This is a genomic window from Paenibacillus sp. N3.4 (assembly GCF_008017805.1).
GTDB lineage: Bacteria > Bacillota > Bacilli > Paenibacillales > NBRC-103111 > Paenibacillus_E.
Genome location: NZ_VRTT01000042.1, coordinates 1 through 57,671, shown reverse-complemented (window position 1 = coordinate 57,671; position 57,671 = coordinate 1). Strand labels below are relative to the sequence as shown.

Genomic DNA, 57,671 nt, shown 5'->3' with positions numbered 1-57,671 from the left:
GTCCCAGCTCTCCAGAGCTTCAGCTAGGTGTTCTTGGAAGCTGCTTGACCCATATAACACTCATACAAGCGGCTTTGCGTGGTATTTCGCTTGAGTCCATTGAGGTTGAAGTATCTGGAGAATTACATCCGCTTGCGGGGAAAGAGGGTTACGAACATATACCTGTGTATCCTCATCATCTTGCGTACCAACTTCATATTGTATCCGACGAATCGGAAGAAACGATTGCGACGCTGTACCAAGAAATCGAACGTGTATGTCCAATCTTTAATCTATTAAAATATCCGCAAGAGATTAAGGGTGAACTCATACTCACCAAATCACAGTCGAAGTAGAACATGAACCAGTTGATTACACAAACAAAATCATATTTAAGTTGACCGGTAAACCGGAGACCGCACGTTAGGATGCGCATCTCGGGTTTTTTCTGTTTATCAGGGGATGTCGGTCCTAACAGGTCGGGAGGAGACTCTACAATGAGCAGCCGTGAACACATTTTGAAGGATGAAGGCTCTGTCTTTCCAGGCAAGACTTATGCAGAAGCGGTTTTGATACCGGCTTTTGGTCGCTGACGATAACGTATATCCCTCAGTCAGAATGAAGAAAGGAAGGTGAATTGGATGTTCTCTGGAACCTTTCGCGTATTTGATATTCATGGTCATTTACCTTATCCGATCCATTTTATTAATCGAAATGAATTAACAGATCAGTATGGACGGGAACGGTCGGAGCGTATGCGGTTGACGTGGGATTTTCCGAAACCAGTAAAGGTAGAAGAGGGTACTGTGACTAAACCGCTTATTGAACGATGGATCGATGAATTGGATAGGTATGATATTGCCGGTTTGAATTTTCTGACGGCTCAAGATAACGATGATCTAGCTCAGCAAATCAAGCAGTTTCCCGATCGATTCACCGGCTTCGCGCATCACTCTATAGAGAGAGAGGATGCAGCTGAAGAGCTGCGCAGAGCGGTAGACGAATTAGGACTGCGTGGCTACAAATTGTTCGGTCCTCTCGTCAATACGCCGTTTCACGATCCGAAATTGACACCGGTTTGGGAGTTTGCGGCCAGCCGCAAGCTGCCTATTCTGATCCACTTCGGTGTATTGGGGCACTCGGGCGGTATTGTTGAGCATCAGAACATCAATCCTCTTTCCATTTTTAATGTCGCACATGCTTTTCCAGACATTCCATTCATCATCCCGCATTTTGGAGCAGGATATTTCAAGGAACTGCTGCAATTATGCTGGAGCTGCCCGAATGTGCATGTGGATACATCCGGTTCGAATCAGTGGATTCGCTGGATGCCCTATGATTTAACGCTGGAAACGTTATTCCGCAAGACCTATGAGCTGCTTGGTCCGAAACGTATCGTTTTTGGCACGGATTCCAGCAATTTTCCCCGAGGCTACGCGCATCGCTATCTACAGGATCAAGTCCGTGTATGTCGAGATATTCGACTGCCTGAAAGCGATATTGAGCTTATTTTCGGAAATAATGCCAGAAGATTATTGCAAATACAGATTGAAAACAAAAGGGAGATCAAACAATGACAAATAAAGGTTTACGTGCTAAAGGATTAACGGTATTTATCTTTCTTCTCGTGTTCTTAGTAGCCCTTACAGGATGCTCGAGTTCTTCACAACCGGCACCGTCTTCAACAGCAGCAGCAAAGAACTCGGCCTCGCCTGCTGCTGCATCAACAGCCAAAGCAGATGAACCTGTTACGATTGAGTATTGGCAATATACGTTTCCAGCAAAGTGGATCTGGTGAATGAGTTGATTCCTGAATTCCAGAAGCTGCATCCGAACATTACGGTGAAGCAAACAAACTTCCCTTACGATGACTACAATCAGAAGGTAGCAACACTGGTACCTGCAGGGAAAGGGCCCGATATCATTAATCTTTACTATGGTTGGATTCCTAAATATGTGCAAGCCGGCTATATTCAGCCATTGCCAGAGAAGGGCTTCTCAGAAGCGGATCTGAAGCAAGACTTCTTTCCAGTCGTGGAAGCGGGCAAATTGAATGGCAAGTATTGGGCTGTGCCTACGGCTGTTCGTACGCTCGCGCTTTATTACAATAAGGATTTGTTCAAGAAAGCGGGTCTGGACCCGAATAAAGCCCCAGCCACTTGGGACGAATTAATTGAGTATGCCAAGAAACTGACGCAAAGAGATGACAAAGGTCAACTGGTTGTTGAAGGCGTGACTTGGCAGCCAAACTCCCAAATTCACCATTGGTACCGGGATGCGCTTATTTATCAGGCAGGTGGAAAGGATACATCGGATGACCGCAAAAAGTACTTATGGAACGACACACCGGCAGGTCTTGAAGCGTTCAAATTCCTGACAGACATTCCAGCTGTACATAAAGTAGGTCAAAAAGATTTCTACGAAACAGACATTAATGCCTTTAAGAAAGGCTATGCAGCGATAACGATTGATGGTTCGAATGTTCTTGGCGGCATCAAGAAGGACGCTCCAAACCTGAATTTTGGCACAGCGCCTCTTCCTTCCTATAAAGCAAAAGCCACACAATCCTCTTATTGGGCAAATGCCATTACCAAAGGGGTTTCAGGCAAAAAGCTGGAAGCTGCGACCGAGTTCCTTAAATTTTTGACAAGCAAAGAGGTTGAAGAGAAGTGGGTAGAAAAAGTAGGTGAGCTTCCAGCCAAAAAAGATGTAGCGCTGCAAGATAAATATGCCAAAGATCCGGTTTTGGGTGCATTCATCCAACAGTTGCCTGATGCGCATGCCCATTTCTTCGTAGATGAAGTGAAAGAGCGGGATAATTTTGTTGAAGCAACGGATAAAGTTGTTCTGAATAAAGCAGATGCGAAGACCGCCTTTGAAGAACTTGTGAAGAAGAACCAAGCGCTTTATGACGAATACTGGAGCAAACAAAAATGAGGCTAAAGCATATCCATCAGCGCTACCTGTTCATATATGGCTGCTTGTTGGTGCCGCTTCTCTTCTTTCTGCTCATCCGAATATTGCCTATTTTTTATTCTTTTAATGTTAGTTTGCATGAGTGGGATATTTTATCGGAGACAAAGCCTTTTGTAGGGTTAGACAATTTTAAATTCGTGTTTCTGGATAAAGATTTCCGAGATTCACTGCGCAATACGATTATATATGTGGCAGTAGGTGTCCCAGGTCAACTGATTGTTGGCCTGATCGTCGCCTTGCTTCTGCAAAAGGTCATCCGTTTGCGAGGCCTGTTCCGTACGGTTTATTTTATCCCCTATATTACAAGCATTGTTGCCGTGAGTTGGGTATTTCGCTGGATTCTGATGCCTAATGGGGTGGTTAACCATGTGCTGGTGGATCTTGGATTCCCTGCCCAATTATTTCTGGGTTCGCCCAGCCAGGCTATTTACCTGATTATTGGAGCGATGATCTGGCAGGCTATCGGCTTTCAAATGCTCGTTTTCACAACAGGATTAGAAAGTATTCCGAGGCTTTACTACGAAGCAGCAGAAATTGATGGGGCAGGCGTGTGGCAAAAATTCAGGAAGATCACGCTGCCTCTACTGAATTCGACGATTGTGTTTTCCATTGTGATTGCGACGATCAGCTTTCTACAGACGTTCACACAGGTGAAAAATATGAGCGGCTCCGGTGCTGGTGGACCGCTGAATTCAACGAAAACCTTGGTGCTGTATATTTATCAGCTTGGCTTTAAAAGCTATAAAATGGGGGAAGCAGCAGCTGCGACGGTTATTTTGTTCGCGATCATTTTGATTTTGTCCTTAATCCAGCTGAAGGTGCTGAGCAAGAAAGTGGAGTACTAGGAGGTAAAGCAGTCCGATGGTCAAGAAAGAAATAGCCACTAAGAGTATTAGTTATACCCTGTTGGTGATCGGAACCGTCCTTATGCTTTTTCCATTTCTATGGATGTTGTCTACGGCGTTCAAAGATCCTACGGACATCTATTCCCTTTCGCTCATTCCGAAGCACATAACGTTCGCGAATGTGACGGATATATGGCAGAAGACGATGTTTGATAAATGGTTTATCAACAGTATGATGATTGCCTTACTTACGACATTGACGGTTGCTTTTTTGATACGTTAGCAGGTTACATTTTAGCCAAATTCTCATTTCGCGGGAAATCACTTATTTTTATTCTCATCTTAAGCACGCTTATGGTGCCAACGGAAATGTTAATTATCCCTTGGTATCTATTAGGAAACAGCGTCGGGTGGGTCGATAATTATATAGGTGTGCTGTTTCCTACCTTTATTACAGCGTTTGGCATCTTTTTGATGAAACAATTCATGGAAATTGTGCCGCAGGATTTACTGGATGCCGCAAGGATAGACGGTATGGGGGAGTTTGGAATATGGTTCACTATTGTCCTGCCGCAGGTGAGAGCTGCGATAGTGACATTATGTCTCTTAACCTTCTTAAATAGTTGGAATGCCTATATATGGCCATTAATTGTGACGATGACGCCTGAGAACTACACGATTCCGGTTGGACTTGCGTTTTTCTCGAGTGAGACGAGTACGAATAGCAATTGGGTACAGGTTATGACAGGTGCTTGGATTTCAGTGCTGCCGCTGATTCTGCTGTTTCTGATATTCCAAAAGCATATTATTAAAGGGATCGCTTTAAGCGGGATGAAATAAGAGCTTTGAGGAAAAGGCGGACATGCGGCTCTCCCTCATGAAGCCGTTGATCCGATTGCCATTGGCTCGCAAGTTGTTAACAGCTTACAGCAGATTGTTGCATACGGCATTACGGTTCCTCAGGTCCGCACAATAATACGAACATGAACTGAAGCTGAACTCCATCCATTATTCTGGTGGAGGCAGCTTCTTTTTTTGCAATGGATGCGGCAGCGATAGGAAGGGACTTTTTTCTTGGCGATCTACATGTTAAGGTGGTAGGGAGGTTTACTGATAAAGGAGTGTTTCGATGATGCTGAAACGAACAATTGGCCGTTTAAATTATGAAAGCTCCGTGGTTATGTTTGGAGCTGCAAGCTTAGGGAATGTCACACAGGAAGAAGCGGATGCATCGATTTCCTTTGCTTTGCAGCATGGTGTTAACCATTTTGATACCGCTGCCAGTTATGGTGATGCCGAACTGCGCATGGGCCCGACAATTAGCCAAATTCGCAACGATATTTTCCTCGCAACGAAGACAGGCCAGCGCACCAAGAAGGAAGCCAAGGAAGAAATATATCGCTCCTTAGAACGTATGCGGGTTGATTCTGTGGACCTGCTGCAATTGCATGCCGTAGGTTCTATGGACGAATTAGATCGCTGTACGGAAAAAGGCGGCGCTCTGGAAGCGGTAATCGAAGCTCAAGATGAGGGTATTGTTAAAGCAATTGGCATCACGGGACATGGCCATCAAGCGCCCATTGTACATAAAGAAGCCTTGCGGAGGTTTCCATTTGCAACGGTGTTATTGCCGCTTAACTATTACATGTACAGTTTGCCGGATTACCGGGAAGCGTTCGATGCCTTGATGGAAGAGGCCAGCGAGAAGCAGGCGGCAGTAAGGGTTATTAAGGCGATTGCCAAAGCTCCTTGGGTTGAAGGGGAACAACGCCCCTATGCGACATGGTACGAGCCCTTTGATCAGCAAGAGATCATTGATGCCTGCGTTCACTTTGTTCTATCTTTCCCTGGTGTAACGGGTTTTGCCAGTGCAGGAGACATCCATCTGTTTCCCAAAATGGTTGCTGCCGTTGAACGATATGGCTCCATGAGTGATGAAGAAGCGGAGCGTATATTGCGTAAGATATCCGGATATACGACGATATTTGGGGCACCGACTTCCATTGCTTAAAATGAAATGAGATCCAATAAACTACCCGAGCGACTACTTAGTCGTTCGGTTTTTTGCGTTGAAGGACATCGAAACGCCCCTCTATGCGTCGCTAACGGCATGAAACCTGCGAATACCTATAAGCGAAAGTGAGGAGGACAGAAAGATGATCGGATTATTTTTGAAGTGGAAACGGTTTTGGCAGCTTTGTTGCGCTATTGCAGCTGTAGGATTTCTGGTTTTATTACTGACCGGTTATTTATATGTAAGTAGGCTTGATGTCTCGAAGTTGAGTCAGCCGTTGCCAGAGTCTACGCTAGTGCTCGACAAGTACGGTAAAGCGGCGTCGCAGTTATCTGCGTCCAAGGTGGACCCCGTGCCCTTGTCGCAAATGCCGAAGACGTTGACTGATGCGGTAGTGGCTGTGGAGGATAGAAGGTTTTATGATCATAAAGGGATCGACATGAAATCGATCTTCCGGGCCGTTGCTCGCGATGTACTGCGAGGCAGTTACTCAGAAGGGGCCAGCACGATAACTCAGCAGTTAGCCAGGAATGTATTTCTCAACGCAGACAAAACATTGGGTCGCAAACTTAGAGAAGCTGCATACGCGATTAAAATAGATACAACCTATGGAAAAGATGCGATTCTGGACATGTACCTGAACAGTATTTATTTCGGCGAGGGCAGTTGGGGCGTGCAGAGTGCTTCCAAAACATATTTTAATAAAAATGTGCAGGATTTAAGCTTGTCTGAATCAGCGGTTCTAGCTGCTCTGCCTAAGGCTCCAAGTCGGTATTCACCCTTTCAGGATGAAGATCAGGCTCTTGAACGAAGAAATACAGTCCTTTCAGTCATGCTTAATGAGGGTAAAATAACACAGCAGGACTATGAGAAAGCAAAGGCTTCTGCTCTGGGAGTCGTTAAATCGGACAAGGGAAATGATCTTAAAGGACGCTACCCCGCTTATGTAGATGCGGTCATCAATGAAGCTGTTCATGTATATGGTTTTACCGAAGAGCAACTGTTAACGGGTGGTTTGCGTATCACAACGGAGTTGGACCCTGCTGTGCAGAATGCTGCTCGGGATGTATACAAGGATGATCGCTTTTTCCCTGAGAGCAAATCGGATCAGCTCGTGCAGAGCGGCGCCGTTATCTTAGATCAGCAAACAGGTGGAATCCGTGCGCTGATTGGGGGGAGGGGAGAGGGCGTGTTCCGTGGTTTCAGTCATGCCACACAGCTGCGAAGGCAGCCGGGCTCTACATTTAAACCCATTGCTGTTTATGGTCCTGCCCTTGAAATGGGCTACAAGCCAGCCTCAGTTCTTTATGATGGCCCCTTAAACATCGATGGCTATCAGCCGGAGGATTGGGACCATCAATCGCGAGGACAAGTGTCCATGCAGGAGGCGGTTGTTTCTTCTTGGAATGTACCTGCTGTTTGGCTCCTTCATGAGCTTGGGATTGACCGCGGCCTCTCTTTTCTTAAATCGTTAGGCATTCCGCTGCCTGCACAGGACCGTCAACTCGGCATTGCGCTTGGTGGGCTGTCGGAAGGGGTATCGCCGCTCCAAATGGCACAAGCATTCAGTGCCTTTGCCGCCAAAGGGATTCTACATGAAGCACACACCATCACTAAGATTGAAACGAACAGTGGACATATTCTTGTGCAAGCCAGTAAGAAGGGGACGCCTGTTATGCAGCCGGATACCGCCTATGCCATGACATCGATGCTGCAAGTCGCGGTGGCCCAGGGAACAGGCAAGAATGCCGCTATGAACCGTCCTGTTGCAGGAAAGTCAGGTACAACGCAACTGCCGCCAACGAAAGAATTTGAAGGCATAGGCACGAGCAGTGCCAAGGACGCCTGGTTCGTTGGTTACACCCCTGAACTGACGGCAGCTGTTTGGGTAGGGTATGACCATACGGACAAAGAGCACTATTTGACCACCTCGGGTGGGGCGGTTCCGGCTGTTTTGTTTCGCGAAATCATGACACGCGCTTTATCGCAAACGCCTGTAGCTTTGTTTGATATGCCCGTCGTCACGAGTGTGCAGGCTCCTTCCGTACCCGCGGCTTCAGATGACTCGGGTTCTTCTCGCCCGTCAAAGGACGAGAAGAAAGCCGCTGATCACGGGCATGGCAAGGGGAAGAAAAAATAAAACAAATGCCGTCGGCATCCAACAAGGATATCGACGGCATTTTGTTAATCATCATGTTTTTTACTATGAGACTTGTCGTTCTTTTTTTTGGCTTCTTGTTTCTGTGATTTCTTATCTCTGTTGTTATCTTCATCCTCATTTGAATCTTCTTGTTTTTGTTGTTTGGCTGTTTGTTCCCAATGTGTCTTCATTTGAACATTCAACTTACTGGCATCGATGTCATAGTGTTCGGCGATTTTCCGTCTCAGCTGTTGCTCGGCGTTGGCAGATTGGAGATCAACGGATCCGAGAAAGTTCTTGATCCAAAGGGCAGCCTGATCTCCTTTTAGATGGATCGTACCGGCATCTTCCGGCTTGATACGGAGATCGTACACGATGCCATCCGCTCCAAGCGTTTGCCCAAGATGAAGGTTGAAATGATTACCCTCAATGGTAAGGTCAATATCCTTCAAATCCGGATATACCGCTGTGGAGTGCGGGGACTCCTGAATAGATGGACTAGTCGAAGCCATTGGAGTTTTAGTTGGCTCAGGCGTCGTTGGTGTGGCTGGTGTGGGTGGTATCGTAGCAGTGGAAACCGCCGTCGCCCCCGGAACAGCTGCATTCGCTGCTGCTCCAGCATCCGCTGATGAAGCTTTCACATAAGCGGCTTGCTGCTTGCTATTCACGATTAACTCGATGCGATCTCCCAATTTCAAGTCAGATAAACTGGCTTTTTGATCATTGCGGTATACCCATACCGATTTGGCCAAAGGCACCGTCTGATCACCGCCGGAATCTGTGGTTACGGTCACCTGAGTGCCGTCTGCATGCATGGATTTGAATACACCCATGATTGAGGTCGAAGTCGAAGTGCCGGATGAAGTTGCCGCAAAGGCTGTCCACCCACAAAGCATTAAAGCGATAAGGGTGATAGAAAGAATGGTTATTGTTAATCTCTTGCGCATGTTCATACACCTCCACTAACAGCTTTCGGGAGGAAATATCGCTTTAAGACGGTGACCTTTGCTTTTACGTTAATGCATGAAAAGCCACCCTGACATCGAAATGATGAAGGTGGCTTGCTGATGGTTGCCGATTAGTCTGTGCTACTTTGCAATCTCTGCATGAATTCCTCCGCAGCACTGTAGCCCTGTTGGCGCAAATACCAACTATTAGCTGCCGCTTCAATGAGTCCGGCGACATCTCTTCCGGGTTGGAGCTGGATTTCAATATGGGGAATTTTAATATCCATATACTCCGTAAAGGCAGGTTCAAGCTCGAGATCATTGTTGAGCGCGTCTTCCTGCCATTTGGTTAATTCGATATCAAGGACGATGCGCGTCTCATCCTGAAAGGCTTTACGGCCGTAGAGCCGCGACACATTGATCAGTCCAATGCTCCGCAAGGCCAAAAACTCTTTGGTCTTCCCATTGTGGGTGCCAAGCAGCGTCTCCGGGCTAATCTTTTTCAATACGACAATATCGTCGGCAACGAGACGGTGGCCCCTACGAATTAGCGTATGTGCGGTTTCGCTTTTACCGACCCCCGACTTCCCGCGAAGCAGGATGCCGATCCCTGAGACATTGACACATACGCCATGAACGGCAATTTCTTGTGCGAGCGACTTACTTAAGTACAGGTCAACCAAATCCTGGAATTTACTTGTTGGAGCGGTCGTGCGCAGCAGAGGGATCTTCTCTTCCTCGCAATATTTGGTTAAATATTTCAACCCTTCCTGATTCCTCGTCACGACGAAGCAAGGCGGGTGATATTTGACAATATTTCCGATATGGAGATTTCTTTCGTTCTCGCTGAGCTTGTGCAGGTAAGTGATCTCTTTTCTGCCTAACAACTGGACATGCTCTTGTGGAAAATATTCAAAATACCCGACAAATTCCAGACCGGGGCGATGTGCCTTTGTTTTGGTAATTTTGCGGTGCAGTTCAGAATGTCCGGCAAGGACTTCGAGCGAGAAGCGCTCAACTAAATCTTTCACTGTGACTGGCTTCACCAACATGTCCTCCTTTTGAATGCTGCTAATAAGCTGATCTTGTTAGCATGGTTATTTATCATTATTCCTTATTAAATTCGATGGTTAGCGTCCAAAATCCTGCTGTGAAAGCGTTTGAATTCCTATGGTTCATCTAGATATGTGTAAAATATGTGAAAAAAGACGCTCTATGCGAGAAGCCCACAGAGCGTGTAGAGGGATTGATTTTTTTGTGTTTATGTAAAAGCAGCTATCGGGAGACGCCGCATTTTTTGGCAAGTGTTGGCCATATGGAAAGAAACATATTTTCCCACCTGTCCTCAGGTAAAACGGTAATCCATTTTGCGATTTGATCTAACCCCATATCGCATAATGTGTGGATAACTTCTTCTTTGTCACAACCCGTTTTTATTGCTAACATCACAAATCACCTCAGTCGAATGTATTCAAACAATTATGTATATGCGGCTATTTGAAAAAAAGTGACTGATTTTCATAAGTGTTTGAACGATTCGACAGCTTTTACTTGATCGATAGCTTGTTCGTCGTTTGTAGAACCTCATTCAGCTGTGAATCGGTTACTTCTACATCGCCGTAACGGACTTGATTATAGGCTTGGGTAATGGCATGAACGGTTTGCTGTGAGAGTTGTTTATTTGCTTTGAGATCCTGTTCCGTTTCGTTGGGTGTCAAAGAGCGCTTATATGTGTAGCCCTCACTTGTGGCTTGCTGAATCAACCTCTTGTATAAAAAACGGATCCGTTCGCGATTGCTTTCCAATTGCGTCCATCGTAGCTCGGATTTCTTTTCCTTCGACCACGTCTTCTTCGCTTGCTGCCACCATAATCGAGGGAGGTTCTTCCACTCCAGCAAGCTTTCTTTCTCATCGGAGAAACCTTCTGATGCATCATCCAGCTTGCTGCTGAGCGAACGATTCATTAAGCGTCGAATGAGCGAGGCCAATAAAGGAATAATCTTAGAAAAAATAAGATAAATGACAAGAACAATTAAAGCCAAGCCAATGGCATATACAGCAATCACTTCAACGATGTGCAGGAACTTGGCGAACCAGCCCGGCTCACTACTTGGAGCGTCCAGCTGAAGCGGTGGAACAGCTGATGGGCTAGGTTTAGGCTGCTCGGCTTGTGGCTCTGAGTGCATAAGACTAACCAGCCATCCTAATACGGAACGAATGACCCAAATGACCCCATGCTGCAATTGCTGAAAGAAGGCGACTAGTGTAATCAAAGCAATGAATCCAATTAACCAAATGCGATTTAAACGTTGAACCGATTGAGACAGGGAAGAGGCAGCTTTTTCTCTATGCGCTAATGTGGCACTTAGCAGTTGGAAGCGGTTCATGACAAAGAAAAAGAGAATGAGTGTAATGAATCCTAATCCGTGCAGCCAGCTCATGTAGGGTTGGAAGGCAACGAACCGTCCCATAATGGGCACACCGGTCAAATAGATAAAGAAGGCGAATAGGAAGGCTGACATGGGAAAAAGCGAGAGCCAAGAGCCCTTGGTCCATTGAATGCCTCGACGAACGAGCAGGAAGCCGATGACGGTAAGGGCCCAGCCATGCCAATTGTTACCTTGCAGCAGATAGGCAATGGCATAGCTTGCCGCTAAACCAAACAACCATTCGTAGAAAGTACGGGTCAATCGATTCGTATAGCCGCCTGCGGCGCCAATTGCATAACAAAGCAGGAATTGTAAAGATGTCAGCCAGAGATGTGTTCCCGACAAAAAGGCCTGAATCAGAACGATCAGAGGAAAGAAGGTAATAAGCTCGATGCTCGCCCAGAGGAGAATCCAGCCTGTTCCCCTGAGATAACGGATCAGATTAGGTGGTTGTGTCATGGGTACGGACATGGGAAGTGCCAACCTCCTCTGTGTTGAAGGTAAGAAGATGATGGTCAAGAGGGACGATATAGACAGAGTGCCCCATCGCTTCAAGTTGTGAGATGCGGCTTTGCAAGGCAGATGAGACGAAGGCAGTCAGGAGAACAATGTCCACAGCGGAGCCATCCTGCTCTTCCCAGTTAGCAAGGAAATCATTGCAGGAGCGGCAACAAGATACTGCAAGCTTAGCCATCGTTTCGAATAGGCGGTCCAAGTGCGGCCAGCCTCCTTCGGGGGCAAGGTATACCGGAATGCCCGGTTGATCTTGCCGCCATCCATTGAACCCAAAACCTACAGGAACGCCTTGGCTGATCGCATAATCTGCAAGTGTTGCTGCATAAGAGAGTCCCTTTTCAACAAGCTCAGGATCGCTCACAGCATCCCACATCGTCTCGGTGATCTGTGTATTTACGACAATGAGCAGCCGTGGATCAGCTGTGAATTCCCTGCTAAACACTTGGAGACGCTGACTGCGAGCCGTAGCTTTCCAGTGAATGCTGCTCATCGTATCCCCGTAACGATATTCGCGCACACCCGAAGTCATGAAGGGATCAGGCATGATCCATCGCTTCACGACAATATCCCCTTGCCATCGGCTGGATGGAAGCGGAATGTCTTCATAATTGACCAACGGCGGGTAGACAAGGAGCTCCGATTGGAACCGATGGGTTGCGGAAACAGCCGGAATGCCCACAATGTCACCAATGGCAGCGGCAGCTGTTTCGAGCTTGTACCAGCCTCGCTTTGCACACTGGATATGATGCCGGCGAACAATTCGAGTGTAGGGCATCAGACTGAACAGGCTGCGGTGATTTTGGGAAATCGCGCCGCTGCTCACTTCCAAATTCGTTTGCTTCGCAAAATGAAGTCCGGCATGAAACGTTGATTCCAACCGCAGCCATGGTATGGGCAGCAGTTTGTTGTTCACGATGGTTTCAATCATTTCGATGTTTTCCCCTGCGTGGCAGTGGGTTTTATTGAAGGTTCGCTCCATCCGCAGTCCACGAAATCCTAAACGTGTAAAGACCTGATGCTGCAAAACATAGAGAACAGCAGCGATAATAAGAATCCAGCTTATTCCCATTGGCTACCCCATCTTCACTTCCGTAGGGACGGGGGTAGCAGCAAGGATATTTGCCAGCATCGTATGAATTTGCTGGTCCTGCTGGCGCGAACGTGTGCGCAGCATAATCCGATGCGCCCATACGGGCTTGACCAACGCTTTGATGTCATCCGGCAGTACATAGTCGCGTCCGCGCAGCGCTGCATAGACCTGTGCTGACTTCATCAAGGCGCGAACGCCGCGCGGGCTGACACCGAGCGCTGCATCCGGATGCGTGCGGGTCGCTTCAGCCAGCTGCACGATGTAGGACAGCAGTTCGTCGCTGACGCGCACCTGTGTGAACAAGCGCTGCGCTTCCAGCAGCTCAGCGCGATTCACAACCGGCTGCAGCAGATCCAACGGATCTTGCAGCCGGTAGCGTTTTAAGATCTCAAGCTGCTCCGCTGCCGAGGGATAGCCCATGGAAATCTTCATCAGGAAGCGGTCGAGCTGAGCTTCCGGCAGGGGAAACGTACCCTGATTTTCTACAGGGTTCTGCGTAGCAATCACGAGAAACGGCGCTTCAAGCATGCGCGTTTCACCGTCGATGCTCACTTGGCGCTCCTCCATGCTTTCCAGCAAGCTGGACTGCGTGCGCGGCGTCGCGCGGTTGATCTCATCAGCAAGGACAATGTGAGCGAATAAAGGGCCTGGGCGAAATTCGAATTCGCCAAGCTTTTGATTGAAGAAATTGATGCCGCTTACATCGGATGGTAATAAGTCTGGCGTGAACTGGATACGCTTCATGGTGCCATCCAAGGAACGAGCCAGAGCTTTCGCAAGCTGCGTTTTTCCTGTGCCGGGCACATCTTCAAGCAGAATGTGTCCCGAAGCGATAAGGGCAATGACCATCAGCTCGACGATATCTTCCTTGCCGATGATGACTTGGCCAACATTTTGTTTGATTGTTGAGGCTATATGACCGATTGATGCGAAATCCATGTGGGTATTCCTCCTAGGCGTAATGGGGGCATGCTGCCAAACCGAAATGGTCTTCTCCAACTAAGAAACGTGCTCATCTAATTTTAACAGAGATAAGGTGTTTTTTACCATGTATCCTGTAATTCTCCTCTGAGGCGCAACGAACTTGTTGTGTATTCCTGAAGCAGTTAGTACAATGATGTTGAAAAAGTTAACATGGACCGGGTATGACGATGACTGAAAATTCTAAGGGGGATAAGCATGTACAAATTGTTACTGGTAGACGACGAATCTGATGTGCGGGAAGGTGTCGTACGTGAAGTGAATTGGGAAGCTATTGGCTTTGAGGTCATAGAAACAGCAGAGAATGGCAGAGAAGCGCTGGAGATGGTGGAGAAATTACTGCCTGATGTGGTAGTGACGGATATTCAGATGCCCTTTATGAATGGATTGCAGCTTGCTGAAGCGATTAGAGAGCGCTTTCCAACGATCAAAATTATCATACTCACAGGGCACGATGAGTTCGAATATGCCCAGAAAGCGATTAAGCTGCATATCGATGAATATGTGCTGAAGCCTTTTTCGGCGCAGGAAATTGTTAACGCCCTATGTAAGGTTAAGGAGCAGATTCAAGAGGAAGTAGCCCATCGGGAAAATGTAGAACTCTTAAAAGAGCATTACCGCAAAAGTATGCCAGTATTGAAGGAGAATTTCCTGGCGACCTTGATGAGCAGGAAGCTGCCCCGTGATGAAGTTCGTGAAAAGGCCGGCAACTACGGGATTGAGCTTAGCGGCAACAGCTTCGTCGTTGCTGTTGTTAGCATAGATGGGGTCATGATCCATGAAGATGACTTGGAGAATCGCACGGAGTTGTTGAAATCCGTATCCCTGAAATACTCGGAAGATCAGGCGCTTAAGTATTTTGCTTTACTCAATATTACAGAAGAAATTGCGAATAAACGCAATCTCGGTCTTGTTTTTATGCATAACGATCAGGTGGTTGTGTTGGTTTGCAAAGAGAGCGGAAGCAAGGACGAAGCTCTTCAAGAAACGATGAAAACACTGGAAGAAGTTCGCCAAAGTGTTGAGAAATATCTCAAATTCTCGGTTACCATAGGCATTGGATCGGTGATGAAGGATGTGACGAAGGTTAGTTATTCGCACGAAGATGCGGTGCTGGCGCTGGACTATCGGCTTATTCTCGGCAATAATCGGATCATTTGCATTGATGACGTGGAGAGACGGAATGTCGAAAAGGTTCGCTTTGATGATGTGAAGGAACATGAGCTGACCAGATGCATTAAAGTGGGGACGAATCAAGAAATCAAAGAGACCATCGATGAGCTTTTTCAAGGAATCGAGGGGGGCGTCTCCGTCAAGGACTACCAGATTTATTTGCTTGAAATACTAACCTGCATTCTGAAAGCAGCCAAAGATTCGAACCTCAACGTCGATGAGGTGTTCGGCGACAATTTCATTCCTTTTACAGAAATTAATAAGTTCACGTCCTTGGAAGCTGCGAAGCATTGGCTCGTAGAGTTGTGTGCCAGCATGATGAATCATATCGCCACAGATCGTCAGTACACTTACAAGAATCTGGTGGAGATGGCCAAGGAATATACGAAGAGTCACTATCATGAGGGAGACATCACGATTAATAAGGTATGCGGTCATCTGCATATTAGCGCTGGTTATTTCAGCAGTATTTTTAAGAAAGAGGCCAAGATGACCTTTGTGAACTATTTAAATCATATTCGCATGGAGGAAGCCAAGGAACTGCTGCGATCAACCGATATGAAAGCGCTTGAAATAGCCGAAAAGGTTGGTTACGCGGATGCCAATTATTTCAGTTTTTCTTTCCGTAAAAATGTTGGCGTTTCCCCGAAAGAGTACAGAAACAGTTCCAAAGGGGCGCAGGGTTGAAGTAAGGGGGAATAGGGGTTGAGCCTAAAATTAAGATCGCTGACTAAGGCATTGTGTACCGCAATGATGGACACGATGAGGGTCAAGAGCATCCAGTTTACGATTACATTATCTTTTGTTTTTATTACCGTCACGGTTATGCTGATCGTATCGTTGGTGCTGTACAATAAATTTTCCAGAACAGCGGAAGAGAACGCCTTCTTGAACACGCAGCAAATTATCGAGCAGGTGCAGTTTAATTTAGAAAATTATATCAAGGGCATGTCCGATACCTTCGAGGTCGTTGATGCCAAAATTGCCAAGAGCCAGGGGGTTCCTAGCGATAAGCTGCTCGAACAATTGGATACTATTGCGAGTACGCGCCAGGATATTGTATCGATTGATCTCTTCACGGCTGAAGGTCAGCTAGTTACAGGCATTCATACCGCACAGATGCGCAACAACACACGACTAACAGAGCAATCATGGTTTAAGTCTGCCTTGGAGAATCCTGATCATCTTACATTTTCGCTGCCGCACATTCAGAATTTATTCAAAGATCCCTACAAATGGGTCGTATCGATGAGTAAAGGCGTTTTAATTCAACGTAATGGGAAATGGGTCGATGCGGTTCTGCTTGTCGATGTGAATTTTAAGACACTAGACGATGTTTTCCGTACGGTCTCGCTTGGTAAGAAGGGCTATGTTTACATCATTGATGATTCCGCCGGAAACATTGTGTACCATCCGCAGCAGCAGCTTATTTATATTGGTCTGAAATATGAGAATGTGGAGCAAGCTTTGAAATTCTCATATGGCAAGTACATGGATGTTCGAGACGGCGAATCGCGACTGAATGTAGTTAGAACGGTAAATAACATCGGTTGGAAAATTATTGGCGTTTCCTATCTCGATGAAATGATTACTACACGCAAAGAAGTTAGTACATTTATGATTTGGCTGCTTGTTATTGTGCTTATTTTCATTTTATTGATTTCTGCCTTTATGTCGGCTCGTATCTCCCAACCGATTAAACGATTGAAAAAGTCGATGGAAATGGTGGAGAAAGGGGATTTTGATACGTACATCCACGTACGTGGAGCTGATGAAGTAGAACAGTTATCGCGTAGATTCAATCTAATGGTTTCCCGTGTTCGTGAATTAATGGATCAGAGCATTCATGAGCAGGAAGTGAAGCGAAAAAATGAGCTGGAGGTTCTCCAATCGCAGATTAACCCTCATTTTTTATATAATACTCTCAATTCCGTTGTTCGCATGGTTGGCAGTGGGAAAAATGAAGAAGTTGTAAAAACGATTACCGCTCTATCGAGGTTTTTCCGCATTTCTCTGAGTAAAGGCAAAAGTATTATTACGATACAAGAAGAAATCGAGCATATTCGGAATTATTTAATCATCCAAAAGATGCGTTATAAAGACAAATTTGATTATGAGATTCAGGTTGAAGAAGAGGCGCTTCCTTACAAGACATTGAAGCTGATCCTGCAGCCTATTGTTGAAAATGCGCTTTATCACGGGATTGAATACATGGTTGATGTTGGTATGATTCATATTTGGGTCGGGATTGTTGATGAAAAGATCTTTCTTCAAATTCGTGACAATGGAGTTGGGATGTCAGAAGAGACGCTTAGTCGTATCTTGGCAGGACAGACGAAAAGCGAGAAGGGCTCCGGTGTCGGACTTCGCAATGTCAATGAACGAATTAAGCTTTATTTTGGTGTCCATTATGGTGTGGCGGTCGAAAGTGAATTAGAAGAAGGAACGATCGTGAAGATCTGGATCCCATTGATGCTGGAAGAGGAATAAAGAGGAGAAGCCATGGAAAAAACAATGAAAATTCGTCCCCTATTAGTTGCGATTTTGATTGTCGGTATCTGTTTTTCTTCCTGTACTAAACAAGAGACGGAGCAGCTGCCGACGCAGCAAAAGAAGCATTTGGAAGTCATCTTGCGAAGCCAGAACGGTGACTACTGGAAAACAGTGAAGATGGGAGCCGAGGTAGCAGCGAAGGAGTTCGATGTGACGCTGGATTTCCGCGCCCCCGGAGATGAAGCTGATGTTAAAGGTCAAATCGCGTTAATGGAGCAGTCGATTCAAATCAAACCTGACGCTATTGTATTGGCGGCTAATGATTATAAGGACTTGGCAGAGGTTGTCATGGAAGCAAGCAATTTTAATATTCCTGTTATTACAATTGATTCCGAAGTCGAATCGAAGCAAACGAAAAGTTTTATTGGAGCAAACAATTATGAGGCAGGACAGTTGGCGGGAAAACAACTCATCAAGCTTGTAGGGTCAAATAGTCAGATCGCAATCGTAAGCTTTAAGCAAGGGGAGCGTAATACGGAGCTTCGAGAACAAGGTCTTTTAGACGAAATCGCTCACTATCCTGAAATGAAGGTATTGGATAAAGTTTATAGTTTAACCAATCGTGAGCTCGCCGAAAAGTTAACGTATGACATTTTGCAGAAAAATTTAAGCTTAGACGGAATCGTTGCTCTCAGCGAAATATCTTCCATTGGCGTTGCTACAGCTATTCAAAATATGAATCTAACGGGCAAGGTCAAGATCATCACGTTTGATAGTACCTCTGAGGAACTAGAGTTGCTGCAAGAGGGTGTCATTCAAGCGACAATCATTCAAAACCCTTTCAGTATCGGCTATTTGGGCATTAAGAATGCGGTTGAAGCAGCTTCTGGCAAGAAAATAGCGAGCCGTGTAGATACAGGAATTAAGGCGATTGATCTGGATAATATGTTCTGGTCGGATAATCAAAAGCTATTATTTCCCTTTATAAAGTGAGGAGAATTTCGATAGAAAATATGAGGATTTTGCATTTGATTTGAGTGGTTGATCCCTTATAGTAAGGAATGTAAAGACAAACATAAATTTTTGGGAGGGTCTTATAATGAAAAAACTTCTTACCATTGCCGTAGCAGGTGCACTCGTTGCAACCGTTGTAGGCTGTTCTAGCTCGAAAACAACACCAACGCCAGCACCAGCCGCAACTACAGGAGCAACTGCAGCAGCAACGCCAAAAGTAGACGCTGGCAAAAAACCAAACATTGGTGTAGCCATTTACAAATTTGATGATACGTTCATGTCCGGTGTCCGCGCTGCCATCTCTGATGCTGCAAAAGACAAAGCAACAGTTGATATCGTAGACAGCCAAAACTCACAACCAACACAAAATGATAAAGTCGATCTTTTCATTACGAAAAAAGTGAACGCATTGGCGATCAACGCAGTTGACCGCACAGCAGCCGGCGTTATTATCGATAAAGCGAAAACAGCGAATATTCCGGTTGTGTTCTTGAACCGTGAACCACTGGCTGACGACATGAAGAAATGGGATAAAGTTTACTATGTAGGCGCAAAGGCAGAGCAATCCGGTACGATGGAAGGTCAATTGTTGGTTGACTACTTCAAAGCTCATCCGGAAGCATACAAAAGCAAAGACGGTGTCATTCACTATGTCATGCTAAAAGGTGAGCCAGGTCACCAAGATGCTGAGCTTCGCACCAAATTCTCCATTCAAGCGATTACGGACGCTGGTTTGAAAGTTGAAAAAGTAGCGGAAGATACGGCTATGTGGGATCGCGTTAAAGGCCAAGAAAAAATGGCTGCATTCCTTGCTGCTAACGAAAGCAAAATCGATGCTGTTATTGCAAACAATGACGATATGGCACTTGGTGCTATTGAAGCTTTGAAAGCAAAAGGCTATTTCAAAGATAACAAATTTATGCCGGTAGTAGGCGTAGATGCTACAGCCCCAGCTCTTCAAGCGCTTAGCGACGGCACATTGCTTGGAACTGTTCTGAATGATGCGAAAAACCAAGGAGCAGCAACAACGAATGTAGCAGCAGCATTAGCTAACGGTCAAACGCCTAGTAAAGAAACAACAGGCTATGATGTAACGGACGGCAAATATGTATGGATTTCTTACAAAAAGATTACAAAAGCTAACATGAACGAAGCGAAGTAATCCGAATTGAAGCAGGCAAGGGAGCGCGATGTTTGCTTACGCCTACCCTTGCCTTCCTTATTTGGGAACCCGTGCAAAGGCTAAAGAGAAATAGGCTTCGAAGAAAGGCTTCACTTTGTGGGGATTATCGTGAGCTGGTAGGGGGAGTTACCATGAATGAACATGAATATTTATTGGAAATGAATCAAATCTCCAAAGAGTTCCCCGGCGTCAAAGCGCTGGATAATGTCACCCTCAAAGTTCGACAAGGAAGCGTTCATGCGCTGATGGGTGAAAACGGAGCGGGCAAATCGACCTTAATGAAATGCTTGTTCGGCATTTATAAGCCGGATGGCGGAGAAATCAAGTTGAATGGCGTAACAGCAACGATTGTTAACTCGAAGGATGCATTAGCAAACGGCATATCCATGATCCATCAAGAGCTTCATCCTGTTCCTCATCGCAATGTGATGGAGAACATCTGGCTCGGCAGATTTCCGTTAAAAGGAATCGGGCCGCTCAAATTAGTGGACCACACGAAAATGCGCAGAGATACGGAGAGCTTGTTTAAGCAGCTCCAGATGGATATTAAACCGGATACAGTAGTAGGAACGTTATCGGTTTCAAAAGTGCAATCCATTGAAATTGCCAAGGCGGTTTCATTCAATTCGAAAGTCATTGTTATGGATGAGCCGACTTCGTCGCTAACTGGCAATGAAGTTGAACAACTGTTTCGCATTATTCGCGATTTGAAAAGTCGTGGCGTTTCGATCATCTATATTTCACATAAAATGGAGGAAATTCTCGCAATTTCAGATGAAGTGACCATTATGCGCGACGGTACTAAGATTGGTACATGGGCGTCATCCGATCTGACAACGGACATGATCATTTCGAAGATGGTAGGTCGTGATTTGAAAGAGCGGTTTCCTGAGCGAAGCAATGTACCGAACGGTGTGCTGATGAAAGTAGACGGATTGACTTCGGTTATTCCCAAATCATTTAAAAACGTATCCTTCGATCTTCGTAAAGGGGAAATTCTGGGCGTCGGCGGTCTGGTCGGCGCGCAGCGTACAGAGCTTATTGAGACTTTGTTCGGTATGCGGAGTATTGCGTCTGGCAGCGTTTCCATACATGGGAAAACAATAAAGCTGAAGTCGCCGATTGATGCCATTAAGCAAAAAATAGCGTTGCTTACGGAGGAACGTCGTGTAACTGGGATTTTCCCTGTATTGTCGGTACTAGAGAATACCGTTATTGCTAATTTATCCAGATATATGAATCCTTTTGGATTCATTCAAGAAGCGAAACGTAGAGAAGAAGTAAAACGGAGTATCGAAATGCTTCGGGTAAAGACGCCAAACATGTATGCGTTGATCAAAAATCTTTCAGGCGGCAACCAACAAAAGGTGCTCCTTGCCAGATGGCTGCTCACCGAACCGGATGTTTTGCTACTTGACGAGCCTACAAGGGGAATTGACGTAGGAGCGAAGTTCGAGATTTATTCGATCATCGCCGACCTTGCCAAGCAAGGCAAAGTATTATCATGATCTCTTCTGAAATGCCCGAACTGCTTGGGATGTCAGACCGAATCATGGTCATGTGTGAAGGACGTCTTACGGGTATCGTGGATGGAAACAAAGCAACAGAAGAAGAGATCATGCGCCTTGCTGCACAGCATATGGCATAACGGAGGGGGCCAAGAATAATGAGTACTAAGACAGAGACATTGAAATCAAGAGACATCAGTGGGTTCATAACGAAATACGCAATCTACATCGTGCTCGTCGTGCTGGTCGTTGGCATTGCGATTTATGATCCAAGGTTTTTATCCGTCAATATCCTACGGGATATTTTGCTGCAATCATCCACCCGTGTCATTATCGCTTTGGGTGCTGCTTTCATTCTGATTACGGGAGGAACGGATTTATCAACAGGACGTATTGTTGGTTTAACAGCAGTTATCTCCGCATCCATGCTGCAAACGCAAGATTACGGCAGAAGATTTTTTCCGGATTTACCGGCCTTGCCACTGCTGGTGCCGATTATTCTTGCCATTGCAGCAGGTCTTTTGGTCGGTCTCATTAATGGGCTTATCGTTGCTAAATTAAAGGTGCCGCCATTTATTGCCACATTGGGTACCATGGTGGCTGTTTACGGAGCGAACTCCCTATACTTCGATATGAAGCCAAATCAATCGCAGCCTATTGGCGGTTTAAGAGCGGATTTCAGTAAGCTGGGAACGGGGGCTGTCGGATCGGATGCCACTTATTCGATACCTTACATTGTGATAATAGCCATTGTAGTAGCTATCATCGTATGGATCGTATTCAATAAAACGAAACTGGGCAAGTATATGTACGCAATCGGCGGAAACATTCATGCGGCCACCGTTTCTGGTATTAACGTAAACCGTTACTTGATTTACATCTATGCCATTGCCGGCGCTTTGTACGGCTTGGCCGGTGTGCTGGAAGCAGCAAGAACGGGCGGCGCAACGAATAACTACGGTAATATGTATGAGCTTGATGCGATTGCAGCTTGTGTGGTCGGCGGTGTCTCCACTTCAGGAGGTATCGGTACCGTTCCTGGTGTTCTTGCTGGGGTGTTGATCTTCAGCGTTATCAATTATGGTTTGACGTTTATCGGAATAAGCCCTTACTGGCAGTTAATTATCAAAGGTGTGATTATCGTAGCGGCTGTAGCCTTCGATATGCGTAAATACATGAATTCCAAGTAAAAGGCTCGTCATAATGAGATAAACACCAGGTTATTCACCAAATTTGGTCATAGAGGAAACATTAAATAGGCTGTCGACACGATCGGCAGCCTTTCATATTGTCCATGAATGAAAGCGTTCACGAAAGCCGAGGGGGAACAAAACATGAGTTTGGCCACACCTGAATTTTGGAAGAGGCGACTATTTTCGTTTTCATTAAGAAGTAAGATCGTAGGTTCATTCGTTGTTGTATCTTTGCTTGTTGGCGTAACCAGCGGCATGTCTTATACCTACTTAAATAAAGTCGACGATTCTTATTCGAAACTACTTCATGATACTGGCGTGATTCTGAAAAATGTTTCGGAAGTTAAAGAGAAAACGCAGATGCAAAACAATTTATTGTTTGGTTATGTGCTAGATCCATCCAAAGATAAAGAGAAGCATCTCATGGATATGCATGAGAAGTTATCGGCTATCATTTCTGCGATAGGCGCATTATCCGTTAGTGAGGAAGAGCAGGGTGCTATTCAATCGATGTTGGATTCCAATCAAACCTTCGCGCGATTGGTTAAAAAAGTGACGGATTACGGGGACAAGGGAGATGTGGGATTAGCTAAGGCTGAAGCGACGCAGTGGGCGATTCCTACTACGGAAACACTAACAGAGGCTGCTGCAAAGATCGAAGAGTTGGCAAAGCAAGTGCAAGAAGAAGCTTCATCGCGCAATCATGAAATAGTTGCCTCAACGATCAGAACGTTAATATGGGTTAGCCTAGGCGCTTTCCTATTCGCTTTGGCCATTGGGCTTTTGCTATCTCAGATGATCGTGAAACCGATGCGTTTGATGGTACGAGCAGCAGGTAGAATCGCCGCATGCGATTTGACCGTGAGGGATATTCAGGTGAAGAATCGTGATGAATTAAGGGATTTAGCTACAGCTTTTAATCAAATGAAGGAGAACCTGCATACGTTGATCAGTCAGGTGGGAAGCAGTGCACATAGAGTAGCTGCTGCGTCTGAAGCGCTTAGCAGTAATTCGGGACAAGTCAGTGAATCCTCGGAACGGATTACGAGCATCGCGCAAGAGATTTCGTTCGGTACTGACGCTCAAGTGCGCAGTGTACAAATGGGGGTCTCGATTATGGAGCAAATGTCTGCGGCTGTTGGACGAATTGCCAGCGTGACGCAGTCAGCGAATGATCAGTCTGCGCGGGCGCAATCGGAAGCAGGCAATGGCAATGTGGCCGTGGATACAGCGATTATTCAGATGTATGCCATTCATCAGAAGATGAAAGAGCTAGCGGAATCTGTGCAGCGATTAGGGCGGCGTTCCGAACAAATCGTAAGTGCCAATGCTATGATTGTTGGCATCGCCAGGCAGACCAATATGCTCGCACTGAATGCATCCATTGAAGCGGCGCGAGCAGGAGCGGCAGGTAAAGGATTCGCGGTCGTCGCCGAAGAGGTTCGTAAGTTGTCCATGCAAACTGGAGCGGCTGCGGAAGAAGTAGCGAGTCTCGTCTCTAGTATTCAAGATGAAACTAGGGCCGTAGTTAGCTCCACAGAGGCGGGAAGCAGAGAGGTGGAAACGGGCATTGAGGTAGTCGGCTTAGCGAGGAATACCTTCGAGCGGATCAGTCATGCCATGGATGAAGTGGCTCGTCAGATTGAAGAGGTAACCAGAAGCTCAGCGGCCATTTTCACGAAAACACATGCAGCGCTGGAAGTGATTCGCTCCATCAATGAAGTTGCAGGACAAACTGCAAATGGGGCCAAGGTCGTTTCTTCGAACGTCGAAGGTCAATATGCCAGTATGGAGGAAATTGTCTCATCCGCTGCTGTATTGAACAGTATGGCAGGCGAGCTGCAGACACTGATTGGTCGGTTTCAGGTGTAGAATTACATAGCTGCTGTAGACTTGCCTCTTGTCATCCCGACATGATTCCTAGATAATGTAAGAAGAGTGCAAAAACACAGCTCCGGTCGGTAGTCCGGACGCAAGGAAATACGCTTGTATTCCTTGTCAGTAACCTTCCCCCCTTGGGATGTCCATCACTCTGATTGGAAAAAAGGGGGCGGTTTTTTTGAAACTAACCGTATATTTTAATGGTCAATATTGGCTGGGTGTTGTTGAGAGCAATGACGATTCCAAGCTGAAGGCATGTCAATTTATTTTTGGTCCTGAGCCTAAAGATGGCGAAGTCATGGATTTTGTTCAGCATCACATGCTTGCTTTGCTTGCTGCTAGTACACAAGAAGTTGAGATTGGGAAACCAGTTCAACGGAAAACCAATCCTAAACGCCTCGCAAGGCAGATTGCTAAGGAATTGCTGATGTCAGGTGTTTCCTCCTACGCCCAAGATGTGATGAAGCTCGAGCTTGAATCACGGAAGAAGGAAAGAAAAGTGACCAATAAGCAAATGTACGAAGAATTTAAGGAGAAGAAATATCTTCTTAAGGTACAAAAGGCAAAAGAGAAGCATCGAGGAAGATAAGGTTGCCATTGGCGACCTTTTTTTACTGAAAAGAGTTTGTCATGACTTGCCCTTGCGGGTCATTTGGGCAAGCTCTATCCACTGCTCATCGGTGACCTCAAGCAGGTCGTTAAACTGTCCGGCGCCTTGCAGCCATTCGCCGCCGTCGATGGTAACGACCTCGCCATTGATGTACGCAGCACCGTCAGAGATCAGGTAAGCCGCGAGGTTTGTCAGCTCTTCTTTATCACCTACACGCTTGAGCGGAACGCGGTTTACAAGCTTTTCCGCCAGCTCGGGTGTAGGAGCCAGTCGGCTCCAAGCGCCGTCGGTAGGGAATAGCCCCGGCGCGATCGCGACTTGCCGTATGCCATAACGCGCCCACTCGACGGCCAGTGAGCGGGTTAGCGCGAGCACACCGGCCTTAGCCGTGGCCGAGGGGACAACGAAGGCGGATCCGGTGGAGGCGTAGGAGGTTACGATGTTCAGCATCGTACCTCCGCGCCCTTGCTCGATCCACCTTTTGCCTACTTCCAGCGTGGTGTAGAACGTCCCGTGCAGCACAATATTCAGCACCGCGTCCACAGCTCGCGGAGATAGATGCTCCGTGGGACTAGCGAAGTTGCCTGCTGCATTGTTAATCAGCACATCAATATATCCATAATGTTGTTCCACTGCGGAAACCATTTCTTGAACCTGGAGCGGGTCCCTGACGTCACACCGGGTGTAGAACACTTCTTTGCTGTCGACGCTCATTTCAGCAGCCGCTTTGGCCAATACTTCTTCGCGTCTGCTAGTAATAGCCAGCTTGGCGCCTAATGCGAGGAAGCGTTCGCCCATCGCACGTCCTAGACCTGTGCCGCCGCCTGTAATAAGAATGACCTTATCCTCCAGCAATCTCACATCAAACATATCCGCCACTTCCTTCATTAATGATTTACATTATGAATGGTTTATGAAGTTAACCTGCTATGATTTTATGATCGCGCTCACATAAATAGTTTTATTCTTACTAACAAAACGGTCTCGGAGCAAACGTCAATTTTGCCAACCGAGACCGTATATCAGCTATTCTGCTAAAATGAATTTTTCGATGACATGTCTAACACCGTCATCATTATTGCTTTTGGTAACATAATTCGCCAAAGCTTTAAGTTCAGGCAATGCATTTTCCATCGCTACACCAAGTCCGGCAACTTCAAGCATTTCACGATCGTTCCAAGCATCTCCAAGCGCAATAACTTCATCTAAGGAGCAGCCGATATGTTCAGCGAGGAAAGTAATTGCATGCCCTTTGGTGCCTTCTTTGTGCATAAACTCCAAGTAATGCGGTTTGGATTTGGTAATGTGCAATTGGTCTCCAAGCAAGGGCAGAAGCTCTTCGCGCAGCTGGTCACATACTTCAGGCGTGTCAACAATGAGCATTTTGGGCTGAGGGATATCGATCCATTGGCGCAAATCACCAATCACATAAGGCGTTTTGGAGAGACGTACGTAGTTTTTGATCTTATCGTTGTCCTCGCTTGCATATAGCTCATCGCCGTGGTAAAGCTGAAGATGAAGATTTCTTTTCTCGCAGAAATCGAGCAAAAAACGTGCGCTTTCAACAGGAACGGTGCGCTCGTAGAGTACTTTTTCATCAAGCAAATTTTTGATGAGAGCGCCTTGGTACGTAATTATCGGCACGTTGAGCCCGATTTGATTCGCAATTCGTGCTGCAGAAGGAAAGCTTCTGCCTGTTGCAATCGTCACCGTCACTCCTTTGGCAACCGCTTCGTGCATGGCGTTAATGGTTTCTTGCGAGATAGTCAAGTCATCCCGCAATAGGGTATCATCTAAATCCGCAGCAACTAATTTGTAAGTCATGAAGTTCTCTCCAATCCGGTAAGTAGTCTATGTACATAAAAATGCTGCTATAAGCATACCCGAATTAATCTCTAATTGCTACAAGAAGGCATATACAGGAGTGGCCATAAAGGAGGCAGTTTTTACGATGATATCACCCTATACGGAAAAACTTGAGGCATGGCTTCGAGCCCATCGCAACCCAGTTAATGCGACAGCGATGGAAGCTTATATGAAGAATCAATTTCCTTTTCTCGGAATTAAAAGTCCAGAGCGTGTCAACCTGACTAAGCAGTTTACGAAGGAACATGGCTTCCCTAAAGGAGAGGAAGGAGTGCGTGTTGCCAGCGAGCTCTGGGAACTGCCCGAAAGAGAATTTGCTTACACCGCGATGTTAGTGCTCATGCAGCTGCGCAAGGAAGCGGATATCACACATGTGGATGTTCTGGAAAGTTTCATTGTAAGTAAATCGTGGTGGGATACGGTAGATTTGATCGCGGACCACTTGATTGGTTATCATTTGCAGCGGTTTCCAGAGCTGATTCCATCCTACGTGGAGAAGTGGCTTTCTTCTGAAAATATGTGGCTGCAGCGAACGAGTATATTGTTTCAGTTAAAATTCAAACAAAAGACGGATGTATCGCTCTTGTTTGATTGTATCCGATGCCTAGCTGATTCCAAGGAGTTCTTTATCCGTAAAGCGATAGGCTGGGCCCTCCGCGAGTACTCCAAAACGGATGCCGCAGCGGTTCGCGCATTCGTTGAACAAACGGAGCTTTCACCGTTAAGCGTGCGGGAAGCGTTAAAAGTTATTCAACGCAACGAACCCTTAGGTGAATGAATATACAAAACGGATCGATGGACGAATAAAACTTGGGTTGAATTTTACCCACCTCTTTTAAGTGGATCAGCCATGTAGGATAGGAGAAATTTAGAAAGGAGGAATGGACTTTGAAGAGGCGCACCGATAGATCCCTGACTTTATTTGTAATCCTTTCTATGATTATGACTTTTATTTCGGCGCTGCAGGTCGCTGCCAATATGTATGAAGGAAGACCTGTTTGGTTCATTGACATCTTGCTTATCCCGATTCCGATTTTTGCTTTTATGACGGTTGTGATCTTTCTGGATTTAGTAAAGCAGGATTATTTGACCCTACAAGGTCGAATAAAGGCTAGGAGTGAAAACAAGATCGTGGTCCATGTAGGAAATGGAAAAATGAAGACGTTTCGCTTAAGAAACGAATATGTGGACGCTGTTGATGTAGAAAATGACATCGAAATCATTTTTTACAAAAGGACGAGGGCAGTCATTGGGCTAACGAATAGTACGAGATAAGGAAGGGACGGATGTGAAGGAAAACCATGAAAAAAATACTGGAAAACAAACGAAATGTTCTTAACGTAGCCATGCTGCTTATCCTTATGATTTGGGCGTGGACTATCTGCTCATCCGTTGCGAATGAAGTCGTAATATCCGATTATAACGTTATCAACGCGATCCGAATGGAGAAATTTGTACATAGATTCGATAAAAAACACAGTGATCGGTTATTCTTCATACAAACTACCATTGAGGGTGGTTACGTACTTTCCGATCTGTATGTATCGAAAAATGACATCACATTTACCATAGATTCTTCTAGGGATGCCTACTCTAACCAAAGCACTCAAAGTATCGTATGCAAAAACATAAAAAGAGAAATACACAAGTTCAACATCGTCTATAGTTTGAATCAATGCGATCAATTCCCCAAGGACCAAGATATTCTGATTATTGGCTTGGGTATGAAGTGATCTGAAGAATAGGTATGAAGTGATCTGAATAATAGGGGGCTGTTCAAAGCAGATAAATCTGCTTGAGGGCAGTCCTCTTTTCTTTATATTGCCCGCGTCACTCCAAAGGTAGCTGTGAAAGGCTGCAAGCGGATAGCGCTAGTTACTCTTTTCATGGAGAACCTCCGAGTGTCGAGAAAGTCTCGGCTGCTTGAGATTCTCCTGTTTATGATGTGGGGAGCTGGTTAGCTTCTGGACATGTTATCCAATTCCTCAAGTGCTTTTGGCGTCGGGTTCGGCTTTCAACATGTGGAGAGCCTCCTTTTTTTTGACGGGGACTCCTAACGAACTCAGCAATCCTTATTTGGTCAAAATTCAATGAGTTTTTATTCTAACGAACTCCAGAAGTGTTATTGCAAGTAAAAGCGCATCATTTCACTCATAATTGACTCCATAACGTCTCTCCAGTTCGTTAGATGAATAGACAAGCTAATTTCCCCTCGATAAGCACCATACGGTTCGTTAGCGTAGACAGCCATAGTCAAGGACATACTCAAGGACACACTTAAGGACACACCTAAGGCAATCTTCGCGCTTCTCTCCTCATGCCCAAAATGTTTACAAAGCTCTGAATAGCCGAGTCACGATTACATAGGAGCTGACCAGCACTTTCACGACCAACCTTAGAAAATCCAACTTATCTCTATTTCCCAGTTATTCTGATGTGTACGCCTATACCGCGACTGTACATCGGCATGTTGGGAAAGTTGTGCTTGGAACTAGGGAGACCCCCGCACGGGATTTTTTTCGTAAGGAGCGGACCTATAAGCCCGAAAGATGAAGTGGCGAGCTGAGCACTTTGGATTAAAGAAACTTGTAGGTTAGGAAAGTACTGAAACGCGGAATAAAGAAGAACATCGGAAAGCCGGATGAGGGAAAACCTCATGTCGGGTTTGATGCAGGGGGAGCATTTCATATTTAAGCCTTATGGCAGGTCCTCAGGCTGCCGAGAAAAATCTCGACAGGAACGACAATTTGTCTTTGAGGAAACATAGTAGGATCAGACCGAAAAGTGTCGGATTACCCCCTACTGAGCATTTCCGCACGTCCTTATAATTAGAAGTGACTAAATGGGAACGTACTTGCTGCATAGAGAGCGTCACGTTGTTGCGAATCTCTGCAACGCTAGAATAAAAGACATTGTTGATCACATCGGCTTTCAACCATTTCCAAAGTCCTTCCACCAGATTGAACTGAGGACTATAGGCTGGGAAGAAGACAAGTTCCAGACGAGCTTGATGTTTCACTTAGAAAAGATTTAAGTAGTTTGGTGTGATGAATGCGGGTGTTATCCAGTATGATCACCATTCTTCCTTTCGGGTAAGCCTCTATGATTTCATAAAGAAACGTCAAAAAACGTTTCCGCCGTGTACTGCTCGTCTTCTTTCCAAAGAATCTGCCCTGTTGCATAATCCAAAGTGGCCAGCAGCTTGACGCCACGATGCTTTCCAGTTGTGCGAGGCGCTTCCAAATTACCCCATCGTATGGGCATTGGTTCATAATGATTTAGAAATTAGGAAATGAACTTCTTTAGTTCAACTTATTTAGATTGGATCAATTCGTTTGATAGTAGAAAATAATGATAAGCAGCGGAGGCGATTTCTTTGAAAAACTATATCTTTCAACAAAGCGTACCGGTATACGACAAGGTGGATATTGTGGTGGTTGGCGGTGGTCCGGCAGGCGTCGCAGCTGCAATTTCTGCAGCACGGTGTGGGAAAAAAGTCATTCTGTTGGAGCATTCCGGCCAGCTTGGAGGGATGGGGACATTAGGCAACGTCAGTATTTTCATGGGAGTTGGCAATGTGACGGGAATATATCGGGAGATCATCTCTGAAGTGATGCCGCAACAGGCTATTCCCGACAATCATAAAGGTTCGGTATGGCCGCAGTTTAATCCGTTCCGTTTGCGCTATTATTTGAATGATAAGCTGGAGAAGGAAGGCGTGGAGGTGCTGTTTCACGTCAGTTTTGCCGGGGCAATCACGGAGCAGGGTCGGATGAAGGCGGTGGTTGCGAATTCAAGAGAAGGTCTGTTGGCACTGGAAGCAGATGTGTTTATCGATTGTACGGGAGACGGACGCGTCGCCATCGAAGCAGGTGCGGGTTATACTACCGGCAGAGAAACGGACGGCATGACTCAACCCATGACCATGATGTTCATGATGCAGGACACCGGAAAACCCGTTATTCCTCATCTGCCGGAAGGTTGTTACCGGTACGAGACGGTTGAGGAACTGCCGCAAGGAAGGCTTTTGCATTGGGAAAGGGGCGAAGCGGGAACATTGCTCGTCAATATGACCCGCGTCAAAGGGAACGGAGCCAATGTCAAGGATGTTAGCTATGCGGAGAAAGAAGCCTTGCGCCAGACCTTCTCAGTAGTAGACTATCTGCAGCGTAACGGGTTCGGGACTTATGTACTATCTCACGTGCCGGGGCAGGTCGGGGTTAGGGAGACCAACCAAATTATTGGACATTACACGTTGACGGAAGAGGATTTATTAACCGGCCGAAGATTCGAAGATGTGGTAGCGCAAACCAACTATGAGATTGATATACACAGCCCTGACGGAAAATCAGGAACCGATGAGCGGGAAATAGACGGTTATGATATTCCTTACCGCTGCTTAATCCCAAGCGGCATACAGGGCCTGCTCGTTGCAGGCCGGGCGATATCAGCCACTCATGTGGCGATGTCGTCGATGCGTGTCCAGGCGACCTGTTACGCTCTGGGACAAGCGGCGGGAGTTGCGGCATCTCTCGCAGCGGATCAAAACATCTTGCTATTGGACGTAAACAAGGATGACCTGCATCGTGAATTAGAACGACAAGGGGTTGTTTTTCTGACCGGATCAGCTAGCAGAACCCGATTCTGATGTGTCATTTCAATGAGAAGACATGGTGGTCCTAGACTGCTGTGTCTTTCTTATTTTGTGCGTAGTATAACCTACTGCCTTATTATAAAATGGGATTACATTTATTGATCCAAAAGGAGCTATTTTATGTATAAGCTTGTAATTATAGATGATGAGCCGGCAGTCCGCAATGGGCTGAGTAACTATTTTGATTGGGGGGCCTTCGGAATCGAGCTGGTCGGGCAAGCAGACGACGGAGATACGGGACTAGAGATGATTGGGCGAGTAAAGCCCACTATCGTGCTGACGGATGTGAAGATGCCGTCCATGGATGGGATAGAGATGTCCAAGGAAATCCGGATGCGGTATCCGGGGATGAAAATTGTCTTCGTCAGCGGTCATAATGACGCAGATTATTTACGGTCGGCACTTCAAATCCATGCGATCGACTACATCTTCAAACCGGTTAAAATGGCGGAGCTCCGGAAGGTCATTGAACGCGTTGTCCAGGATCTTCGATCGGAGGAGAAAGAACGCCGACTGGTTCAGGATATGCAAGTGAAGCTGACCCAAAGCATGCCCTTGCTCCAGGAGAAGTTTCTGATATCCGTCATCCGGGACGGTGTCGCTAAAATGGAGGATCTGCAGGATAAACTGGATTTTCTCAATTTGGAGATGCCTATAGAATCCATTTATATCGCCTTTGTCGTGACGATCGACGATTCTGCGGAAGTATTGAATAAAGGCTCAGAAAGGGATAAGCAGCTGTTGTCTTATGCGATATTGAATGTGATTCAAGAGCTGATTGATACGCATATGAAAGGTTATGCATTTGAGAACCGGCCCGGCGAGTATGTGGGGATCCTGATTTTGAACGAGCGTGCCGAAGATCGGGAGGCCCTGTTATTCATGCTGGCTGAGGCAATTCGGGATAATCTGCTCCAATGGTTGAAGATAAGTGTGACCATCGGTGTTGGCGAGCAGGTCTTAAATATAGGCTATCTTCCATCATCGTACAAACTTGCCCGCGAAGCGGCCGATCAAAAGTGGTACCTAGGTAAAAACCGGATTATCACCATGGACAGCTTGGAAACGGGAGAAGAAAGATTGGGCCGGTTTGACGCTGAGGAATACGAACGTGTGATTACGGCGTTAAAGGCAGGAGACCATGTCCGTATGGATACGGAATTAAACGATATTTTCCAGTCACTGGGACGTAATCGTAAGGATGGGTACAAATACTGCAGGAATTTATGCCTTCAGTTGATTCTTTTATCTGGTAGGGTTCTACTCGATCTCAATGTTCTTACCAAGGAATGGGATGCGAAGGAAGAAGAAGCGATGGAGCAGGTGCCCAAACAGGAAACGATGGAGGACCTGAGACGGTATATTGCCTCATATTTGAGAGGGGTTTGTTCTTGTGTTCAGGAGAAGCGAAACGGGAAGTCCAACAATGTGATCGAACGGGTTCGTCATTTCATCGAGGAGCGTTATCCCGACAACCTGACGGTGGCTAATATCGCGGAGGGAGTCTATCTCAGTCAAACCTACGTCAGTTTATTATTTAAACAGGAGACGGGGGAGACGATCTATGAATATTTAACGAAGATCCGGATCGAAAAGGCGAAGGAACTGCTGCACGATCCACGTAATAAATTCTACGAGGTATGCGAAGCGGTAGGGTACTCGGATCCAAGTCACTTCAGCAAACTGTTTAAGAAAATAACGGGATTGACACCAAGCATGTATCGCAATCAGAACATTTAATCCGCTAAAAAAGGGGGAATACCTGTGAGCGGAGCTCAGCAGGGAGGCTGGAGCCTTGTGAAAGACTTGGGACGGGGCATAGTGGCGGCCAGAAAATGGATTTTGGCGTATGTGGTGCTGCTTCTGATACCGTCCTCAATTATGCTGTATACCTATTATCAAAGATCCTCACAGATTCTTGAGGAAGAAGTATCCCAGACCATGCAGCAAACTCTAAAGCAAGCGGGAATTAATCTTAGCTACCGGATGGATCATGTAAGGGACATATCGAACTCATTGTTCATGAACCTGAAGCTTTACGAGAACCTGGAGCGCTCAGATCGGATCAGCGAGCAAATCCACCAGTCACAGGAGCTCTTGAATTTGCTGGAATCGGCGCAGACGAATTCCGATATTGTCCGGGCGAGGTTATTTACGGAACCTACCAAAGTCTACGGAGCCGATCGTATCAACCTATTTCCGTTGGAGAGCCTGAAAAAGAGATCTTGGTACCAGCCGATCATAGATGCAGGAGGGGGCATTGTTTGGACCTGGGATTATAGAGAATCGTTCTTGGATAAGGGAGAACAGTATATTATATCCTGTGCCAGAATGCTCCGTAACCCTGCTCATTATGATGAAACCATGGGCGTGCTGATGATTGATGTTTCCGAAAAGACGATAACGGATGTTATTTCTGAGCTTGATTTTCCAAGCAGAACGTATTCATACATTGTGGACCGGTCCGGTACCGTTATTTACAGTGCTGACCGTTCCTTGATCGGAACCAAACTCGTTTCGTCGCATGAAGCGGAAACTATCGGAAATTCGGATGAGGGAATCTTTAAACGGACGGAAGGTAATGAGGACTTGTATGTGCTCTATTCAGCGATCCATCCCACCGGCTGGAAGCTGGTTGTCGAGGTACCTAAAGTAGAAATATCCCGCCGTACTGCCGCTCTTAACCAATTCTCAAGCATTGCAACCTTGATCGGGATGACGGTCATGTTCCTGGTGTTGGTTTTTGTGCTATTGGCAATTATCGTACAAGGCATGAACCGTAGAGTGAAAACGGTATTGAAGATGATACGGACAGAAGGCATTGAACGGTTGGAAGAGCGTCGGTTTGGAAGTGACGGAGATTTTCATTTATTGGAACGAAACGTCGACCATCTGATTCACCGCGTGAAAAATTTAATGGAGGAAGTGTACCAGACCAAGGTTATGGAGCGGGAAGCACAGCTTCGTGCCCTTCAGGCCCAAATCAACCCCCACTTCCTCTATAATACGCTGGATACGATTAACTGGCTTGCCGTCGCCCGTGAGGCCGACGACATTAGCCAGATGGTACAAGGTTTATCCGATTATTTCCGGCTCAGTTTAAACAAAGGCAAAGATTATGTCACTGTTTCGGACGAGCTGGATCTGGCCAAAGTATATCTGGAAATTCAACAAAATCGGTTTCCTTCCAGCTTTACATTTATAATTGAAGCCAGTCTTGATACGGACCGGTACATGACCCCGAAGCTGATACTGCAGCCGATCGTCGAGAATGCGCTTCTGCACGGTATCCGTAAGAGAAGGGGGAAAATAGGTACAATCTCGATTCGGGTACTACTGGAAGACGAGGATTTACTGCTTCTCGTAACGGATGACGGAATCGGAATGGAGGAAGATCTGGCAGTCAAGCTGCTTACTGTTCCACGGCCGGAGGCCCACGCTGACGGTTCAGGAAGCTCTTACGGACTATATAATGTAAACGAGAGAATCAGGCTTTTTGCCGGCAGTACTTACGGTTTGACCATCCGGTCCCGGCCAGGTGAGGGAACGACGGTTTTAGTCAGGCTGAAGGCAATTCTAATGGACGAAAGAAAGTAGGATCAGACCAGAAAGAGTCGGATCACCATCTACAGGCCTTTTCCGTGGATCGATATAATGAGATCATAACACGGAGGTGAACAGACATGAGCGGTATCGCAACAAATTTGAGTGGCGAGGTCAAGGAGAGCGAGGTATTGCGCAGACGGACCGGTAAATGGAGACTGTTTCGCAACAATCTCGATTACTATTTTTTATTGATCCCTGGCCTCATTTTCCTGATTCTATTCAAATACACACCCATGTATGGTGTTGTTATCGCATTTCAGGAATTTAACATTTTCGATGGCATATCGGGAAGCCGATGGGTCGGGTTGGATCAGTTTCAAAAACTCATTCAATCGGAGGAATTCTCCCAGGTATTCATGAATACGCTTTTGATCAGCTTTTACAAGATTACTCTGCTCTTCCCAATCCCTATCATTATCGCATTACTGTTGAACGAAGTACGATTCAGTGCGTTCAAGAGAACGGTTCAAACCATCATTTATCTGCCCCACTTTTTATCGTGGGTAATTATCTCTGGTTTATTCATTACAATCCTTTCTCCATCCGGCGGGTTGGTGAACATGGTGATCCAATGGTTCGGTGGCGATTGGGTTAATTTTTTTATGGACAACAATTTCTTCCGAAGCGTTATCGTATCCACGGCAGGGTGGAAAGAAGTGGGTTGGAACGCGATTGTTTTCATAGCCGCTATTGCCGGCATTGAGCAAGAGCAATATGAAGCGGCATCTATTGACGGTGCCGGAAGAATCAGGCAGATGTTGCACATCTCACTCCCCGGGATGATGCCGATTATCGTGCTTATGTTCATTCTTCGTTTGGGTTCAGTGTTGGAAGCGGGAACGGAGCAAATTCTGACGATGTACAACCCGGTCGTATATGAAACCGCCGATGTTCTCGGCACTTTTGTTTACCGAATAGGCTTAGGCAAAATGGATTACAGCTTCAGTACGGCAGTGGGCTTATTCAATTCGGTAGTAGGCTTCCTGTTAGTCGTTACAGGTAATCTTGTCAGCAAAAAATTAGTAAAACGCGGGATTTGGTAGAGGGGTGAGGGTATGAGAAAACGAACAGTAGGCGATTGGTTTCTGGATGCCTTTGTATATGTGTTCTTGCTCCTATCTGGGCTGATTACACTCCTCCCTTTGGCTAATGTATTCTCAAAATCGGTAAGTGCAGAATGGGCGGTAATATCTGGGAAAGTGAAGATTTTACCGGTTGGCTTCCAGTTGGACACCCTAAAGAACGTGGTCACCTCAGACATATTCATACGGGCTTTCAGCGTGTCTGTCTTCGTTATGGTTGCAGGAACGTTGTTGTCCGTCCTGTTGACTGCCGTCACGGCCTATCCCTTATCGAAGAGGCATCTTCCTGGTATGTCCTTCGTTATGGTCTTGTTCATATTCACCATGTTGTTTAGCGGAGGAATCATCCCCAATTACCTGCTTATCCGCAATTTACACCTGATCAACAGTATTTGGTCCATAATCTTGCCGTCCTTGATCAGTGTATTCAATATGTTGATAATCAAAAGCTACTATGAGGAACTTCCCGAGGCTTTGGAGGAATCGGCACGAATGGACGGAGCCCAAACCTTTACCGTTCTGTTTCGGATCATTATTCCGTTGAGCGTGCCTGTCATCGCGACCATTTCTTTATTCTATGCGGTCTTTTATTGGAACGATTTCTTTAACCCGATGCTGTATATCAATACCCCGTCATTGAAAACGCTTCAACTTTACTTGCACGATGTTGTAATGGAAGCCGACACGACGAACGCAACAACCAAAAGTGTAGATGACATGATGAATATGTCACCGGAGGGAATCCGGGCCGCAACCGTCGTCGCTTCTACTGTTCCGATTCTTTGTGTCTACCCTTTTCTTCAAAAATATTTCATCAAAGGTGTTCTGGTTGGTTCCGTAAAAGGATGATTCCACATTAATCTTGCCGGTACATTGCCGTCATGTTAATGATATGCATTTCACACAAAAAAACAGGAGGGTTAAAGAAATGAATAAAAACAAGTGGCTCGTGCTTCCGATGATTGCAAGTCTAGTACTAACCTCTGTCGCATGCGGATCCAAGAACGACGTCAATACTTCCTCATCTCCATCCGCATCAGATGGCGGACCTAAGCCTGCGCTAAAAGCATTGATGCGATGGCAAAAGGAAGATTATAACACCTATCCGATTTCGAAGGTGTTGGAGGAGAAAACAGGTTATAAAGTGACCTATGATATGCTCCCAGTAGACAAACCGGAGGACAAGCTCAACCTGTTGATCGCTTCCGCCGAGCCCTACGACATGATTACAGCAAATGGAGAAGGAGGTTTTAAAGCGCTGTATGCGGATTATGCCAAAAAAGGTGCTTTGGTCGATCTAACCCCGCTGATTGAAAAGTATGGTCCGAACATTAAAGCATCCTTGTCCCCAGAATCTTTGGAAGCTGTGAAAGTCGATGGGAAAATTTATGCGATACCGGCTCGTACGATTGAATTTACTGGAACAAGCCTGATGATTCGCAAGGATTGGTTGGATAAGTTGGGTCTCCAGATTCCAACTACCCTCGATGAATTGACAATCGTCCTCAAACAATTTAAAGACAAGGATCCCGGCGGGAATGGCGACAAGAATGTTCCAATGTCCATCAAAGGGGATGTCCCGATGATCGATAATATCGTGGGTGCTTTCGGATTAGCCAACGGCTGGAACAAAGTGGACGGCAAGCTGGTTCCCCGCGCCATGGATCCCTCCTTTAAAGAATATTTGGCTTATATGGCCGATTTGTATAAACAAGGACTTGTAGATAAGGAATTCGCTATTAATAAAGACGCAACCATGAAAGAAAAATTTACGAGCGGCAAAGCAGGCATCATTCCGCTGCACTGGGCCGATATTCCGACGATTGCCGATGCATTGAAGAAAAACTATCCTGACGCCCAATATGCCTACATTCCGGCCTTGAAGGGTAAGAACGGAAAAGCAGGGCTGGCCGCTAGCTCAGGCTTCGACCGGCTCACGTTCATACCGAAATCCTCCAAACATCCGGAGGATGCCATCAAGTATATCAACGCAAAGCTTGAAAAAGATACTTTCAAATTAATGGCTATCGGTGAAGAGGGCAAACATTACACATTCAAAGATGGCGCCTATTCTCCGATTCTGCCAATCTTCAATGATGAACGAAATAATGCAAGCAATTACCTGTCGGGAACCGACGAGAAGAATTATCCGATTTATTGGCAAGCGCGTGTCCGCAAAGATCAACGGCTATTTGAAGGCTGGCAATTTCTAAATCAGAAGCAGTCAGCAGGAGTTTCCTTCCCGGATCCCCTGGGTCTTGCTCCTTATTTGCCGCAGTACTCGAAAGATAATGCCCAATTGAGCCAGCTTGTCACGGATTATGCCATAAAGGTTATCGTGGACGGGGAGCAGCTTTCGAACATCGATGCATTCATTAGCAAATTTAAATCGGCTGGTGCAGATGCGAGCTATAAAGAAGTCAATGATTGGTACGCTACTGTGAAAAAATAATAGATGACAAGATGGAAGCGGCAGTATACCTTGCATTTTAAGAATACTGTCGCATTTATTCGAAGTGGTGTCAGCTATCGATGATGGGCGTGAAATGGCTAATACCTTCTGCCTAAGTTGGTAAAAGAGAGATGAACTTGTTCCGTTTTGAAAAATGAATGGAAGGAAGTTGAATATGATTCCAATTAAGAGATCATATTTTATCAAGTTATTGTGCATGGTTATTCTTATATTTCCTAGTTTCTTTCAATTCGCGAAAAGTTCGGTTCATGCTCAAAGTGTGCAGACAACAGAGACCAGTCTTTGGGATTTTGAAACAGAAGAGAATTGGCAATTAATTCGAGCAGCTAATAATTCTATTACTCCAATCGGTTCTTTCGAATATGATAATACGACAGCGCTTTCAAACGGTCATTCAGGGAAGCTGTTTGGCGATTTTTCAAGCGGTGGACTGCATGTTCAGATTAAAAATACGATCGATCATATGGAATGAGTGAGCTGCGATTCTGGGCGAAAACGAACGAATTGTCCGCGATAATTATACGGCTGGTTGATGAAACGGGACAAACGCATCAGCAGCAAATGACGCTTGCAAATACGGCGGAATGGCAGCAAATACGAGTGACATCATTTAATAGCGGCAATTCTTATACGCACTTCGGTGGCGCTAATGATGGTCAATGGCATGGGGCTGTGACTGGAATCGCATTCATTATTCAACGGAACCAAATGAAAAATGCCAAGAGCGGTACAATCTGGTTGGATAAAATAACGGCGATAACGCCTGCTCCGGTGCTAGATCCATCAAAGCAAGAAATCAATCTGTGGGATTACGAAGCAGATGAGGGCTGGAAACTAGTCCGTGCAGCGGCGGGCACACCACCTGTTACACCGGGAGGTTTATTTGAATATGATTCCACTTTGGCCCATTCAGGCAGCCGATCGGCTAAGCTGTACGGTGATTTTTCCAGTGGGGGCTTAAGTGTCCAGATTAAGAATACGATGCGTCCCCTAGAAGTGAGTGAGGTGCGATTTTGGACGAAAACGGTTGAATTATCTGCGATTATTGTACGGCTAATAGATGAAACGGGACAAACGCATCAGCAGCAGGTGACAATTCCGGCTTCAACTCAGTGGCAGCAGATCAAGCTGAACACATTTGATTCCGGCCAAGCATACACTCACTTCGGTGGTGCCAATGATGGACAATGGCATGGCAAGCTGACGGGAATCGCTTTTATTATACAACGTGGCCATATGAAGAACGGAGCGACCAGTGGAACGATCTGGTTGGATGATATTAGCGCGATTGCTCCAATTCCAGCAATTGATATTGAACAAACGCAGCTGGGGAATATATTTATGGAGCCGGAAGTACCTGCCTTCGATATCAAAACGTTAGGCAATCGCGTAACCTGGTCGGTATACGACTATTGGGGGGAGTCGATCGCACAAGGTCAACAAGCGGTTGCGAGCAATAAGGCAAATATCGTTATTAATGGCTTGCCTAAAGGCTATATGAAATTCCACGCCAAGGCAGATTTAGATGGAGTTGTATTGGCAACACAGGAAACGCCGTTTGCTTTGTTGTCGCCAATTGATCTTCTGTCAATGGATGAATCTCCTTTTGGTGTCGTAACTCATTATGCCAAGGATGAACCGATTGCCGCAATGAAACTGCTTGCTAAAGCCGGTATTAAAAATAATCGTGATGAAATGTACTGGGCTGATGTCGAGAAGACCAAAGGTGTCTATGAGTTCCTGCCGCAACAAGATTATTATATGCATCAGCTTGAACAGCAGCATATTGAGCCATTAATTATCTTTTCATTCAGAAATCCATTATATGATGATAATCATATTCCATACACGACCGAAGGACATGTCGGTTTTGCTAATTACGGTAAAGCCGTTCTAGACCACTTTGGGGATAAAATTGCGAGCGTGGAAGTTTATAATGAATTCAACAATTTGAGATTAGATGAACCTGCGAATGCGAGCCCAGATGTCTATTTTGACATGTTGAAAACAACGTATGAGACAGTGAAGGCCGATCATCCTAACGTCAATGTTGTCGGTGCAGTAGCGAACGGTATTCCGCTTAATTGGTTTAAGCGATTATTCGAGCTAGGCGGACTTAAATATATGGATACCCTTTCCTTACATCCGTATGTATATCCGTTTGAGCCTGAAAGCATAACATCGAATATCGAGCAATTGAAATCATTAATTCGGCAATACAATCACGGTGAACTAATACCTATTTGGTTCTCTGAGCAAGGCTTTCCGACCCATGATAGTGTCTTTGGAATCAGTGAGGAAAAGCAAGCCGAGTATTTGATCCGCAGTTATGTTACTGCCTTCGACTTAGGCATTGAACGCCAATATTGGTACAATTTTATTAATAAAGGAACGGATAGACTTGATCAAGAGAGTAACTTCGGCATTCTGTATAATGAACGTGATATCAGAGGAAGCTTTACTCCAAAACCAGCTTATGTAGCTTATGCTGTAATGGCACGCCAACTACTCAACTTCAGCTTTGTAAGAAAGGAGGAGGTAGGGCAAGGAATTAACAGCTATTTGTTTGCAAAAGGCTCAGATGCTGCGCGGCTTATTTGGGCACAGGAAGCACCTACGATTGCTCTTAGCACGAATCAATCTGTGCGCGTTGTGGATATGATGGGCAAGGAAGATGTGATTCAGCCACTTGCAGGCAAAGTTTACTTGACTGTCTCAGAATCACCTGTTTATGTAATGGGAGTAGTCGATCAGATCACCCCAACAGGTTTTGTAGGACTTTTTGTAAGCTCTGAAAGCGAGCCCGGAACCGTTGATCTTGCGTTCACGCTCGATAATTCGTTGGAGACGCAACCACATAAATTGGAACTAGAGGCAGGTGGAAAGCGGACATTAGCAAGTGCCAATGCAGGTGAGAAAGTAATCGACAACATTAAAGTTGTAAACAAATGGAGCAAATCTGACGGTACTTTATTTGGTTATCTATGGTCAGACAATAATTTGGTCGGCAAGCTGTCAGTTCCATTACAACTCAAGAAACCCATTGCTGTTCATGTTAAGCATGTGCTGGTAAATGATGAGGATCGGCTGAGGTTGTCCATTACGAATCAATCTTCGAAGCCGTATGAGTTGACAGCAATCGACTGGGAAATTGCTTCATTGGCGAACAGCAAGCAGATGAATGTAACTATGGATGTGGGTACGACAAGCTACATCGAACTACCGATTCCTCTTCTTCAAGAGCGAATCAAGCAATCCGTAAACTTGAATTTACGATTTGCGAATGAGGCAGATGTAACTTATGCAGGAACTATTGTTGTATGGAATCAAAGTGATATACATGCTATTGAGAAGCAAACGATAGAGATAGGCGGCTCGTTTAATCAATTGAGTGGTCTGAGTTCTATTCATTTGCTTGATGACGGACTGGTTCTAATGAATGACTATCACGGAGCAGAAGATTTAAGCGGTGATGCATGGATAAACTGGGATGAGGATCAATTATATCTCTCTTTCCGAATTCATGATGATGTGTTCTCGCACAACTATGTTGGTGCGGACATTTGGCAAGGAGATTCTATACAAGTTGCTATCATGCCAGGTTTGCCAGGCGAAGGAAATGAGTACTATGAGTACGGTTTATCCATGTCCAATGATGATGCTCGTTTATATTTGTGGTCTGCACCGAAGGGTAAGCCAAGAGGGCTTGTTAACGGTGGCCTTGCGTATATCAAGCGGGACGAAGTTAATCATGATACCTACTATCAAATGGGACTGCCATGGACGAGTATTGCGCCTATTTCTGCTGAGGATGGTGTGCTAAGTCTTTCATTTCTTGTCAATGATAACGACGGAACCAATAGAAAGGGCTGGATTGAATGGGGATCCGGCATAGGCAGCAGCAAAGTTCGGATCTGTTCCGTGCAATTAAGCTGAATACGAAAGTAATCGATAAAAAAGCGCCGATAACGAACTCAGAAATTGCACCGCTTCAACCGGACGGATCTAATGGATGGTACGTACATCCAGTTTCGGTTACATTGACGGCCTCAGATGATCGCGCAGGTGCAATAACGACACAATACGCTATGAATGGCGGGGCTGCAGCGGCATACACGGCGCCAGTTGCGATTCAAAGCGAAGGAACGAACACCATGCAGTACTTCTCAACGGACGGAGCAGGCAATGTTGAAGCTGCAAAGTCTTTGCAGGTGAAATTGGACAAAACAGCGCCAACCGCCACCTTGACACAATCCGGACATAACGTTGCTGATGTTACAGACACGGATACTCTGATATTCGTTTTGACCAGTACCGATGCCTTATCCGGGGTAGCGGCGCAAACGCTTGTTTTGGATGGGAATGTCATTAGCAGCGGTCAAACGTTGAAAGCCAGCGATCTGGGTTTAGGCGTTCATACGGTGCAATATAGCGTGGTTGATGCTGCGGGCAACAAGGCAGAGCAGAGTTTCGCATTCAAAATTAATGCGGGCGTTACTTTTAGCCAAGCAACGCTTTCCGTTGACAAGTCAACACTGAATATTGGCGAAACGTCGGCTGCTCGCGTTAGCGGCTTTATGAGCGATGGGACACCGGCTAATATGAGTGTGGCAACTGTGACTTACAGTACGAGTAACGGTGCGGTAGCTACTATAGATGTACAAGGCAAAGTTGTAGCTGTAGCGGAAGGCACTGCACAAGTCTCAGCGGCAGTCACGTTAAACGGAGAAACGGTTCAGACGAATGCTGTGATCGTTACTGTAATGAAGCCGCTCGCGACCGGAGCGCCAGGGAAGCCGGTATTGTCCGACACCAGCGGATATACTGGACTTAGAGACGGCAACTATACAGTAACGATGAACATGTGGTGGGGAAACAACGGTAGCGTGTTCAAGTTGTATGAGAACGGCGTATTGATCAGCACGCGAACGTTAACCGATGCATCTCCGGCAGCGCAGATTGCCAAGTTTGACGTTAAAGGCAAAGCGAATGGCAACTACACCTACACTTCTGAACTGAGTAATATTTACGGTACGACAACAAGCGATCCCCTTGTCGTGAGAGTAACGGACGCAGCGCCTGGCAAATCGGTATTGTCTCAAGATAACTGGGATGGCGACGGCAACTATCAAGTAACGATGGACATGTGGTGGGGAACGAATGCTAGCGAATACCGCCTTTACGAGAACGGGCAATTGATCGACACGAAGAGTTTAAACGCGGCTACGCCCAATGCTCAAAGTGCTGTGACGAAAATTGCCGGCAGAGCGATTGGCGTCTATGAATACCGCAGCGAATTAGTTAATGCGGGTGGCGTTACCTCCAGCGATAAGATTACTGTTAAAGTGACGAAATAATGAATGCAGCCTTTCCGTTCCAGACTTGATGTCTGATGAACGGATAGGTTTTTTTAATCTTGTCATCCGATTCCTATCACGATAACTTAACGTCAACTAATATGACGCATGAAATATAAAAAAATAATAAATGTTATATATATTGACATTATCATCACATTGATTTAAAGTTAATAAAATTATTTAAAACCGTATACAGACTTCTAGCGGAGTAAGGACAAAGGAGAGATGAGAGATGGAATGATACAAACCGAAGAATTGTTGTCACGCCTGCCAAAAGTAGATCTTCATTTGCATTTGGACGGCAGTGTGAAACCGGAGACGATTTTGGAGCTTGCTCTCCAGCAAGGGATTGAGCTGCCTGTGTATGATAAAGTAGGATTGATTCCCCACATGAGGGTAGGAGAAGAGTGCGGCAGTTTGACTGAGTATTTGAGCAAATTTGATTTCACCACACGATTTCTGCAATCTCCGGAGGCGCTGGAGCGTGTAGCTTATGAAGTCGTCGAGCAATCAGCTGAACACAATTGTAAGTACGTAGAGGTTCGTTTTGCCCCGCAGCTGCATCGCAAAAAGGGGTTAACAGTTGAAGAAACGATGCACCACGTGGTGGATGGGTTGAAACGCGGACAACGCGACTTTGGCATCAAGGCAGGTGTAATCGCGATTTGTATGAGGAATCATTCTTGCGATGATAACTTAGAAGTGATCCGGGCCGCGGCTGAGTTTGCAAACAAAGGTGTGGTAGCTGTTGATCTTGCGGGAGATGAAGCCACCTATCCGCCAGAGTTTTTCCGGGAAGTATTTGCCGAGTCGCGGAGATTGGGTATTCCTGTTACGATACACGCGGGAGAAGCAGCAGGAGCGAACAATGTCTTGGAGGCGGTCGATCAATTAGGTGCTGTGAGAATCGGGCATGGTGTTCGATTAAAGGAGAATGCCACCATCTTGGCTATGATAAAAGACCGACGAATCCCTCTTGAAATGTGCCCAATCAGCAACATTCAAACGAAAGCTGTGGCAAGCTGGGAAGCTTATCCTATCCGTGAATATTTGGAGCAAGGTTTGATGATTACCATTAATACCGATAATCCAAGTGTGTCGGATACGAATATTACCAAAGAATATCGTGTGCTAGCCGATCGCTTTGGCTTCACAACACCGGAGTTAATCAAGCTAATTATGAATGGTGTGGAAGCGGCTTTTATGGGAGAAGAAGATCGCGTGTTGTTGAGACGGGAGATGGAAGATGAGCTCACAAGTCTGGGGCTGCATGCATAAAAGTATGATCTGAAGAACTTGCTGTGAACGTGCAGCAGGTTCTTTTTGTGCTGCTCAAGGCGTTGACGAATTTAATTGCTAGGCATATAATTGCTATAGCATGTAATTTGAAAAGGAGTTTTACGGATGACACCGAAAATCGATCATTCAATTGGATTTATGTTGAATCATGCTGGACGGAGAATGACTCAGCTATTGACGAGCTATTATGAGCCATACGAAATTACGACTGAGCAGTGGAGTGTCTTGAATCGTTTGGCCGAAGAAGATGGCATCAATCAGAAGCTGCTAGCCATCAGAGCGGAGAAAGATCAGACGAATATGACGAGAATCCTCGATCAGTTGGAGCGAAAAGGTCTTGTAGAAAGAAGCGCTAACGCCGAGGATCGCAGATCGTTTTTGATTCACATTACTACACAAGGAAGAGCGTTGAATGACATCTTACTTCCCATTGAAAAAAAGGTGATTGACTCGCTGCTTCAAGGATTTTCGGAGGAACAGGAGGCCAACTTGCGCAAATTACTCAGCCAACTTACCAACAGGGCGAATGAACTGATCAAGAATATGGAGGAAACACAATGAACACCGAACCAAAATTATGGAATCGCGATTTTGTTGCTGTATGTCTCAGCAGCTTTTTTCTATTTATGACCTTTTATATTCTGGCTGTCACATTACCGATTTTCGTCACGGACACTCTTCACGGCGGGCAGCAGCAGGTAGGCTTGATTGTGACTGTTTTCATTATCTCAGCTGTCATTTTTAGACCCTTAACAGGGAAATGGATGGATGAGTGGGATAGAAGGAAGATTATTCTGATTGGACTTACGGTATTCGTGGTTTGTACAGCTTTATATCCCTTTGTTCACAATTATAATTTGCTCCTAGCTTTGCGACTTATTCATGGCGTAGGTTTTGGTATGGGGGCGACAGCAACCGGGGCGATTGCCATTGAGCTTGTTCCTGAGCGAAGAAAAGGGGAGGGGATCGGATACTTCAGCCTTTTCATGAGTATGGCGATGGTTGTCGGCCCATTTATAGGTCTATCCATTATGCAAAATGGGACGCAGATGCTTTTGTTCGGCCTTTGCTTCGTATTCGCTTTAATGGCATTTGTATTGGGCATTAGCATTCGTCTGCCCCAGAAAACGAAATTAATTTCGGTAAAAAAGGAGACAGGATGGCGTACCTATATTGAGCCGCGAGCCTTGCCTATTTCGCTGACAGGTGCCGCACTTGCCTTTTCTTATGGCGCCATTACCACCTTCCTTTCTGTTTATGCCAAAGAAATAGGACTAGCGTCTTATGCCAGCTATTTCTTCATCGTATTCGCATTGCTCATCGTTTTATCAAGACCCTTTACTGGGAAATGGTTCGATAAATCAGGACCGAATCGATTGGTATATCCGGGTATTCTTTTGTTTACACTAGGGATGATCGGACTCAGTATGGCGGATTCGCCTTTCATTTTTCTTGCTGTAGGAGGCGTTCTTGGTCTAGGGTTCGGGGCGATGCTCCCTAGCTTTCAAACGATTGCCGTTCAATCTTCACCTGTTCATCGCAGAGGACTTGCAACGGGTACTTTTTATTTACTGTTCGACTCCGGTTATGGGCTTGGCTCCTACGTCCTTGGCGCAGTCGCTTCTAAGAGTGATTATCATACCATGTACTTTGTTGCTGGGCTTGTTGTAGCTTGCTCGGCGATACTTTACTACTTTCTCCATCACCGAAAAACGTCTTTGTCTCAAGCGGTTGCTACATTAACCGCAGCGGTTGAAGAATAAAACATATGGCCCATGTTGACACTTACCTCATACGAATGTGTGAGGCGGGGGTCAATTTTTTTTATCTTAATGTTTGACATATAGGGTAGGGGGGTATACTATAAGGATGTAAGAAATAACAATTTCAACGATTGAGGTGAAACCAGATGAACACCAGCAGCCATTCTGATGCCAAGCATACATCGTTTCAATTAACCGGTATGACCTGCGCAGCCTGTGCCAATAGAATCGAAAAAGGATTGCGAAAGCTAAATGGTGTAACTGAAGCGAATGTAAACTTTGCTTTGGAAAAGGCAACTATTGCGTATGATCCAGTAATGCTGGATGCTTCTCGTATCGAAGAGACGATCACGAAGCTGGGTTATGGGACTGTACAAGAAACGATTGATTTTGACATTACAGGCATGACCTGCGCGGCTTGTGCAGCTCGAATCGAGAAGGGCTTACGTAAGATGCCAGGTGTTATCGAAGCTTCTGTCAATTTAGCAGTGGAAACGGCGCGTGTTGCTTACAACCCATCAGAAGTAACGCCAACCGATTTGCAACAAAAAGTAGCAAAGCTTGGCTACGAGGCATCGCTCAAAAAAGACCAAGTTCAGGTGGCTGGACACCGCTCAAGAGAGCTAAATAAGCAAAAACGCAAGTTATGGATATCTGCTATCCTGTCGCTGCCTTTATTATGGGCAATGGTTAGCCATTTCTCATTCACTTCATGGATTTGGCTGCCTGATATTTTAATGAATCCATGGATGCAGCTTGCCCTTGCTACACCTGTTCAATTCTACATCGGCAGACAATTTTATATTGCCGCGTACAAAGCGCTGCGTAATCGGAGTGCAAATATGGATGTGCTAGTTTCCTTGGGCACTTCGGCAGCGTATTTTTATAGTTTGTATCTAACGTTTGAATGGCAAATTCAAGCTATGGGACATCATGCACCAGAGCTGTATTTTGAAACAAGCTCCATTTTGATTACGTTGGTTCTGCTGGGCAAATGGTTTGAAACGTTAGCCAAAGGAAGAACCTCTGAAGCCATTCAATCCTTAATTGGCTTGCAGGCAAAGACAGCTCTGGTCATACGAAATGATCAAGAAGCAACGATTCCTTTGGAAGAAGTCATTGCCGGCGATGTGCTTGTGGTGAAGCCTGGCGAGAAAGTGCCTACAGATGGGCTGGTATTGGAAGGAAGCTCTTCTATCGATCAGTCCATGCTGACGGGAGAAAGTCTTCCCGTTGATAAATCTGTTGGGGACACAGTCATAGGTGCTACTGTTAATAAGAATGGGATGCTGAAGGTTCAAGCGACCAAAGTAGGACGAGATACGGCCTTGGCGCAAATCATTCGAGTCGTGGAAGAGGCGCAAGGCTCCAAAGCACCGATCCAACGAATTGCAGATACGATTTCAGGCGTGTTTGTTCCTATCGTCGTTGGGATAGCCGCCCTCGCATTCGTCGTATGGTACTTCCTAGCAGAACCCGGTCATTTGGCCGGCGCTTTGGAGAAATCAATTGCTATACTCGTCATTGCTTGCCCATGCGCTTTGGGCTTAGCCACTCCAACCTCCATTATGGCCGGCTCGGGACGTGCTGCAGAACTCGGCGTGTTATTCAAGGGCGGTGAACATTTGGAGTCTGCACAGCACACGGATATTGTTGTCTTGGATAAAACGGGAACAGTCACGAAGGGGAAACCAGCTTTGACGGATGTGCATGCCGAAGGGGATGAAGCTATTTTTCTCAGATGGGTTGGAACAGCTGAACGCAACTCTGAGCATCCTTTGGCAGAAGCCATTGTAGAAGGGGTTCGGAGTAAAGGTATTCATCTGTCAGATGCGGAATCATTCGAAGCCATACCGGGATTCGGCATTCGTGCGATTGTTGAAGGCAAGGAGCTTCTAATAGGAACACAGCGATTAATGGCGCAGCAGGGTATTCAAGTTGAAGTGGCGATTCCGCGAATGGTTGAGCTGGAGCAGATGGCGAAGACAGTGATGCTCGTTGCGGTAGACAGGCAATATGCAGGTATGTTGGCAGTAGCCGACACGGTTAAAGATACCTCGGTTACAGCGATTGCCCGACTGAAGGCTATGGGCATACAGGTCATGATGATAACTGGAGACAATCAGCGTACGGCCGAGGTGATCGCTCATCAAGTGGGGATAGATCGCTTACTGGCCGAGGCACTCCCTGAGGATAAAGCAGACGAGATTCGGAAGCTGCAAGATCAAGGTTTGAAGGTCGCCATGGTGGGAGATGGGATCAATGATGCCCCTGCTCTCGCGCTTGCCAATATCGGCATGGCAATGGGAACAGGAACGGATGTAGCCATGGAAGCCGCGGATATCACGCTGATGCGGGGCGACCTGAACAGTATTCCAGATGCCATACTCATGAGTAAGAAGACCATGCGTAATATTAAGCAGAATTTAGGCTGGGCATTGGGATACAATATGTTAGGAATTCCAATAGCAGCATTAGGACTGTTAGCTCCATGGGTGGCAGGTGCTGCAATGGCCTTGAGCTCCGTATCGGTTGTACTGAATGCTTTGCGGCTGCAACGAATGAAGGTAGGATGATTACCCTCTGCAAAGGTATTGACAATATACCATGTGGGGGTATGATACTAGTAAATCGATTGTAATTAAAGCTGGCTTTCCTCAAGGAAAGTTCCTCAAAGGAGGTCGTCCCATGGAGAAAGAAATTGAACCTCACATGACTCACTGTCAGACAGAAGACGAGGAACGCAAAGTCATCATTCGGATAAACTGAAATCGGATTTGGTCAAGCGACTCAACCGTATTGAAGGTCAAGTGCGCGGTGTAAAGGGATTGATTGAAAAGATACGTATTGTGATGATGTTTTGCACCAAATTGCAGCGATCCAATCCGCACTGAATGGCGTCGGGAAATTACTGCTCGCGGGCCATCTGAAGAGCTGCGTAGTGGAACGGATTCAGGAAGGCGATATGGATGTTGTAGATGAGCTGCTGCGAACAATGAATACTTTAATGAAATAACTTATATACGATGAGGAGCGATGAAAATGTCTGCGATTGTTTTGAAAGTGGAAGGCATGTCTTGTAATCACTGTGTGAATTCGGTGGAGAAAGCGATGAAAGAAATCGGTGCATCAGGCAAAGTGAACCTAGCCAGTAAAGAAGTAGAAGTCCAGTTTGATGAGAAAAAACTGGACGTTGGCGCAATTAAAGAAGCGATTGAAGAGCAGGGATATGATGTTGTTGGATAGCAAGCAATAAGGATTTAGTTATAAAATCGGCAAGACCTGTAACAAGGTATTGGCGATTTTTTATGATTCATTTTCGAAAGAACTAAAGAGAGGTTAAAAACTTTTTTAAAGAAAAGTGATCCCAAAAAATGATCCCCTCGTTAGGTTGAACATAGGACACAGACACAAGCAACAAAAAACAAAAGGCCGCGGACTTGTGTCTGTGAGCCTTTTTTTTTGTTTCTTATCCTTTGCTTGATGGCGCTCGAAGGTTCTGATTATGGTAACATGGGGGTACAACCTATCATGTATGATAAGAAAGAGGTCCCTTTATGGATATGTATATCATCACGGGAGGCTCCAAGGGCCTCGGAGCTGCCATTACGCAGCAGCTCTTACAACAAGGCGCTGCGGTTCACTACGTGGCTCGCAGCGATAGCGAAATCTTGCGCCAAGAGGCGCTGCGCGCGGAAGGTAAGCTTACCTTCCACGCTTGCGATTTGGCGCATACGCAAGATCTGGATTTGCTCATGACGCAAATCCTCAGCACCAAAGATGAAGCGGATGCGATCACGCTCATCAACAACGCAGGCATGCTCGAGCCGATGACTTCGATCGGCCGAGCCAGTGATGAAGACCTGCAGCGCAGCCTGCTGGTCAATCTCGTCGCGCCCACGCTGCTGACGAACAGCTTCATTCGGCAGACGCAGGCGCTGCCGATCGTGAAGCGGGTCGTCAATATTTCCTCGGGCGCGGGCAAGAAGCCCTATCCTGGCTGGGGGGCCTATTGCACCGCCAAAGCTGGGCTCGACATGTTGACGCGCTGCGTCGGTCTCGAGCAGCAAGCAGAGCAGCACCCGGTGGAGATTTACGCGGTCGCACCGGGTGTGGTGGATACGGATATGCAGCGGGACATTCGCGCTGCAGCGGAAGAGGACTTCCCGCAGGTGCGCAGGTTCGTCCAACTCAAAGAGAAGGGCGAGCTTCAGACGCCGGAAGAAACGGCGAAGCAACTGCTGCGACTGCTTCAGGAGAATGCCTTCAGTCAAGGGGAAATCGCAGACTTACGATCAAAAACGCCCGAATCATCATGATTCGGGCGTTTCGCTATGATAATTACTGGATACTGCCGGAGACAGAAGAAACCGTCAATAATTCTGATGTGCAGAACTTACAACGAGTCGCCTGCACAGGAATATCTGAGATACAGTGTGGACATGTCTTGGTCGAAACCGGTGCTTTTTCTTTGGGCGCCTCTTTTTTTCGGAACTTGGCTAACTGTCGAAGCACAAAGAAAATAACAAAAGCAACGATGAGAAAATCTAAAAAAGTTGAAATAAACTGCCCATAATTAAACGTTGGGGCACTGACTTTAACCGCATCGGCTAAGGTGGCATAATGAGTTCCATTTAATGAAATAAATAAATCGTTGAATTTTACTTTACCAAGCAGCAAGCCAACCAAGGGCATAATCAAGTCATTGACAATGGAAGTAATGACTTTGCCGAAGGCGCCTCCGATGATAACCCCAACCGCTAAATCAATCATATTGCCTTTGAATGCAAAATCCTTAAATTCCTTTAACATGACGAACCTCCAAAATACTACAATTATCTGCATTATAGCATATGGGTCAGTCCACCAACAAATCATGAGGATTCATATATATTTCATTAATTCATTTATCAATTCGTTTTTAAGTCCTTCAGTATATCGGTAAGGGCCTTTATCAATGCCATATGCTCCTCAGCAGTTCCTATTGAAATTCGCACGTGATGGGGCAAATTCCAAGCGCCGCCATAGCGAACAATAATTCCTTTTTTCATTAAGCTATCGTAGATCACCTTAGCATCAGGTCCAAGCTCAACCAATAGAAAGTTGCTCATGCTTTGGGTGAAGGCTAGCCCCAATTCCTGCAAGGCGGAATACAACTGTTCTCTGCCGCGAGCGTTCATATCGCGTGTGGCTTCAAGGTGAGCATCATCCAAGATAGCGGCAACTGCACCAATTTGGGCTAATGTGTTCACATTGAACGGCTCTTTCACTTGACGAATACTCTGTAAAATTTTTTCAGGAGCTACACCATAACCGACGCGAATACCGGCTAGACCATAGATTTTGGAAAACGTCTGTGTGACAACTATAGGATAGCCTTGGCGTACTAGCTCCAGTCCATCACAGTAATCGTCTGCTGTAACAAAGTGACTGTACGCGCCATCAAAAATAACCAGAACATGCGGTGGCAGTGTGTCCATAAGACGGTACAGATCCTGTTTCTTCATATATGTGCCTGTTGGATTATTCGGTGAGCACAGGTAGAGTAGTTTTGTTTGGACAGTAACTGCGCCTAAAATATCGTCGATATCATATTGATAATCATCCCGAAGCGGTACCTCAACGACGTTTGCGCCCATTAAATTCGCTCCGAATTCATATTCGCTAAAAGTCGGGGAAGGTACAACAATGTTATTTCCCGATTCCAAAAATGTTTCGGAAATCAGCGTAATGAGTTCATCTGCGCCATTGGTTACGATGACTTGCTCGGAAGTAACCTGCAGTTTACGTGCAATGGCTGCCCGAAGGTCGATTGTTTCAGCATCTGGATAGCGATGGATATTAGCTAGGGAAGATTGGATAGCAGCAACCGCAAGAGGAGAAGGGCCGATAGGATTTTCATTGGAAGCCAGCTTGATCACTTTCTCCAGTCCTAATTCTCTTTGAACTTCCCAGATTGGCTTGCCCGGAGAGTAAGGCTTCATCGTTGAGAGGATGGTGCGAGGGTGAATTTCCTCTAAGGAACGGTTGGACATGTAAATCACTCCTTCATTAGTTTTAATGCTTTAATTAAATACTACATTAATTCATTAACGTAGTAAAGTTAATTCGTGATTTTTTTGTTTTTGAAAACAACAAAAGGCTTTTGACTTCTCCGAATCGAAGAGGATCAAAAGCCTTTTCTTGAATATCAAGAAGTTAAGTAGGTATGATAGCTTATTACTTCAAATCTAAACGAACATCGCGACCATCGTCTTTCACAGACAGTTCTTTGCCTGCTGCTTTCAAGGAGTTCGCGTAGCTAACCCAAGCATCCAGCATAACAGCGCCATCTTTCCAATCTTTCACTTCACCAAATACAGTGAAACCATCCCCACTGCCTGTTGCCATGAAATCATTGGTCGTCACTTTGAATGTGCGACTTGTGTTGAATTTTCCATCTACATAGACCGGCGTGCCGTCAACCAAAGTAATTTTAGAGTATTTTTCACCAAGCGGTTTCGTGCTGTCCCACTCTACTTTTAAGCCGGAGAATTGAATGGCCGGAAGATTGGAGTACTTATCCGTTACTTCCAAAGCTTTTTTAATTTGCTCAGCTGTCATTGTACCCGTCACGTTGTAATTGCCGAAAGGGAATACCTCAAACATTTTACCGTATGTCAGATCGCCTTTGTCCAGATCAGCGCGTACACCGCCAATATTCGTAAAGGCAATGTCCGATTTCTCGGTAGCGCGCATCGCATCGGTAATGCTGTTGCCGAGTTGGGAAACGCCATCACGCTCTACCCCGCCATTCGTTGCAAAACGGAACGATTTGCGGCCAAGCGGCTCTGAAACTACGGCTTCAACCTCGGAGGATTTTACAGAAATTTTCGCTTTGTAATCTTCTACCGTTTGGTGAATTTGCGCATCAGCGGTAGTTAGATTCGTGTATGTCTCAAGCAGTCCTGCATTGGAAGAGACAACTTTCTTCGTTGTTTTATCAACAAATAATTGAATGTGGCCAACCGCATACAACCAGCTTTGAGCCTCAACGACAGGAATGCCATTCACGATGCCCGATACTCTTAAATGAGAGTGGCCGCCAACAATCGCGTCAAGTGTTCCATTACCTGTGCCATTTGCAAGATCAGCTAGTTCACTCATGATTTCTTGTGACTTTTGGTTTTGTTCACCCGGTAAGTGTGAAGTTACCATAATGATATCGACACCTTTGGCACGCAGTTCAGCAGATAATTCTTTAGCTACAGGAACAGGGTTAACAAAGGAGAGACCCTCTATGTTTGTTGACTTCGTAGTTGTTGTAGTTTGCGGAGTGGCCAAGCCGATAATACCGATCTTCAGACCATCTTTTTCAATAATGACATAAGGCTGCGTCCAGTCCACACGCTTACCGGTTTTGTCATCGATAATATTAGCGCCCAAAATAGGGAATTTAGCATTCTTGATATTGTTGATCAGAACATCACGACCGAAGTCAAATTCATGGTTCCCAATCGCGGCAGCATCATACTGAACTTGAGCCATAGTATCCATAACGGATTGACCGTTCGTTGTATTGGAAATTAATGTGCCTTGCCAAGCATCGCCACCGTCAACTACGACAGTACCTTTTGGATTGACCGCACGGAAATCAGTGACAATACCCCCAAGTGTTTCAATACCGCCTTGATCCTGGTTTCGTTTTTTATCAAAGCCAACTTCGATTTTTCCGTGAATATCGTTGGTCGTTAAAATATCTACAACTTTGAATAGAATAGGTTTTAACGCTTTCGCGACTTCATCGCGTGTTACTTCAGCAGTGGGGTTGAAGTTGCCATCCAACGTTGGTGTGAAGATACCGCTTATAACGGCATACGCCACATAAGGGCGGGATTCTTTGGCGATCGAACTGCTATCTTTGAAATAGTTCAGCACATTCTCATTCACTTTCGGAAGCTGGCCACCGGTTACTGTTTTAACAATAAGTTCAGCCAACTCTTGACGAGTGACAGGAGCATTTGGGTGGAAGGTGCCATCAGCGAATCCACGAATCAGCTTAGCTGCAACAGCGTTAGCTACAGCTTGTTTTTGCCAATTTGCTAGATCTGTGAAAGCAATTGTATTCAAATCCGCATTGTTTAATTTTGCAGCACGATTAATCATAGTTACTACTTCAGCTCTTGTAGCAGAATTAGCGCCTCGATAGTCTGTGTCCCCATAACCTTCTACGGCTCCGTTATCGATAGCAAGCCGCATATCGGATTTCATCTTAATAGAAGAAACGGGGGTGGTAGATACTGTCTCGGCCAAAGCAATCTGACCAGCGAAGGAGCTCGTTAGAACGGTGACGAGGGCTAGAGCGGTAAGACGAGTAGAAAACGTTTTTTTCATATTTTCAAATTCCTCCTCCAAATAATAGAACGTTGGTTAATAAACTTCCAACAACCATTATATAGGAGATTCGTAGACTTTGAGAAGTAAAGAATTTATTTTTTGTAAAAACAACAAAAAAACCACTAACCTGCCCAAGGCTAAGTGGCTATTCGTTCCGTGCGGACTTCAAATGGTAGATCGTATTGCGTGTAAGGACTCGAAAATCGGGGCCGTCGCGATCTATGGCTTGCACTCTTGTTGTTTGAAAGGGGATGTATGGACCAATACCGGATAGAATCATGGGACAGCCAACCTCAGTTGGATTCATCTCGCGAAAAGTATGTCCCTGAATTTGATCAAAGTTAAATTTTTCTGATCGATGCTTGGGGGTGAACCCATCCACTTCATAGATCTGCAAAAGTTTTAGCAATCTTAATGTCATGGTTGAACCCTCCTGTCTGCTTCATTTATATTCTAGTATACACCGACTTTATGCCTATGGCGAAATCTACGAACCTAACAAATTCCTAATAGAATTCTGACACTTTCTTAGTTTCCAGAATATACAATAAGATTACTAATAACGGGGGTGTTTCGCGGATGATGCACAAAAAGATGATTGTTGAGGAAAAAGAAATTCTTATGTTTTTTGAATCTATCTATCAGGATCGTGTGCAAGCGGCTGTCGACACTATTATTAAACATTTGCCTAATTTGCAAATCAGAAAGATTTTTGATGAACTGGGTTTGGTTAATGTAACGAATACAGAAGTCGTCCTCTATTCACTGGATGGTGATATAGAAACGCTTTGCATAGGCTAAGTTCCACCTAGCCCTTCTAGTCTCTTTTCGATACAATAGAAAGAGTTGAAAAGGGGAGGTATGTGCAGATGGCAGTACTGAAAATGGAGCATGTCGGCGTGATGGTAGCAAACCTGGAGGCGTCAATTCAGTTTTATGTAGATGTGATTGGTTTGAAGCACAAAAGTACATTATTACATACGAACGGTGTCATACGACTTGGCTTTCTTGGTTTCGAGGGGATCAATGAAACTGAAGTAGAGTTAATTGAAGGTTATAATGCCGAATTACCGCAAGAAGGGAAAGTTCATCATTTAGCATTCACTGTAGATGATGTGGAAGCAGAATTCACAAGAATCAAAGGGCTGCAGGTTGAACAACTGGATGCGGAGGTTACAACGCTGCCTAATGGTTCGCGATACTTTTTCTTTAATGGTTTAGACGGAGAGCGCATCGAGTTCTTTCAATCTACACGATAATGGTTCACTATGTATTAGATAAGGGCATCTTTTTTCTAGAATCTTAAGATTCTAATGAAAGGGTGCTTTTTTTATATGGTACATGCATCTCGATAATCTGGGCAGGCTAACCTTCGGAAGTAAAAGCAGTTAGTTAGCGAGCGGACGGGTAACGAAGCTTGGCATTTATGGCGAGTGGAACGTCATGACCAAGGTTAATGCTTCTATAGAAGAAACTTTTCATTTTAAAAGTACAAACATCTACTTCTCAGGTGGATGACGGTTAGAAACGCCAATCAATGGAATACTGAGGGAAGAATGAACGAGGGCAAGCTGCCCTGTTTTTTTAATTGTTATATAGCTGCGAGAACATTCGAAAAAATGGCAATTGCGGAACATTGGCAGTGGGGTTGTAATTATTTTGTGAACGTGTTACATTAGTCCTCGTTGCTTTGGAAGAGCAAATCGCCATGAACGAATGGGACTTGCAGTCAAGCAATGAAATCTTTGAACGTGATAGACGGCAGAGAAAGCGTCAAAAATTGATAAGAAAAAAAGCTTGCAATTGATGAACGCCCTGTGGTATATTACTTCTCGCTGCTTCGGTAACACGGCAGTGAACGAAAGAAATTGATCTTTGAAAACTGAACAACGAGTGAGTAAGCACGAACGAGCAATCGTTCAAAAAAGAGATTGTAAAATCTCGCTAGCAAGTCAATGAGCATTTCAGCTTTCAGATAAATGGACGTAATATAGGGATCTTTGATCGTAGATCAAAGTCTCTCTGCTAAGTTCACTACTATGGAGAGTTTGATCCTGGCTCAGGACGAACGCTGGCGGCGTGCCTAATACATGCAAGTCGAGCGGAGTATTTCCTTCGGGAAATGCTTAGCGGCGGACGGGTGAGTAACACGTAGGTAACCTGCCTATAAGACTGGGATAACTATCGGAAACGATAGCTAAGACCGGATAACTGGTTTTC

The 57,671-nt window shown here is 45.6% G+C and carries 47 protein-coding genes, 1 rRNA gene and 3 pseudogenes (1 of these 51 running past the window's edge); 39 read left to right on the top strand and 12 right to left on the bottom strand.

Going from position 1 to position 57,671, the window contains the following annotated elements; translation table 11 throughout:
- From FU659_RS20575 to FU659_RS20540, 9 genes are all read left to right on the top strand, one after another.
- Window positions 1–335, top strand: the 3' portion of a protein-coding gene (locus tag FU659_RS20575) for an OsmC family protein (RefSeq protein ID WP_315971341.1). 91 nt of this gene lie to the left of the window's left edge; only the last 335 of its 426 coding nucleotides appear in the window; the start codon falls outside the window, past its left edge; its stop codon occupies window positions 333–335.
- A gap of 285 nt (window positions 336–620) precedes the next feature.
- Window positions 621–1,556, top strand: a complete 936-nt coding sequence (locus tag FU659_RS20570; RefSeq protein ID WP_147949282.1) for an amidohydrolase family protein — start codon at window positions 621–623, stop codon at window positions 1,554–1,556.
- Window positions 1,553–1,777 (top strand): hypothetical protein, encoded by a 225-nt coding sequence (locus FU659_RS37420; RefSeq protein WP_261807949.1) that lies wholly within the window; start codon window positions 1,553–1,555, stop codon window positions 1,775–1,777. The genes FU659_RS20570 and FU659_RS37420 overlap by 4 nt, the downstream gene beginning before the upstream one ends.
- A complete protein-coding gene (locus tag FU659_RS20565) occupies window positions 1,765–2,916 on the top strand; it encodes a sugar ABC transporter substrate-binding protein (protein WP_261807948.1) in 1,152 nt (383 codons plus the stop codon). The genes FU659_RS37420 and FU659_RS20565 overlap by 13 nt, the downstream gene beginning before the upstream one ends.
- Entirely contained in the window at window positions 2,913–3,800 is an 888-nt protein-coding gene (locus FU659_RS20560) for a carbohydrate ABC transporter permease (protein WP_147949281.1), read from the top strand. The genes FU659_RS20565 and FU659_RS20560 overlap by 4 nt, the downstream gene beginning before the upstream one ends.
- Window positions 3,801–3,816: 16 nt before the next feature.
- The gene (locus FU659_RS37415) at window positions 3,817–4,083 is read left to right on the top strand and encodes an ABC transporter permease family protein (RefSeq protein WP_147949280.1); all 267 of its coding nucleotides are present in this window, start codon (window positions 3,817–3,819) and stop codon (window positions 4,081–4,083) included.
- Window positions 4,017–4,640: a carbohydrate ABC transporter permease gene (locus tag FU659_RS37410; protein ID WP_397356160.1), complete on the top strand. Its 624-nt coding sequence runs from the start codon at window positions 4,017–4,019 to the stop codon at window positions 4,638–4,640. The genes FU659_RS37415 and FU659_RS37410 overlap by 67 nt, the downstream gene beginning before the upstream one ends.
- Window positions 4,641–4,929: 289 nt before the next feature.
- Window positions 4,930–5,811, top strand: a complete 882-nt coding sequence (locus FU659_RS20545) for an aldo/keto reductase (protein WP_261807947.1) — start codon at window positions 4,930–4,932, stop codon at window positions 5,809–5,811.
- A gap of 145 nt (window positions 5,812–5,956) precedes the next feature.
- Complete coding sequence (locus FU659_RS20540) at window positions 5,957–7,954, top strand: transglycosylase domain-containing protein (RefSeq protein WP_147949279.1); 1,998 nt, start codon at window positions 5,957–5,959, stop codon at window positions 7,952–7,954.
- Window positions 7,955–7,998: 44 nt separating this feature from the next.
- Here FU659_RS20540 and FU659_RS20535 read toward each other — a convergent pair whose 3' ends face one another.
- The 5 genes from FU659_RS20535 to FU659_RS20515 form a co-directional block, all read right to left on the bottom strand.
- Window positions 7,999–8,901 (bottom strand): hypothetical protein, encoded by a 903-nt coding sequence (locus tag FU659_RS20535; RefSeq protein ID WP_147949278.1) that lies wholly within the window; start codon window positions 8,899–8,901, stop codon window positions 7,999–8,001.
- A 131-nt stretch (window positions 8,902–9,032) separates the two neighbouring features.
- Window positions 9,033–9,947, bottom strand: coding sequence for an HPr(Ser) kinase/phosphatase (gene hprK / locus FU659_RS20530; protein ID WP_147949277.1), 915 nt, complete (start codon window positions 9,945–9,947; stop codon window positions 9,033–9,035).
- Between the two features lie 501 nt (window positions 9,948–10,448).
- Entirely contained in the window at window positions 10,449–11,801 is a 1,353-nt protein-coding gene (locus FU659_RS20525; protein WP_147949276.1) for a DUF4129 domain-containing protein, read from the bottom strand.
- Window positions 11,773–12,915 (bottom strand): DUF58 domain-containing protein, encoded by a 1,143-nt coding sequence (locus FU659_RS20520; RefSeq protein WP_147949275.1) that lies wholly within the window; start codon window positions 12,913–12,915, stop codon window positions 11,773–11,775. The genes FU659_RS20525 and FU659_RS20520 overlap by 29 nt, the downstream gene beginning before the upstream one ends.
- Window positions 12,916–12,918: 3 nt before the next feature.
- Entirely contained in the window at window positions 12,919–13,875 is a 957-nt protein-coding gene (locus FU659_RS20515) for an AAA family ATPase (protein ID WP_147949274.1), read from the bottom strand.
- 240 nt (window positions 13,876–14,115) lie between these two features.
- Between FU659_RS20515 and FU659_RS20510 the strand changes: the two genes are divergently transcribed.
- The 8 genes and pseudogenes from FU659_RS20510 (at window position 14,116) to FU659_RS20475 (ending at window position 24,951) form a co-directional block, all read left to right on the top strand.
- Window positions 14,116–15,777, top strand: coding sequence for a response regulator transcription factor (locus FU659_RS20510; protein WP_147949273.1), 1,662 nt, complete (start codon window positions 14,116–14,118; stop codon window positions 15,775–15,777).
- Between the two features lie 66 nt (window positions 15,778–15,843).
- Window positions 15,844–17,580, top strand: coding sequence for a sensor histidine kinase (locus tag FU659_RS20505; RefSeq protein ID WP_147949289.1), 1,737 nt, complete (start codon window positions 15,844–15,846; stop codon window positions 17,578–17,580).
- Between the two features lie 12 nt (window positions 17,581–17,592).
- Window positions 17,593–18,576, top strand: coding sequence for a substrate-binding domain-containing protein (locus FU659_RS20500; RefSeq protein ID WP_147949272.1), 984 nt, complete (start codon window positions 17,593–17,595; stop codon window positions 18,574–18,576).
- A gap of 106 nt (window positions 18,577–18,682) precedes the next feature.
- Window positions 18,683–19,759 (top strand): galactose ABC transporter substrate-binding protein, encoded by a 1,077-nt coding sequence (locus FU659_RS20495; RefSeq protein ID WP_147949271.1) that lies wholly within the window; start codon window positions 18,683–18,685, stop codon window positions 19,757–19,759.
- Window positions 19,760–19,911: 152 nt separating this feature from the next.
- A pseudogene (locus FU659_RS20490) lies at window positions 19,912–21,428 on the top strand (sugar ABC transporter ATP-binding protein).
- Between the two features lie 18 nt (window positions 21,429–21,446).
- The gene (gene mglC / locus FU659_RS20485; RefSeq protein WP_147949270.1) at window positions 21,447–22,478 is read left to right on the top strand and encodes a galactose/methyl galactoside ABC transporter permease MglC; all 1,032 of its coding nucleotides are present in this window, start codon (window positions 21,447–21,449) and stop codon (window positions 22,476–22,478) included.
- 144 nt (window positions 22,479–22,622) lie between these two features.
- Window positions 22,623–24,353: a methyl-accepting chemotaxis protein gene (locus tag FU659_RS20480; protein ID WP_147949269.1), complete on the top strand. Its 1,731-nt coding sequence runs from the start codon at window positions 22,623–22,625 to the stop codon at window positions 24,351–24,353.
- A gap of 187 nt (window positions 24,354–24,540) precedes the next feature.
- Entirely contained in the window at window positions 24,541–24,951 is a 411-nt protein-coding gene (locus FU659_RS20475) for a YjdF family protein (RefSeq protein WP_147949268.1), read from the top strand.
- 39 nt (window positions 24,952–24,990) lie between these two features.
- Here the strand turns inward: FU659_RS20475 and FU659_RS20470 are convergent, their stop codons facing one another.
- Both FU659_RS20470 and FU659_RS20465 read right to left on the bottom strand, forming a co-directional pair.
- Entirely contained in the window at window positions 24,991–25,842 is an 852-nt protein-coding gene (locus FU659_RS20470; RefSeq protein WP_147949267.1) for an SDR family oxidoreductase, read from the bottom strand.
- A 156-nt stretch (window positions 25,843–25,998) separates the two neighbouring features.
- Entirely contained in the window at window positions 25,999–26,796 is a 798-nt protein-coding gene (locus FU659_RS20465; protein WP_147949266.1) for a Cof-type HAD-IIB family hydrolase, read from the bottom strand.
- A 127-nt stretch (window positions 26,797–26,923) separates the two neighbouring features.
- On the opposite strand from FU659_RS20465, the gene FU659_RS20460 reads away from it, so the two are divergent.
- The 3 genes from FU659_RS20460 (at window position 26,924) to FU659_RS20450 (ending at window position 28,571) form a co-directional block, all read left to right on the top strand.
- Complete coding sequence (locus tag FU659_RS20460) at window positions 26,924–27,616, top strand: DNA alkylation repair protein (protein WP_147949265.1); 693 nt, start codon at window positions 26,924–26,926, stop codon at window positions 27,614–27,616.
- Between the two features lie 110 nt (window positions 27,617–27,726).
- Complete coding sequence (locus FU659_RS20455; RefSeq protein WP_147949264.1) at window positions 27,727–28,113, top strand: hypothetical protein; 387 nt, start codon at window positions 27,727–27,729, stop codon at window positions 28,111–28,113.
- Window positions 28,114–28,139: 26 nt separating this feature from the next.
- Window positions 28,140–28,571: a DUF4362 domain-containing protein gene (locus FU659_RS20450; protein WP_147949263.1), complete on the top strand. Its 432-nt coding sequence runs from the start codon at window positions 28,140–28,142 to the stop codon at window positions 28,569–28,571.
- A gap of 1,118 nt (window positions 28,572–29,689) precedes the next feature.
- Here FU659_RS20450 and FU659_RS20445 read toward each other — a convergent pair.
- Window positions 29,690–30,066: pseudogene (locus tag FU659_RS20445) on the bottom strand (IS630 family transposase); the annotation flags it as partial.
- A 148-nt stretch (window positions 30,067–30,214) separates the two neighbouring features.
- Between FU659_RS20445 and FU659_RS20440 the strand changes: the two are divergent.
- The 16 genes and pseudogenes from FU659_RS20440 to FU659_RS20365 all read left to right on the top strand — a co-directional run bounded on the left by FU659_RS20440 (window position 30,215) and on the right by FU659_RS20365 (window position 51,394).
- Window positions 30,215–31,486 carry an FAD-dependent oxidoreductase gene (locus FU659_RS20440; RefSeq protein ID WP_147949262.1) on the top strand — a complete coding sequence of 424 codons (1,272 nt, stop codon included), beginning with the start codon at window positions 30,215–30,217 and terminating at the stop codon, window positions 31,484–31,486.
- Window positions 31,487–31,612: 126 nt separating this feature from the next.
- Entirely contained in the window at window positions 31,613–33,232 is a 1,620-nt protein-coding gene (locus tag FU659_RS20435) for a response regulator (RefSeq protein WP_147949261.1), read from the top strand.
- A gap of 24 nt (window positions 33,233–33,256) precedes the next feature.
- Window positions 33,257–35,089, top strand: a complete 1,833-nt coding sequence (locus FU659_RS20430) for a sensor histidine kinase (protein ID WP_147949260.1) — start codon at window positions 33,257–33,259, stop codon at window positions 35,087–35,089.
- Window positions 35,090–35,175: 86 nt separating this feature from the next.
- A complete protein-coding gene (locus tag FU659_RS20425) occupies window positions 35,176–36,141 on the top strand; it encodes an ABC transporter permease (protein WP_147949259.1) in 966 nt (321 codons plus the stop codon).
- Window positions 36,142–36,153: 12 nt separating this feature from the next.
- Window positions 36,154–37,029 (top strand): carbohydrate ABC transporter permease, encoded by an 876-nt coding sequence (locus tag FU659_RS20420; RefSeq protein WP_147949258.1) that lies wholly within the window; start codon window positions 36,154–36,156, stop codon window positions 37,027–37,029.
- Between the two features lie 79 nt (window positions 37,030–37,108).
- Window positions 37,109–38,632, top strand: a complete 1,524-nt coding sequence (locus FU659_RS20415; RefSeq protein WP_147949257.1) for an extracellular solute-binding protein — start codon at window positions 37,109–37,111, stop codon at window positions 38,630–38,632.
- Window positions 38,633–38,849: 217 nt separating this feature from the next.
- On the top strand, window positions 38,850–39,125 hold the full coding sequence (locus tag FU659_RS20410; protein ID WP_222708593.1) for a hypothetical protein: 276 nt from the start codon (window positions 38,850–38,852) through the stop codon (window positions 39,123–39,125).
- Window positions 39,122–42,589, top strand: a complete 3,468-nt coding sequence (locus FU659_RS20405; protein WP_147949255.1) for a sugar-binding protein — start codon at window positions 39,122–39,124, stop codon at window positions 42,587–42,589. Before FU659_RS20410 ends, FU659_RS20405 begins: the two co-directional genes overlap by 4 nt.
- A complete protein-coding gene (locus FU659_RS20400) occupies window positions 42,532–44,010 on the top strand; it encodes an OmpL47-type beta-barrel domain-containing protein (RefSeq protein WP_147949254.1) in 1,479 nt (492 codons plus the stop codon). Before FU659_RS20405 ends, FU659_RS20400 begins: the two co-directional genes overlap by 58 nt.
- A gap of 240 nt (window positions 44,011–44,250) precedes the next feature.
- The gene (add, locus tag FU659_RS20395; protein WP_147949253.1) at window positions 44,251–45,291 is read left to right on the top strand and encodes an adenosine deaminase; all 1,041 of its coding nucleotides are present in this window, start codon (window positions 44,251–44,253) and stop codon (window positions 45,289–45,291) included.
- A 126-nt stretch (window positions 45,292–45,417) separates the two neighbouring features.
- Entirely contained in the window at window positions 45,418–45,873 is a 456-nt protein-coding gene (locus FU659_RS20390) for a MarR family winged helix-turn-helix transcriptional regulator (protein ID WP_147949252.1), read from the top strand.
- A complete protein-coding gene (locus FU659_RS20385; protein WP_147949251.1) occupies window positions 45,870–47,075 on the top strand; it encodes an MFS transporter in 1,206 nt (401 codons plus the stop codon). Before FU659_RS20390 ends, FU659_RS20385 begins: the two co-directional genes overlap by 4 nt.
- 146 nt (window positions 47,076–47,221) lie before the next feature.
- Window positions 47,222–49,651 (top strand): heavy metal translocating P-type ATPase, encoded by a 2,430-nt coding sequence (locus FU659_RS20380; RefSeq protein WP_147949250.1) that lies wholly within the window; start codon window positions 47,222–47,224, stop codon window positions 49,649–49,651.
- 144 nt (window positions 49,652–49,795) lie between these two features.
- A pseudogene (locus FU659_RS20375) lies at window positions 49,796–50,091 on the top strand (metal-sensitive transcriptional regulator).
- A gap of 26 nt (window positions 50,092–50,117) precedes the next feature.
- A complete protein-coding gene (locus FU659_RS20370; protein ID WP_147949249.1) occupies window positions 50,118–50,321 on the top strand; it encodes a copper ion binding protein in 204 nt (67 codons plus the stop codon).
- Window positions 50,322–50,632: 311 nt separating this feature from the next.
- Window positions 50,633–51,394, top strand: coding sequence for a (S)-benzoin forming benzil reductase (locus FU659_RS20365; protein ID WP_147949248.1), 762 nt, complete (start codon window positions 50,633–50,635; stop codon window positions 51,392–51,394).
- Window positions 51,395–51,416: 22 nt separating this feature from the next.
- Here the strand turns inward: FU659_RS20365 and mscL are convergent, their stop codons facing one another.
- From mscL to FU659_RS20345, 4 genes are all read right to left on the bottom strand, one after another.
- Window positions 51,417–51,887: a large conductance mechanosensitive channel protein MscL gene (gene mscL / locus FU659_RS20360; RefSeq protein ID WP_147949247.1), complete on the bottom strand. Its 471-nt coding sequence runs from the start codon at window positions 51,885–51,887 to the stop codon at window positions 51,417–51,419.
- A gap of 98 nt (window positions 51,888–51,985) precedes the next feature.
- Window positions 51,986–53,110: a histidinol-phosphate transaminase gene (hisC, locus tag FU659_RS20355; protein WP_147949246.1), complete on the bottom strand. Its 1,125-nt coding sequence runs from the start codon at window positions 53,108–53,110 to the stop codon at window positions 51,986–51,988.
- Between the two features lie 184 nt (window positions 53,111–53,294).
- Entirely contained in the window at window positions 53,295–55,448 is a 2,154-nt protein-coding gene (locus tag FU659_RS20350; protein ID WP_147949245.1) for a 5'-nucleotidase C-terminal domain-containing protein, read from the bottom strand.
- Between the two features lie 148 nt (window positions 55,449–55,596).
- Entirely contained in the window at window positions 55,597–55,872 is a 276-nt protein-coding gene (locus FU659_RS20345; RefSeq protein ID WP_147949244.1) for a hypothetical protein, read from the bottom strand.
- 158 nt (window positions 55,873–56,030) lie between these two features.
- Here FU659_RS20345 and FU659_RS20340 point away from each other — a divergent pair, with 158 nt between their 5' ends.
- From FU659_RS20340 to FU659_RS20330, 3 genes are all read left to right on the top strand, one after another.
- Window positions 56,031–56,252 carry a hypothetical protein gene (locus FU659_RS20340; protein WP_147949243.1) on the top strand — a complete coding sequence of 74 codons (222 nt, stop codon included), beginning with the start codon at window positions 56,031–56,033 and terminating at the stop codon, window positions 56,250–56,252.
- A 68-nt stretch (window positions 56,253–56,320) separates the two neighbouring features.
- Complete coding sequence (locus FU659_RS20335) at window positions 56,321–56,710, top strand: VOC family protein (protein WP_147949242.1); 390 nt, start codon at window positions 56,321–56,323, stop codon at window positions 56,708–56,710.
- Window positions 56,711–57,487: 777 nt separating this feature from the next.
- Window positions 57,488–57,671: ribosomal RNA gene (locus tag FU659_RS20330) — 16S ribosomal RNA — on the top strand; the annotation flags it as partial.

Bases quoted from the DNA above. Each gene is read 5' to 3' on its own strand.
- FU659_RS20570 (WP_147949282.1), top strand. From the start codon at position 621: ATGTTCTCTGGAACCTTTCGCGTATTTGATATTCATGGTCATTTACCT.
- FU659_RS37420 (WP_261807949.1), top strand. From the start codon at position 1,553: ATGACAAATAAAGGTTTACGTGCTAAAGGATTAACGGTATTTATCTTT.
- FU659_RS20560 (WP_147949281.1), top strand. From the start codon at position 2,913: ATGAGGCTAAAGCATATCCATCAGCGCTACCTGTTCATATATGGCTGC.
- FU659_RS37415 (WP_147949280.1), top strand. From the start codon at position 3,817: ATGGTCAAGAAAGAAATAGCCACTAAGAGTATTAGTTATACCCTGTTG.
- FU659_RS37410 (WP_397356160.1), top strand. From the start codon at position 4,017: ATGGTTTATCAACAGTATGATGATTGCCTTACTTACGACATTGACGGT.
- FU659_RS20545 (WP_261807947.1), top strand. From the start codon at position 4,930: ATGATGCTGAAACGAACAATTGGCCGTTTAAATTATGAAAGCTCCGTG.
- FU659_RS20540 (WP_147949279.1), top strand. From the start codon at position 5,957: ATGATCGGATTATTTTTGAAGTGGAAACGGTTTTGGCAGCTTTGTTGC.
- FU659_RS20535 (WP_147949278.1), bottom strand. From the start codon at position 8,901: ATGCGCAAGAGATTAACAATAACCATTCTTTCTATCACCCTTATCGCT.
- FU659_RS20525 (WP_147949276.1), bottom strand. From the start codon at position 11,801: ATGTCCGTACCCATGACACAACCACCTAATCTGATCCGTTATCTCAGG.
- FU659_RS20520 (WP_147949275.1), bottom strand. From the start codon at position 12,915: ATGGGAATAAGCTGGATTCTTATTATCGCTGCTGTTCTCTATGTTTTG.
- FU659_RS20515 (WP_147949274.1), bottom strand. From the start codon at position 13,875: ATGGATTTCGCATCAATCGGTCATATAGCCTCAACAATCAAACAAAAT.
- FU659_RS20510 (WP_147949273.1), top strand. From the start codon at position 14,116: ATGTACAAATTGTTACTGGTAGACGACGAATCTGATGTGCGGGAAGGT.
- FU659_RS20505 (WP_147949289.1), top strand. From the start codon at position 15,844: ATGGACACGATGAGGGTCAAGAGCATCCAGTTTACGATTACATTATCT.
- FU659_RS20500 (WP_147949272.1), top strand. From the start codon at position 17,593: ATGGAAAAAACAATGAAAATTCGTCCCCTATTAGTTGCGATTTTGATT.
- FU659_RS20495 (WP_147949271.1), top strand. From the start codon at position 18,683: ATGAAAAAACTTCTTACCATTGCCGTAGCAGGTGCACTCGTTGCAACC.
- mglC (WP_147949270.1), top strand. From the start codon at position 21,447: ATGAGTACTAAGACAGAGACATTGAAATCAAGAGACATCAGTGGGTTC.
- FU659_RS20480 (WP_147949269.1), top strand. From the start codon at position 22,623: ATGAGTTTGGCCACACCTGAATTTTGGAAGAGGCGACTATTTTCGTTT.
- FU659_RS20470 (WP_147949267.1), bottom strand. From the start codon at position 25,842: ATGTTTGATGTGAGATTGCTGGAGGATAAGGTCATTCTTATTACAGGC.
- FU659_RS20465 (WP_147949266.1), bottom strand. From the start codon at position 26,796: ATGACTTACAAATTAGTTGCTGCGGATTTAGATGATACCCTATTGCGG.
- FU659_RS20460 (WP_147949265.1), top strand. From the start codon at position 26,924: ATGATATCACCCTATACGGAAAAACTTGAGGCATGGCTTCGAGCCCAT.
- FU659_RS20450 (WP_147949263.1), top strand. From the start codon at position 28,140: ATGAAAAAAATACTGGAAAACAAACGAAATGTTCTTAACGTAGCCATG.
- FU659_RS20435 (WP_147949261.1), top strand. From the start codon at position 31,613: ATGTATAAGCTTGTAATTATAGATGATGAGCCGGCAGTCCGCAATGGG.
- FU659_RS20425 (WP_147949259.1), top strand. From the start codon at position 35,176: ATGAGCGGTATCGCAACAAATTTGAGTGGCGAGGTCAAGGAGAGCGAG.
- FU659_RS20420 (WP_147949258.1), top strand. From the start codon at position 36,154: ATGAGAAAACGAACAGTAGGCGATTGGTTTCTGGATGCCTTTGTATAT.
- FU659_RS20415 (WP_147949257.1), top strand. From the start codon at position 37,109: ATGAATAAAAACAAGTGGCTCGTGCTTCCGATGATTGCAAGTCTAGTA.
- FU659_RS20410 (WP_222708593.1), top strand. From the start codon at position 38,850: ATGGTTATTCTTATATTTCCTAGTTTCTTTCAATTCGCGAAAAGTTCG.
- FU659_RS20405 (WP_147949255.1), top strand. From the start codon at position 39,122: ATGAGTGAGCTGCGATTCTGGGCGAAAACGAACGAATTGTCCGCGATA.
- FU659_RS20400 (WP_147949254.1), top strand. From the start codon at position 42,532: ATGGGGATCCGGCATAGGCAGCAGCAAAGTTCGGATCTGTTCCGTGCA.
- add (WP_147949253.1), top strand. From the start codon at position 44,251: ATGATACAAACCGAAGAATTGTTGTCACGCCTGCCAAAAGTAGATCTT.
- FU659_RS20390 (WP_147949252.1), top strand. From the start codon at position 45,418: ATGACACCGAAAATCGATCATTCAATTGGATTTATGTTGAATCATGCT.
- FU659_RS20385 (WP_147949251.1), top strand. From the start codon at position 45,870: ATGAACACCGAACCAAAATTATGGAATCGCGATTTTGTTGCTGTATGT.
- FU659_RS20380 (WP_147949250.1), top strand. From the start codon at position 47,222: ATGAACACCAGCAGCCATTCTGATGCCAAGCATACATCGTTTCAATTA.
- FU659_RS20370 (WP_147949249.1), top strand. From the start codon at position 50,118: ATGTCTGCGATTGTTTTGAAAGTGGAAGGCATGTCTTGTAATCACTGT.
- FU659_RS20365 (WP_147949248.1), top strand. From the start codon at position 50,633: ATGGATATGTATATCATCACGGGAGGCTCCAAGGGCCTCGGAGCTGCC.
- mscL (WP_147949247.1), bottom strand. From the start codon at position 51,887: ATGTTAAAGGAATTTAAGGATTTTGCATTCAAAGGCAATATGATTGAT.
- hisC (WP_147949246.1), bottom strand. From the start codon at position 53,110: ATGTCCAACCGTTCCTTAGAGGAAATTCACCCTCGCACCATCCTCTCA.
- FU659_RS20350 (WP_147949245.1), bottom strand. From the start codon at position 55,448: ATGAAAAAAACGTTTTCTACTCGTCTTACCGCTCTAGCCCTCGTCACC.
- FU659_RS20345 (WP_147949244.1), bottom strand. From the start codon at position 55,872: ATGACATTAAGATTGCTAAAACTTTTGCAGATCTATGAAGTGGATGGG.
- FU659_RS20340 (WP_147949243.1), top strand. From the start codon at position 56,031: ATGATGCACAAAAAGATGATTGTTGAGGAAAAAGAAATTCTTATGTTT.
- FU659_RS20335 (WP_147949242.1), top strand. From the start codon at position 56,321: ATGGCAGTACTGAAAATGGAGCATGTCGGCGTGATGGTAGCAAACCTG.